This window comes from Salipiger bermudensis (assembly GCF_020171625.1).
In the GTDB taxonomy this organism is placed as follows: Bacteria; Pseudomonadota; Alphaproteobacteria; order Rhodobacterales; family Rhodobacteraceae; genus Salipiger; species Salipiger bermudensis_B.
In genome coordinates, this window is record NZ_JAIUZY010000001.1 from 618,748 (window position 1) to 671,856 (window position 53,109).

A 53,109-nucleotide genomic window follows, 5' to 3' on the forward strand; every position below is an offset into this window, starting at 1 on the left:
TGCGCTTCCACCCCGGCGAAGACAAGGACGCGCTCGCCACGCCCTATGCCGAAGCCGCGCGCCTGCTCGAAGAGGCCGGGCTCGCCTGAGCTGCCAGTTCTCGCGCGTGGCCCGCGACCGACGCCTCCGGCGGGAGTATTTTTGACGAAGAGAAGCCAGGGGCACAGCGCTCCTGGCTTCTTTGGTTCAAGAATACCTCGGGGGTGAATTGGCGCACAGCGCCAAGAGGGGGCAGAGCCCCCTCTTTCTTTCTGAGAGGCGCACCTCTGGTGCGACAGGGCGCAGAGCCCCCTCTTTCTTTCCGGGAGGCGCACCTCTGGTGCGACAGGGGGCAGCGCCTCCTTTACTATGATTGCGCACCTCCGGCGTCTGTCTTGAAAGCGCATCTCCGTTGAAACGGGGCAAAGCGCCCCCGTGCTGCCTTTCCCGCACACCCCGAGGGCCGGTTGCGCATCTTGCCTCTTAACACCGGCCCCGCGATCCCCTATCTGCCCCTTCATGACACAGAGATTGCACATCGTCGGCGGCGGCATGGCCGGATCGGAAGCCGCCTGGCAGGCCGCAGAGGCGGGCATTCCCGTGGTGATCCACGAAATGCGCCCCAAAGTCGAAACCTTTGCACACCGCACCGGCGACCTCGCCGAGATGGTCTGCTCGAATTCGTTCCGCTCGGACGATCACGAGCAGAACGCCGTTGGTCTCCTGCACTGGGAAATGCTGCAGGCCGGCGGGCTGGTGATGCGGCAGGCCTACACCCACCGCCTGCCGGCGGGCGGCGCGCTCGCGGTCGACCGTGACGCGTTCTCGGCTGGTGTGACGCAGACGCTGCGCACGCACCCGAACGTCTCGGTCTCCGATGAAGAGGTCACCGAGCTGCCCGAGGACGGCCAGTGGATCTTTGCCACCGGCCCGCTGACCTCCTCCGCGCTCGGCGACGCCATCGCCCGCGAGACCGGCGCCGACGCGCTCGCCTTCTTCGACGCCATCGCCCCCATCGTCTATTTCGACAGCATCGACATGGACGTGGCGTGGCTGCAGTCGCGCTACGACAAGGGCGAGACCGAGGAAGAGCGCAAGGCCTACATCAACTGCCCGATGACCAAGCCGCAATACGAGGCCTTCATCGACGCCCTGCTCGCCGCCGAGAAGGCCGCCTTTCACGAAGGCGAGACCGCGGGCTATTTCGACGGCTGCCTGCCCATCGAGGTGATGGCCGAGCGCGGCCGCGAGACGCTGCGGCACGGCCCGATGAAGCCCATCGGCCTCACCAACAGCCACAAGCCCGAGGACAAGGCCTATGCCGTGGTGCAGCTGCGCCGCGACAACGCCCTCGGCACGCTCTACAATATCGTCGGCTTCCAGACCAAGATGAAGTACGGCGCCCAGACCGAGGTGTTCCGGATGATCCCCGGCCTCGAGAACGCCAAGTTCGCGCGGCTCGGCGGCATCCACCGCAACACCTTCCTCAATTCGCCCACCCTGCTCGACAATCAGATGCGGCTGCGCTCGAGGCCCAACATCCGCTTCGCCGGCCAGATCACCGGCGTCGAGGGCTACGTGGAATCCTCCGCCATGGGGCTCGCCGCGGGCCGCATGGCCGCCGCCGAGATCCTCGGCCGCCCGCTGCCCGAGATCCCGCAGGACACCGCCCATGGCGCGCTCATCCATCACATCACCGGCGGCGCCGAGGCCAAGACCTTCCAGCCGATGAACGTCAATTTCGGCCTGTTCCGCCCGGTCGACGGGCTCAAGGGCGGGCGCCGGGGCCGCAAGGACCGCTACAAGGCCTATACCGACCGCGCCAAGGCCGAGTGGACCGGTTGGCTCGCATCACAGGAGGTGCCCGCATGAACTATGTCCTCGCGCTGCTGCTGCCGCCGCTGTCGATCCTGCTCACCGGGCGGCCGATCCTGTCGATCGTGGTCTTTTTCGTCTGGGTGCCGGCGATCATCTTCTCCGGCGGGTTGACCCACCCGATGTTCATCCTTCTGGCGTGGATCCTGATCTACCAGTCCGGCGAAGAGCGCCGCACCCGCCGCATCGAGCGCGCCTGGCGCGACGAGGACTGAGGGACGCGACGGCCACGGGCGGCGCGCCATGCCGCCCGGTCTCCCACTGCCACACCCTCACACCGGCCAGTCTCGCACCAGTGACGTTGACGCTGGCACGCGTCTCCGCCTAGGGTGGCGCGCCATGATCACCCGCTTCGCCCCCTCGCCCACCGGCCCGCTGCATCTCGGCCACGCCTACTCGGCGCTGCTCAATCACGATCGGGCCAAAGCGGCCGGCGGCACCTTCCTGTTGCGCGTCGACGATCTCGACCAGAGCCGCGCCCGCCCCGAATGGGAGGCGCAGCTCAAGGACGACCTGCGCTGGCTGGGCCTCGACTGGCCAGAGCCCTGCCGGCGCGAATCCGAGCATCTTGGCGCCTACGAGGCCGCGCTCGACCGGCTCTGGGACATGGGCCTGCTCTACCCCTGCCACTGCACACGGCGCGACATCCGCGACGCGCTCTCGGCGCCGCAGGAGGGCGCGCCGGTGAGCGGTCCCGACGGGCTGGTCTATCCCGGCACCTGCCGCCCGGCCGCACCACCGACCGGCCCCCGGCCAGAGGACACGACGCTGCGGCTCGACATGGCCCGCGCCTGCGCGGCGCTCGCCCGCCCCGTGAAGTTCGAAGAAACCGGCGCCGGCCCCGATGGCCAGACCGGCAGCATCGAGACCGCGGCGCAGGACATGGTCGCCACCATCGGAGACGTGGTGCTGGCCCGGCGCGAGATGGGCGCCGCCTACCACCTCGCGGTGGTGATCGACGACGCAGTTCAGGGCGTGACCGAGGTGATCCGCGGCCGCGATCTTTTCGAAGCCACCCGCATCCACGTGCTGCTCCAAGGCCTGCTCGAGCTGCCGACACCGCGCTACCACCATCACCGCCTGATCCGCGACGAGACCGGCAAGCGCCTCGCCAAGCGCGACGACGCCCGCGCCATCGCGCTCTACCGCAGCGAAGGCCGCACCCCGCGAGAGATCCGAGACATGGTCAGCCTCTGAGCGCCACGCCCCTGTCTTCTCTGGTTCAAAAATACCTCGGGGGAGTTGCGGCACAGCCGCGACGGGGGCAGCGCCCCCAGGCCGCCATCGCCCGCCAGCGCAACCGGCGGGCACACGGCGCCCCGGCTCACTCCGCCATCGGCGCCATGATCTCGACCTCGTCGCCGTCGCGCAGCGCGGTAAAGAAGCACGAGCGTCGGTTGGTGTGGCAGGCCGGTCCGGTCTGGCGCACGAGCGCCAGCAGGCAGTCGCGGTCGCAATCGACGCGAAGTTCCACAAGCTCCTGCACATGGCCCGAGCTCTCGCCCTTGACCCAGAACGCCGCCCGCGAGCGCGACCAGTAGGTCACCCGTCCGCTCTCGAGCGTGCGCGCCACCGCGTCGGCGTTCATCCACGCCATCATCAGCACTTCGCCGGTTTCGGCCTCCTGGGCGATGCAGGGGATCAGGCCCTTGGCGTCGTAGACCAAAGTCTCGGGATCGAAGCTCATGGGGCAAAAATCCTTTTGCAGCCGGGAAATCCGCCCCTATTTAGGAGACAAGACCGGAAAGGGAAAGCCATGTCCGCCGAGACCGACCTCATCAAGCTCTATTCGCAGCGCATCCTCGCCCTCGCGGCGGACATCCCGCGCACCGGCCGGCTTGAGGCGCCCGATGCCAGCGTCAAGAAGCGCTCGCCGCTCTGCGGCTCGACGGTGACGGTCGATCTCACGATGCGCGACGGCGTGGTGTCGGATTACGCGCAGGACGTGAAGGCCTGCGCGCTCGGTCAGGCCTCGGCGGCGGTGGTGGGCGACGCCATCATCGGACGCAGCCCGGAGGAAATCGCCGCGGCGCGCGATGCCCTGCGCGCCATGCTGAAAGACGACGGCCCGACCCCACCGGCGCCGTTCGAGGAGCTCGAGGTGCTGCGCCCGGCGCAGGCCTACAAGAACCGCCACGCATCGATCCTGCTGGCGCTCGACGCCGCCACCGAGGCCGCGAGCCAGGCCGCCGAGGCGCAGAGCGCCTGACGCTTTCGGGCGGCTCGCCCTCCCTTGCCCCACGTTCACGCATAAAAAAACCGCCGCGCTCCGGGGGACATGGAGGCGGCGGTCAGTGGCGTGTCTTCTCGAAGATCGGACCGGCCATCGCTCCCAGGCAGTGGAGCATCAGGCGGGGACAGCCGCCGCGCGTCGGGGACAGATGACGCGCGGACCGGACCGATCGGAAAGACCGCAGGCAGAAACTGTCAGAAACCGGGCAGGTGCAGCGCCCCGATCAGGATGACGACCAGAGACATGCCGCCGATCATGTCGTGGATCAGCGTGTTGTCGCTGCGCGAAAGAACCTTGCGAAGTGTGTCCATCATGGTGTCGATCCCTGTTCTCGGTTTTGTTGCCACTTTGTTCTCATACAGACAACGGTCTGTAAAGAACTTTTTGAGAACATTTGTGAACGCGGGTTGAGAACATGCCCCAGAGATCGGCCAAGGCATTGATAAATATTAGTTAACGGAGGAACGCTTTACGAGGACACTTCGCACGTCGCACAAGTTCGACGGGAACGAAGGCGCCTCACCCGACCGAGATCAGCCGGATCGCCTCGTCCTGTCGCATCAGCCACAGCAGCATCTTCGCCGCCCGCCCGCGGGGGCTGTCGAGCGTGGGATCCTCGGCCAGAAGCTTGCGCGCGTCGCTCTGCGCCAACGCCATCAGGCCGGACTGATGCTCGAGATCGGCCACCTTGAAGCGTGGCAGGCCCGATTGCGCCGTGCCGATCAGGTCACCCGCGCCGCGCATCTCGAGGTCGACCTCCGAGATGCGGAAGCCGTCCTCGGTCTCGCGCAGGGTCTTGAGGCGCTTCATGCCGGCCTCGCCCAGCGGCGACTGGTACATCAGCAGGCAGGTGCTGTCGCCCTCGCCGCGGCCCACGCGGCCGCGCAGCTGGTGCAGCTGCGCCAGCCCGAACCATTCGGCGCGCTCGATCACCATGATCGTGGCGTTGGGCACGTTGACGCCGACTTCAATCACCGTGGTCGCCACGAGGACCTGGGTGTCTCCGGCGACGAAGCGCGCCATGGCGGCATCCTTCTCCGCCGGCGGCATCTGCCCGTGAACAAGGCCCACCACGCCCTCGCCAAGCACCGCGCGCAGCCGCTTGAACCGCTCCTCGGCGGCGGTCAGGTCGACCGCTTCGCTCTCCTCGACCAGCGGACAGACCCAATAGGCCTGCCGCCCCTCGGCCACCGCCTCCACGAGATGCTCGACCACCTCCTGCATCCGCTCGTCCGAGACCAGCGCGGTGCGGATCGGCTTGCGCCCCGGCGGCTTCTCGTCGAGCACCGAAACATCCATGTCGCCATATTGCGCCAGCGCAAGGCTGCGCGGGATCGGCGTCGCGGTCATCACCAGCACATCCGCGCCCGCCCCCTTGCGCCCCAGCTCGAGCCGCTGGCGCACGCCGAAGCGATGCTGTTCGTCGACGATCGCCAGCCGCAGGTCTCGGAACGCCACGTCGGCCTGAAACACCGCGTGCGTACCAACGAGGATCTGGATGTCGCCGCGCGCCAGCGCCGCCAGCTTGGCCTTGCGCTCGCTGCCCTTGTCGCGCCCGGTGAGGATCTCGACCACCACGCCGGCGCTTTCGGCGAGGGGCCGCAGCCCCTCGAGATGCTGGCGTGCGAGGATCTCCGTGGGGGCCATCATCACGCCCTGCCCGCCGGCCTCGACCGCGATCAGCAGCGCCATGAAGGCCACCAGCGTCTTGCCCGCGCCGACATCGCCCTGCAGCAGGCGGTTCATCCGCTCGTCCGCCGCCATGTCCCCGGCGATCTCGTCCATCGCCCGCATCTGCGCGCCGGTGGGCCGGAACGGCAGCGCCGACAGAACCTTGCGCCGCAGCGTGCCGTCTCCTTGGGTGGCGCGGCCCTTGCCCTTGCGGCGATGCACCCGCGCCAGCGCGAGGGTGAGCTGATGGGCCAGGAGCTCGTCATAGGCCAGCCGCGCCCGCGCCGGCGCAGCGGGCGACAGCGCGTCGGCGCCCTCGGGGGCGTGCGCCGCCTGCAGCGCCGCGCGCCAGTCCGTCCAGCCTTCCCGCGCTTTCAACGGCCCGTCGATCCACTCGTCGAGCTCCGGCGCCTTGGCGAGCGCATCCGCGCCGGCCCGCGCCATGAGCTTCTGCGTCACCCCGCCGGTGAGCGGATAGACCGGCTCGAAAGCGGGCAGGCTCGCCGCCTCCTCGGGGGGCAGGATATGATCCGGGTGAACCATCTGCGCCATGCCGTCGAACAGCTCGACCCGCCCCGACACGATGCGCCGCGATCCCTCCGGCAGCACCCGCCCGAGATAATCCGAGCGGCCGTGGAAGAACACCAGCTGGAAGCTCGTCTGCGCATCCTCGACATGGATGCGATAGGGCCGGCCCTTCTGCGCCGGCTGCATGTGGCGCCCGACCGTGACCTCGACCGTCACCACCCCCGGAAGGGTCGCCTCCTGCACGCTGTCGCGCGGGCGGCGGTCGATCACCCCGTGCGGCAGGGTAAACAGCAGGTCGCGCGGCGCCACGATGTCGAGCCCCTCGAGCGCCTGCGCGGTCTTCGGTCCGACCCCGTCCAGCGACTTGAGCTCCGCGAAGAGCGCCCAGAGGGCTTCGGGCCTCTGGCTCATCGGCTCAGCCCCCGATCAGCGCCAGCCAGGCGTCCTCGTTCATCAGCTCGACCCCCAGCTCGCGCGCCTTGGCCTCCTTCGAGCCCGCGCCCGGGCCCGCGACAACGATGTCGGTCTTCTTGCTCACCGAGCCCGAGACCTTGGCGCCGAGCGCCTCGGCGCGCGCCTTGGCCTCGGCCCGGGTCATCTTCTCGAGGCTGCCGGTGAAGACCACGGTCTTACCGGCGACGGGGCTGCCGTCGGTGGCCGGCCGCTCGGCATCCTGAATGTCGAGCTGCGCCACCAGCCGGTCGATCGAGGCGCGTTCGGTGGACTGGCCCAGCGAAGTCACAAGCGACACCGCCACGGTCTGGCCGATGCCGTCCACGCCGACCAGATCGTCCCACGCGGCGCGCGCCTCGGGCGAGACCGCCGGCGCTTCGGCCCAGGCCGCATCGCGGATTTCCTTCAAGCGGGCGCGACGGGTCTCGGCCTTGGCGGCGATGCGCTCGGCCTCGACGGCCTGTTCGGCATGGCGATAGCGCTCGGCCGCCGGGCGCGCCGCGTCGATGGCCGCGATCATCGCCGACCAGCTCAGGTAATGCCGCGCCAGATCGTTCGCGACCACCTCGCCCACATGGCGGATCCCGAGTGAGAACAGCACGCGTCCAAGCTCGATTTTGCGTTTCTCGTCAATCGCATCGAAGAGGTTGTTCGCGCTCTTCTCGCCCCAGCCCTCGCGGTTCTTGAGCTGCTGCAAGCCCGAGCCGTAACGCTCTCTCAACGTGAAGATTTCCGCCGGCTCCGAGATCCAGCCATCGCGGTAGAACTGCTCGACCTGCTTGGCCCCGAGTCCTTCGATGTCGAAGGCGGCGCGGGACACGAAATGCTTCAGCTTTTCAACCGCCTGCGCCGGGCAGATCAGGCCGCCCGAGCAGCGGCGCACGGCGTCGCCTTGCTCGCGGATCGCCTCGGAGCCGCATTCCGGGCAGGTTTCGGGGAAGGCGTAGGGCGCGGCCCCGTCCGGGCGTTTCGACAGGTCGACATCGGCGATCTTGGGGATCACGTCCCCGGCGCGGTAGACCTGCACCCAGTCGCCGACCCGGATGTCCTTGCCGTCCCGGATCGGGGTGCCGCTGGCGTCGCGCCCGGCGATGTAATCCTCGTTGTGCAGCGTGGCGTTCGACACCACGACCCCGCCCACCGTCACCGGCGTGAGCCGCGCCACCGGCGAGAGCGCGCCGGTGCGGCCGACCTGGATGTCGATGGCCTCGAGCCGAGTCCATGCCAGCTCGGCGGGGAACTTGTGAGCGATGGCCCAGCGGGGCGTGGTCGAGCGGAAGCCGAGCCGCGCCTGCAGCGCCAGATCGTTGACCTTGTAGACCACGCCGTCGATGTCATAGCCCAGCGTGGCGCGCTGCTCTTCGATGCGCGCGTAATGATCGAGCATCTCCTGCGGGCCATCGCAGAGCCGGGTCAGCGGGTTGGTGTCGAAGCCGAGCTTGGACAGTCGCTCGATGGCGCCCATCTGGGTCTCGGCCAGCGGCGCCGAGAGCTCGCCCCAGGCATAGGCGAAGAATTTCAGGGGGCGCGCGCGGGTGACCTCGGGATCGAGCTGGCGCAGCGAGCCGGCAGCGGCGTTGCGCGGGTTGGCGAAGGCTTTGCCGCCCCGCGCCTCCTGACGCGCGTTCAGCGCCTCGAAATCGGCGTGACTCATGTAGACCTCGCCGCGTACCTCGAGCAGCTCGGGCGCACCCGCGAGCTGCTGCGGGATATTATCGATGGTGCGGGCGTTGGCGGTGACGTTCTCGCCGGTGGTCCCGTCGCCGCGCGTCGCGGCCTGGATGAGGGTGCCGTTCTCGTAGCGCAGCGACAGGGACAGCCCGTCGATCTTGGGCTCGGCAGTGAAGGGCAGCGGCGCGTCCTCCCCGAGGCCCAGATAGCGGCGAATCCCCCGGTCGAAATCGCGCACCTCATCGTCGTCGAAGGCGTTTGACAGCGACATCATGCGCTGCGCATGACGGATCTTGCCGAACCCCTCGGCCAGCGCGGCGCCAACCTGCTCGCTTGGGCTGTCCTCGCGCTTGAGGCCGGGGAATCGCTCTTCGATCTCGAGGTTCCGACGCTTCAGCGCATCATACGCGGCATCGCTGATCTCGGGCGCGTCCTCGGTGTGGTAGGCGAGGTTTGCCTGCGCCAGAAGCCCGGCCAGCCGCTCGAGCTCGGCCCGCGCCTGGTCTTCGCTCAGGGCCTCGACTTCAATCTCGCTCGCGGTCTCGCCTGTCGCCTGCTCTGCCATTTCGGGCCCCCGTCATTCAGCCGTCTGGCGGAAGGTTTAGGGCGCGGAGCCGGCGGCGTCCAGCCGACAGCTCAGGCTGAGGCGGCCATTGCGGACGGCTCGTCCGATCGCGGCTCGGGATCGCGCAGCACGTACCCCCGGCCCCAGACCGTTTCGATGTAGGTCTCGTCGCCCGTCGCCTCGCTCAGCTTCTTGCGGAGCTTGCAGATGAACACATCGATGATCTTGAGTTCGGGCTCGTCCATGCCGCCATAGAGGTGGTTGAGAATAGCGTAGAAAACTACGCTATAACAACGCTACTGCGCAAAACGTTTCAACGGACAAAGCGAAAACGCATCATGAATCTTGAAACGCCCGACGGGACGACAAAAAAACCCGATCAGCCCCTATCCGGGGTTCCAGCCGACCATCCGAACCGCACTTCTTCCGGGCGCCCTACCCGCCCGCACCTGGAACACCGGAGCCGGGCAAGCGCCACTTCGGTCATGACCCAGCCGGTTCCGTCCCGATCAGAACGCTGCAGGTCTGCCATCAAGACGGTGCTGTCGCGCCCACAGGCGCAGGTCAGGAGGGCATAATGGCCGCGGCGCATGGCGCTACTATCGTGACTGCATCACAAGACGGAAATTCTGCGCCAGCCGCTTTTGCGCTGTTGCAGGCTCGATGCCGGCAGAGAGCGCCAGCGCCGTCGCCGCGTCGATTAAGCTGGCAAAGGCCGCGACGGCATCTCCTTCGCATTCACGCACTGTCCTACGAACAAGCTCGCATACCCGCTCATCGTGACTATCCCCGATAGGCATTTCTTCCCCCCTTTTCCTTTCGACCATACCGTGTGGGCCGACGCACCCAGTGCAGCTGCCAGAACCAGAAAATCAGATCTCGCACGCTCGGGCCTCATGTTTCTTGCTCGGCGACTTGCTTGGTGATCTCAGAGAGATCCGTTTCAACCTCCTCCAGAGATCGCCCCTCGACCAACCCCTTACATTGTCCCAGTCGTGCTCTCTCAGATATTGGCGTGCCAGGTTACCACAGAGCGCACCCGCAGCGAATTCTTACGTGGCGGAGCCACTCTTGAAGCTATCTCGCAACTGGAGGTTCGGCTCTTACAGGCTGCTGCGTGCCTTTTTCGCATCGCTTACGAGCAGGAAAACTCTACCTCTAACAACTATCGAGACTTCGCTCTACCTAGAGATGCGAATATGGACAAAATTGCCGCATCTTTTAGCGGTTCCTTGGCAGGGTGAACCGATGTCGAAGATTGTGACGATGATCGAGAGCGCCTCGGTCATGCTGCTTGCGGTTTTGGCCGTGAGCATGATCTACAGCAAATTCTCCCGCCAGTACTGGACAAAGAGCGTTCTACTGGGATTGCTTTTTGCTTTCGTCGGCATCCTAGTGATGGAAAACTCGGTCGAGATTGTCGAGGGTATCCGGACCGATCCACGAGGCGCGGTGGTGGTCCTGTCTGCTGCATTCGGCGGGCCCTTAAGTGTCGCGATCACCGCCCCCTGTCTCGCGATAATGAGGTTGATCCAAGGCGGTATGGGCGCTGGTCCCGGTGCCATCTACATTTTAGGCGTCGGCCTCGCATCCGGGTTGGCGTGGGTCTGGTGGTTTCGCATCGCCAAGGCACGCCTCAGCATTCCGTATGTTGTGGTGCAGTCGGTGATCGCCGGGACAGTGCCGGCGATAATACTGCTTTTTGTCAGCAAAGCCCCTTGGGAAGTTTTCTTCATCTCCAACGCCCTTAGCGCACCGACGAACTTCGCGGCGACGCTGATCATGGGGACGATGCTGGTGCGCGATCTGGACCGCGCCGACGCCATAAAGCTCGGCGAAGAAAAACAGGCTCAAATCAACGCGATATCCGAGCATGCCCCGGTGGTCCTATTCCAAATCGTTCGCGCCGCTGACGGAGCCCCGAGCTTCACCTATGTCTCACGCTCCGCCGAGTCCATTCTGGGTATCGCTCCAGGCGATCTGCTACACGATTTCACTGCAATAAATCGCATCTCCGACACGCCTACCGCGGGCGAAATCAACTCGAAGCTCAACGCTTCAGAGGAGGAATTTACCCCTTGGAGCTTCGAGCTTCAGTGCCTGAGGCACACCGGCAGCGAAAAGTGGCTGCGCGTTCATTCCGGCATCCGCAAGGATCTCGATGGCCGAACAACTTGGGATGGATCCTTTATCGACATCACTGAGGAGAAGATTGCCGCAAAGCTGAAGGACGAGTTCATTTCGACTGTCAGCCACGAACTGCGGACACCACTGACGTCCATCCGCGGTGCCCTGCGCCTCGTCATCGGCAAAGGATCCTCGGGGCTTCCCGAAAAAGTTCTACACATGCTTAACATCGCCGATCGCAACTCCGAGCGGTTGGTTCTGCTGATCAACGACATTCTCGACATGCAAAAAATCCGAGCCGGGCAGATGCAGTTTTCGCTCAGCTTGCAAGACCTGCAGAGCCATGCCGAAAACGCGCTGGCCTCTTCCGAGAACTATGCGCCAGAGAAGGAGATCTCCTTCGTCCTAGATGATCGCGCCGCCGGCAGAAAAGTGAACATCGATCCTATCCGTTTCGATCAGGTCCTCGCAAACTTGCTGTCCAATGCAATAAAGTTCTCACCAAAAGGCGGAACCGTCACACTTTCTATCCTACAGCTTGCGGATAAGCTGCGGGTGTCGGTGAAAGACGAGGGCGTTGGGATTCGAGCAGAGTATGCAGACCAGATCTTCCAGCCGTTTAGTCAGTCGGAAACGTCATCAACCCGAAGCGTCGGCGGAACCGGACTCGGCCTCAGCATCAGCAAGGGGCTGATCGAAGCAATGGACGGGCATCTCAGCTTCGAGTCGGTTGAAGGTCACGGGGCAACGTTTCACATCGATCTGCCCGCGATAGAAGTGCCCGCTCACGCCGATCATAGTACGGCGGAACCAGGCGCGATAGGTCGGCGCCTTCTAATTTGCAGCGATGACAAAGCTTTCACTCAGATGGTGAAGGAAGCGGCCCAACTTTGCGGACTGTTCCCGGACTCATCTGAGAATTTGGATGCAGCACTCAGCTTTGCCAAACAGGGAAACTATGCCGCCCTACTGGTCGACGGAGATACCATCGCCCCGGAAGCTGCATTGGAGAAAATCCGCCGAGACGATTGGGCACGCCATCTTCCGGTGATTGTAGCTTCGCGAGAAGAGGGCGGAATGGTCGAGGGCGCGATCGCTATTCTCCCGAAAGAGGCAACCAAGACCGAGCTTCAAGAAGCTTTGAACGAGGTGCTGTCTTCCCGCCAAATTCAATCGCACGTCCTGTACGTGGAGGATGACGCATACTTGCACGAGATCTTCCAGCAGAGCGTCGGAGATAAAGTACGGCTGACGGGCGCCCGAACACTCGCCGAAGCTCGAGCAATTATCGCGTATAACAAATTCGATTTGGTCCTGCTCGATCTGGAGCTACCAGACGGCCATGGTGCTCAGTTACTGCCGATCCTACCGCCTTCGACATCGGTCATCGTGTTCTCTGCTCACGATGTGGATACGCATATCAGCCAGCGCGCGAGTGCAGTCTTTACCAAATCGCGAACAAGAGAGACGGACGTGGTCGAAGCGGTGCTGAACGTCCTCGACGCCTCAAATTCGCTTGGTTCGTCGAACGTCGACGTTCTCTAGATCCCGTTAATGTTAGAGGCCTGATAATGAAGATTCTGCATGTCGACGACGAAGCGGACATCCGGGAAATCGCCGAGATGGCGCTGTCTCTTGACCCCACGTTCGAAGTCGCATCCGCGAAAAGCGGAGCGGCCGCCCTTGAGAGTATCTCAGATGACGCTCCCGACGTCATACTGCTCGACGTAATGATGCCTGAAATGGATGGGCCGAGCCTTCTGAAGATCCTGCGCGCCCGCCAAGAAACTGCAGATATCCCGATCATCTTCATGACGGCCGCGGTTCAACATCAAACGGTCGACAATCTGAAGTCGATCGGCGCGATCGGGGTGATCGGAAAGCCGTTCGATCCGATCTCGCTGGCGGATGAGATAAAAGCACTGTTGCCATGACTGGGAAGCGGGCCTCAGCAGGGTTCCAGTACGGCCACCTCGAGAGATGATGGAAAGCGAAGCTAGTTCAGCGGCGCATTGAGCGCGCATCATCTGGTTCGACTCCGCCTAGGCCGTCGAACTGCTCGCTTGGTTGGCGAAGATTCTGAGATCCGTGGCTGAGGCCGACATGCAGTGACAAGCTACCGATGTCATGCAGTGGTTTTTTGTCGCCAATGTCACCAGAACACCACCGCATCAACCTGTCTCCCATTTCAGGTGTATTGAGGGCTCCGCCTTTAACGCTCCGCGCAGTGCAGTCTTTGATGATCTTTAGGACATCTCGTGTATCTTAGCAGAGCGTCGGATGGACCGAGAGATCGAGCTGTCTGGCGCAGGAAGGTACCTTCGGCAACATTCGGTATGCGCGAGTGACAATGAGAACCCTCTCAAGACGCCACGTAGTTTCTGCCTTTGGCGCAGTGACCATGGTCGGATCGCCGAGCTGGTCTTTTCCGCCCTCGTCATCGCCTGTCCTTCGCGGCTTCAACCTAATTGAAAGTGAAGATGCTCCGTTCGGAAGTATGGAAGCCGAAACCAGTATCCATCGGTTGGCCGCGACCGGAGCGACTGCCGCTGCCATCGTGCCGTTTCTCTGGCAAGCCAACGCTTCGTCGGATGAGATCATCATGGGTAATGCTGTGCCGGAAGACAGGATACGCGCTGGGATCGCACAGGTCCAGGCTGCCGGGTTGAGCGCGGTTGTTAAACCGCACGTCTGGGTTCCGGATCGCTGGGCAGGGGCAATATTGGTCGAGGGCGAGGGCAAGGTGCGTTGGCACGATGCTTACCGTAAAATTCTTCTTGAGCTGGCAGGCATCGCCCAGAACGAGCAGGCCGAAGTTCTAGTCCTCGGCACCGAACTACGGGGAATGTCCGACGGCCCGCGATGGGCAGAGCTGATCAAAGAAGTCCGACGGTCCTTTTCCGGAAGATTGACATATGTCGCGCACGGCGCAGACGAAGCGGAGCGTGTGGCCTTCTGGCCTCTTCTCGATGCGGTTGCCGTTTCTCTCTACCCACCCCTTGGCGCCGACAATGCCCAAGAGAATTGGAGGCGCGCCATCGAGACAGAACTCGACAGGGTAGAGGCCGTCGCCCGAAATGTTGAGAAGCCAGTGTGGATCGCAGAAATTGGCATTCGATCTGCCGAAGGCGCTGCGGCTCGGCCATGGGAAAGTGCCGAGGAACGTGCTGCACAGCCCGACCTGCAGCTCCAGGCAGCGGTGCTCTCGCAGTGGCTGCACGCCCTTAAAGATCGAAAGATCGACAATGTCTGGATCTGGCGGTGGCTGACGGACCCGGAAGGCGGTGGGCAATACGATACAGACTTCACCGTTCAAAACAAACTTGCCGAAAGCCGTATTGGAGATTGGTGGCGAGAGTATTGAGCTGCAGAACGATCCAATTCGCGAGGCCCATGCGCGACTGATCGGCTTTCGGGAGGCACCGCCCGTTTAATCGGGCACCAGAAAATTTGCCTGTTCTCCTGATCGCAGGTCGGTGCGCACGGCATAGAATGCCGGGACGCACGACGCCCGCCCGACCACCACCAGCACCGCGCCGGTGGATCTCGTCACCAGCTGCAGTACCGCCGGCCGTATTCGTTCTCGACCCGGATCTGCTCCACGTCCTCACGGTCGGTCTTGAGCATCTGGGGCGCTGTCACCGCGGCGTCGAAGCGCTTCTCACCCGGCACGACATCGCAGAAATCCCCTGGCACAGCGCAGGCGCTAAGGCTCAGAAATACCGCGCAACAGCTCATCGTCCGTTTCATTGGAGATCTCCCTTTTGAGGTTGAGCATGTCCCGGCACGTGTCGAGCCGGGCGGCGGCGTCCTGCGCCCGGTCGAGCTGGAACCACAGCACGAGGCACAGCGCCATGAGGGCGGCGCAGAGCGCGATCAGGAGCTTGCTCAGCATCGTCACACCTGCCGCAAGTTGTTGATGACGACGGCGGCATAGACCGCGTTGAGGAGCCAGATCAGCGGCTCAGCGCCGGCCCACCAGATCAGGGCGGCGGCAATCGCGGCCACGAGGATCTTCGGGGCCCACCAGAACCGGCCGAACCAGTCCATGAGCTTGGCAACGACAGGGTTCCGCTCGTAGCCGCCCGCCTCGAGCACGCGGATGGTGCTGAGCACGTCGCAGACCTGCAGCAGCGCGAGGATGGTCAGGGAGAGGGTCATGCCGCGCCCACCATGCACAGGCGGTGCTCATCGGTACGACGGTTGACCAGTCCGCGCAGGACGCGCCCGCCGGCTTTGTTCCACCACGTCAACGCCTCGCATCCCCCGGCAACGTCACCCGCGTTGAGGCGGCGCGTGGCAGTGCTCTTGCCGGCAGCCGAGACGCCGACGTTGTAGGCGAGGCTCGAATAGGCGGCATCCCTGGTCGGCGGCAGGCGCCGCGCTCGGGTGTCAGCCGTGAAGTGGCGGTGCAGCCCGGCGCGGTATTCGAGGATCCGCCGGCCGAGCATCGCGGCGCACTGCTCGGCAGTGTACTGGTCGCCGGGCCGCACGCCCTGCGTCTCGCCGTAGCAGACCGTCCAGACCCCCACCGGATCGCGGTATGCCTTGGTCTCGAGCCCCTCCCATTTCGAGACCAGTGGGATCGCCACCTCGAGAAAGGCCTCCTCCGAGGTCCGCGCCTGCGAGACAGCCGGCGCGACGGGCGCCGGAGCATGGGCGCGCTGCCCGGTCATCAGGGCCCCGCCCGCGACCAGCACCAGCGCCAGGAGGCCGATCATCGGCGCGCTGCGCACCTTCGTTCGGTCGATGCCCTGGTCCTTCAGCCGCCCGATCATCCCGTAGATCCACGCGGCGAAGGCGGCTACCCACCAGAACCGCGGGTTGGTGTCGATCCCGGCCACGACCCAGATCAGGTCAGGCAGGATCAGAAACAGCCCGGTGAGGTAGAAACCCCACATGCTGTGCGATCGGCGCGCGACGGCGCCGGCATTGTCAATCAGTCGCATGGTCATTTCTCCATGAAAAAAGCCCGGCGCGATGGCCGGGCGTTGGGGTTGTATTCAACTTGTTGATCTGCTCATGTTCGCGCGCGAGTGCCGCGCTAGACCTTCTTTCCCCAGGTCATGCCGCCTCCCCCAGGCGGACGCGGCGCTCGCGCCTAGTCTCACCAGAAATGAGTGTGGATCAGGTATCGCTCATCGCGGCAGCAGCCGGTACGGGAGGCCCTCCGTGCGATCCTCGAGAGTGGTCTCTCCGTCCGTACCGGGGCACCGGTAGGTCAACGTCAGATAGACGACGATCCGGCCAGGTCGGAGCACCTCAGGCGGGACCATCTCGACCCTTAGGCGCTGAGTGTTGGTGTCGATCTGGCGGCTGACCGGGCCCTTGCGTGACCGTTCGCCCGGCGTCGGGATATTGAGCTCATCTGTGAAAATAGGCACCCAGTCGATGAGCCGGCACCCCTCCCCCAGCCGGGTGCGGGCAACCACGAGGATCATCACCACGTTATCACCTTGCGTCACCGGCTCCTGAATGTAGCTGAGCCCGTCCGGCTGGCGGATCACCCGGTCCTCGCCGTTCGCCCGCGCCACGTCGACCTGCAGTTGCTGCACCGTCGCCTCAAGTCGGCGGAAGTCATCCACGAAATTGGAGGCCATGCCGTAGATGTCCCGTAGCGGGCCGAGGGTCATACCCCAGATCAGGCTGCACCCGCCGAAGATCGCTGCGATGGCACCCATGATTTTGCCCGCCTCGATTATCCGGCCTTTCCAGGTGCGCGGGAACTCGTCACCGGTCATGCTGTTTTCTCCCATTGGGCCTCCGATGGTCCGAGGTCATAAAAAAGCCCGCCGGCGGCGGGTCGTGTGGTGCGATGGTCGAGCGTATCAGGACGGCCAGTAGATCGGATCTGTGAAATCCTCCGGGATCGGGCCGGCATCCTTGATCGCCCAGCTTGCCTGCATCACGTCTTCGATCCACGTCATGCCGGCCTGGGCCAGCTCCACCGCCTGTGCGCCGGTGAGCATGTGCTCGGTGTTGGCGTCGTCGCGGAACAGAATGTCGGCGGTGCTGTCGTTCGCTGCGACGCGTGCGGCCCCGCGCTGGAGAAGCGAGAGCATCACGGTCTGATCGAAAGGCAGGCCGCGCAGGGGCACGTCGCCAATGCCGGTGACGGTCACGGTGGTGCCTTCCGCGATGAGTTGGTCGCGGTGCTGATGCAGCGCCACCTTCCGGCGAGCCTGCTCTTCCGCTACCTCTGCCTCTTTGCTCTCGTCGGTGCGAGTGATCGAGATCATTCCGGCACCTCCGCGACCGCGCTGCTCGGCAGGTAGGGCGCAGGTGGTGCGACATCGATCGAGTAGCGGCCCGCGTCCTCAAAGGCCAGCGTATCCGACCAGTCTTCTGTCTCGGTCACCATCCTCAGGACCGCCTCGCCGAGTTGATCGACGATGGTAACTCTTGTCCCAAGGGGAAGCGGGGGGATAGCGAGGTTGTTCCCGTCCAGCTCGGGCAGTTCGATCCGGGGCCGAGGCAGGAACCACCCCTCGCTGTAGTAGCTGTCCTGAACAACAGACACCTGATCGTCTGCGATTTCGATAGCCCCCTCGATACCGAGGTCTATGTTGTGAATCTGCTGGACGCATCCGGCGCCATTCAGGATTACGTAGTGTGCCATGGTCACCTCTGGATGGATTTGAAGAACAGGCTGGATTTGCGGTAACTTGTCACATCGTTGCCGCCGGTTGCCCTTAGGCGTACTCGAAGATCCTGCCCCTCGAAAGCATGGATCTCCGAATTGGAAACCACCCGCCATTCAGGATCGAGATCGTCAAATTCCCGCTCGATCACGAACAAATGATTCCAACCGACCCAGCTCCCATTAACTTTAACGTCAATCGAAATTTCCGCTCCGGGACCAACGGCGCCGTAACGACGCCTTAGATCCACAGACACTGAAATGATCCACACATCGTCCATCGTGACGGGGCGACCCAGTGTGTATAGCTGGATCACGTCTTCGTTCTCGTAGTCGGCACCAGCATCCGTCAGCACCACGCCATCGCTCACTGCGTTCTGTCGGAGACTTCCGCGAACGATCAGGTCGTTGAATTCCGCATCGCCGCCCTTCCGAATACGCCACCCTTGGTTCCCCGCCACGAAGTCGTCGGAACGTAGGTCGCCACCGAACAGCGCAAGGCCCTTCGCTGCGAAAGAGTCGGTGTCCATCCGGTCGGCCTGCATCGTCCCGGCAGCGACATGCCGGGAGAGGATGCTGTCGTTGATCAGCGTCCCGCCGTCGATGAAGGTCGACCCGCCCGGCGTATACTCGGCCCATTCGCTGGCTTGGGCGTGCGACCGGCTGAGCATCGGCTTATGAACGAACAGGTAAGAGTTGGACCCTGAGTTCGTAGCCCTCTTGCGGATATGCAGGGTCGCGTATGCCGCATTCGCGGGAGCGCCCCAACGAACGCCGCGTCTTGGCCATTCGTCCGGGTTGGTCGGACTATAACTACCCGCCCCCACAGTGACCGAATTCGAGTACCCGATGGTGTCTCCGGCATCGTTCTTCCACTGGATGCGCAGTTCCACTTCACACCTGTGAATGGATAGTTGCGCAGACATTTCGAGTACATCGCCTTGCTTTACCGGCGTCCCGTAACCGGCGTCGCCGTTTTCGTTGTACGCCGGTCTCCAAACAAGATCAGCGTATCCAGTGGTGTCGCCACTGCTCTGTTCAAGCACAAGGGTCGGATACCCGGCCCCTGCGTAAGTCGCTCCGGGGCTTCGCCGTTTCAGCGAGGTATCTGCCCCGGCTGCGCCAGACTTATAAATTTCGTAGTCTCTCGTCCCAGCCCAGAACTCTGTGTTGGTCAGAAGGTTGCCCCCGAGACCGACCGCCAGCTTGCGTGTGGTAAGCGTCCCATCGGCGACGATCTGGTCTGCGTCGAGCTGGATGGCCGAACCACCGGACCCATCCGGGTCCGCGTAGCTCGTTTGACGGATTTCCGAGACGTAGCTGTTGCCGTTGCTTCTGGCGGTGACCGCCAAGCCTGCGGAAGCGCGGGCTTTACCGTCGAGCGTGGCGATGGCCCCGGTATGCTGCTCCACGGTGGCCGCCGTATCGAGATACTCGATCTCGTCGGGCGAAGCCGGACGGATCTGGAAGTAGTGCAGTTTGATGTGCTTTCGGTCTACTCCTCCAACAAAGCCAGACCACTGTACCATGAACCACGCTTCGTGAGAGGTGAAGTTGCCGGGAAACCCGGTAGGGCGCGTGAACACCTTGGAGGCATAGGTGGGTACGCCTGCTTTGAGGTAGCCCGTGATCATGTCAGACAGCGGAAATTGCCGCCGGCTCTCCCCGTCGGCATGGTTCCAGTCGATCAGAACTCCCGCGCCACCAAGACCATTACCACCTACATAGGTGAAGACCACCTCCACGACGTATGCTGACTCGTTCTTCGGTCCCTTCCAGCCGTTATTATTTGACATGCGAACACCGGCGTTAAGGCTAGTATCGCTGTAGTTGTAGTTCAGCGTCTTGCCGGTAGCGAACACCTCGTTGTCGCCGGGGGTGTAGCTCGGCCCCTCACCAAAGTCCTGCCACATGGAGCCAGCTTCGCCGTAGGTGTCGAAGTAGGCGTCCTCCAAGCATCCGACGCCCTGTCCGGTGATCTGAGCAGCGGTCTTCTGGTAGTTACTCGCGGCCACCGCGCTGTCGGAGGCAGCGTCCCGGCTGATCGCTGACTGCCCAGCGTAGTTGCCCGCAAGGCCAGCCTGCGTGCTGGCGGTCTGGGCACTGCTGCTCGCTGCCTGTGCACTGGACGCGGCTTGGTTCTTGCTGGTGCTTGCGTTCGACGCGCTGACGCTAGCAGCTTGGGCGCTGCTTGCTGCATTATCCCTGCTCGTTGCCGCCTGCGAGGCGTAGCTACTGGCGCTGTTGGCAGACCCTGCTGCATTGCTGGCGCTAGTGGCGGCCTGTCCTGCGCTTGTCGATGCCTCCCCTGCCTTCGTGCTGGCCGTGTTCTTGCTGCTGTTGGCCGCGCTGGCAGACTGAGCCGCTCCGCTCTCAGACGTGGCGGCGCTTCTGGCGCTCTCAGATGCGGCCTCAGCAGCAACTTGCGCTTCCTTCTCGGCAGTCACGTCCTCGATGCGCAGCTCGACGATTTCCACGCCACCGTTTGTCTGAGGGTAGGCACCATTCCAATAGGCGAAGCCCATCATCCACGGGGTGAGGCCGTTTAGATCCGTAATCTCGTGAACGAAAGTCTCAAAAGTATCCGCAGCGCTGAACACGCAGTTCATCGTCCAAGTGCCGCCCGTAGTGTGCGTGTAGTCCGCGTCAATCCGCCGGAACTGTAGCTTGAGCGGGGCCTCCGCCTGCTGGTTTCCCAGCGCTCCGGTATGCCTCGCACGGCAGGTCATGCGGAAGGTTCGGCCCGGCCCGTTGCGCAGGTATCCCTTCGGACCGCAATGCCAGTTGCTTGTGACGCTGTGGTAGTTGAACGCGGCGCGACCTTCCGGCGTGTCCCGGAAGGTGGTCGGGTCGCCATCTCCGAGGTCGGTTTTATTGTCAGGGTTACCGCTGAGGGCGTGAGTCCAGAACTTGCCATCCTGCTCGAAATGCGACGGCTGCGCGTTCTCGCGCACGGTCTTCGCCGTCACGCTCTCCGAAGTCGCAGCAGCGTTGGCGGAGCCTTCCGCGCTGCTTTCGGACGCCGCCGCCGCTTGTGCGCTGGTGCTAGCCTCACCAGCCTTGGTACTGGCCGTGTTGGCGCTATTGCTGGCTGCGCTGGCCTTCTGCGTGGCAGTGGTGGCGCTCGAAGCGGCGGCGCTTGCCGAGGACGACGCAGCCCCCGCGCTCTCGCCTGCATCGTTGGCAGCGCTCGTCGCGGTCTCGGCTGCGGACACGGCAGTCGAGGAAGCCCCTTCGGCGTCGTTCTTCGCGGCCACTGCCTCGTTGCGACTTACTCCGGCTTCACCAGCACTGGTGGCGGCGTTCGTCTCACTGGTCTGAGCCGCAGTGGCGGATTCTCCGGCGTCCGAAGCACTGGCGGCTGCCGATGCAGCGCTGGTAGCCGCCGCTCGGCTCTCGGTGATGTCAGTCACCTCCATGGACAGGAAGTGCAGTACCCCAGAAGTGACGCCCGCTTGGTTGGCGCGAAGCTGCGGGCGGAAGAACGCCGTGTCCTCATGGACCTCAATCGCAGCCCCCGAGCCAGCAAGACCCAATGTGGTGGTCCAGACGGTCACCACGCCTTCATCAGAGATTTCGGCGGCGCCAGACCCGTCTTGCAGGTTCTGGTTCAGCGAAGTTTGATCCGCGTCCCAGCTATACAGCCCGAGGATGAACCTCATCGGGCCGTCGATGACGATGACCTTGGCCTCGATCTGGTAGATGTGGCCGGGGGTGAACGTGAAGGGCACCCGCACGGCGATGGCAACATTGCCCGGCCCCATGACCCCGTAGCCCGTGGCCGGGTCAGTGTTGGGCCAATCTGCGCGGGCCTCCCAGCCGTAGCCCGTCGTGGCCTCGATGTAGAACTCAGGCGCGTAAGGAACCGGCTGCATTTCCTGCGCCACGCTCACCGCGACGCCCGCAGCCTCGATCGCTCCCACCTCTGCGGTCTCTGCTGCCGCCTTGGCGTCCTCGGCAAGCTGCCGGGCGGTGTCCGAGTTTGCCGCGTGCGTGGCCGCGTTGTCGCGGGCGGACTGCGACTCGTCGCGCGCCGTCTGAGCGTCCTGCGCCGCCTGCGTGGCGACGTTGTAGTCGACCGTGAGCCCTTCGATTGCGGTGTTCAACTCTTGCTGGACAGTGCCTGCCTTCTGGTCAGCCGCCGCCGCGTCTTGCAGGGCCTGATTGGCGGCGTCCGTGGCCCCATCGAGCTGATCCGTGATCCCCGGGTCGAGATCGACGCGGGAGATCCGCAGATCCTCCGTGGTCACATCGAGCCAGTCGCCCCAGCTCCGCAGATCGGCGGCGCCCGAGACGAAGCTCGCGTGGACCTGGTATGCGGTCGCAGGCAGAACCCCGTCCGAGATCAGCACCTGACCCTCGGAGGCCGCGGCGAACAGGCTGCGCTGAACCACCACGCCGGTCGCGGCAACTCGCAGCTCCCACGTCACGCGCAACGTCCGGTTGGCGGGCATGGTCCAGTTCAGCGAGATCGCCGGACGACGCCCGTTGCCGGCGGCGTCGGGCACACTCGCGGCGGTGGCCGTGGCCGAGATCTGCGGCGGCGCCGGCGGCGCCGTGCTCGCGGTGACCGCATTGGGCGCCGCCACCCATCCGCGCGTCTTCCCTTCGGGATCGACCGAACGCACCTCGACCACGTAGGCCTCGCCGACATCGAGCGCCCGCGTCGTGAGGTTGTATTCGCCGGCGGAAACCGTTTCTCCATAGCTCCAAGCGGAGAGGTCCTCGGCATCGCGCCAACGGAGCTGCAGCGTCACGCCCTCGAGGTCGGTGGCGCTGGCGAACGGCGCGAGCTGCACTGCGATCCGGGGCCGCGCTGACAGGTCGGGCGCGATGATCTGCGTGAGGCTGTTTGAGTAGGCCGAAATGATCACAGGAAGCGGCGGCATACCTGCGGTCGCCGGATCGCGCGGCTCTGTGATCACCGGCGAATAGGTCGGGATCTCGCCACTGTCGGCCCCCAGAATGCCCGGCACCGCATCGACCAGTTGCAACTCCGCGCTTTCGTCCGCCTTTGGCCGAACGCTGGTCACGATCAGATCGACGCTTTCCTGCGTGAGCTCTTCAACGACCACCAGATCGCCAAGCGCCATGTCGCTCGCCGCCACGTTCACAGCCGGCGACCAAGTTCTTGCGTGCGGGTCCACCGGAGACAGCGCGGTGAAGGTCTGATTGCCGCCGACGTTCCGCACCAGCATTCGGAACGTGTCCTGGTCGAAGTCCAAGACATCATCGAGCATGATGCTCGCAACGTACCCGCTGCCGTCCTCCGTGATCGCCTTGATGCGCGCTTGCCCTACCCCGACCTTCGGCACGTCATGCACGAAGCGCACCTTGTCGCCACGCGTGACCCGCAGGTGCTCCCAGCCGACCTGCAGCGTGTAGGTGGCAGGCCGGTTCAGCGCCGCCGCAAGGTGGTAGCGCCCGAGCCGATAGACGTTGCCCTCGTCTTGATCGTCAGCAGTGACCACGACGCCGGGAAGCTCCAGCGTTTCCAGTTCGGTCGCGGTCTGCTTGGTGAAGCCATCGGCAAGAACGAAGATCTCATCTTCCTGCCACTCCAGACGCTCGGAGCGCGCCTTCACGCGGAAGCCGTGGATTTCACGCGGGAACCGATGCTCCGCCCGGAAGCCCCAACTGTTGCGCGGCGTGAAGACCTGCCGCACCGGGCCGGCGGCGTTGTCCCGGATGATCGACCACTTGAGGTCGGTCAACGTGCGCTTCGCACGCCCCGAGGCGGCGATGATGTCGAGCACCTCGCCAAGCTGCGTGGCGGTATCGACCACGTAGTCGCACGTCCAATGCGGCTCTTCGACGGCCCACGCGCGGAAGGCTTCAAGATCGATTCGCTCGTCGCGCACCGGGCGGCGCAGATGCTTCCCGCGGATTGCCTGCAGGAACGCCCATGCCGGGTGCCGAACGGGCTGCGGGTCCGACCACGCGCTGCCATCCCAAACCGGCGCGAGCTGTTGCACGATGGCGTTGAGGCTGTCGATCTGCCCGTTGAGCTGATCGCTGGCCTTGATGCGAAACGCGACCTCGGCAATGCCGTCATGGCTCGGCAGATCGCGGTCGCTGAACGAGCGAATGGCGGTGAGCGTGGCTGAGTTGTAATCCCCTGGCGCATCATCGATGCCGTTCGTTCGGGTGATCCTGATGGCGTACTCATCCGGGGCCGGGAACGCGATTTCCTTGGTCACCCGATACAGGCTGAAAAACTTGCCCGACCACTCGGTTTCCCCAAGGCTCACCCAGTCCGCCTCGTTGATGCCGCCCTGAGTGCTCTGATATTCGAACACGAACCGCGCCCGGTGGCTGCTCCGATCTCCGTCGAAGGTGCTGTTGTAGAGGCCCTGAGGGAACGTCAGGTCAACCGCAGCCGATACCGTATCCAGCCGGGTGTACTTGATGACCGGCTCGCTCTCTTGCGGCACATCGTTATAGGCATCCTCGGTCACATCATCTGCGTAGAGACGCATCTTCTCAGCGCCATAGCGCCAGCCGGCGGTCGGAGCCTGATAGGTCGCCGAGGCCTTGGTGACCGTAAAGCCTTCGCGCCCCTCGAAAAGGGTCGTAAGGCCAAAGCTCGGGTCGGGCTCATCAGAAACGGTCTTGCCGGTGATCCGAACGCGCCAGCGGCGCGCCACGCCATCGGAGAACGGCCCGGCTTCGAATACCTGCTCGGTACTGATCCCGGTATAGGTCTCGACCTCGACCCAGCTCTCGCTCCCCACCTCGGCAACCTCGACCACTGCGTCGAAGGTGGTGCCGGCCAAGAGCGCGGTCGGCTCGATCGTGATGGCGACGGTTTTTGCCGCCTCCGCGGGCTGAAAGACAAACTCCTCTCCCTCGGCGGCGAGCAACCTCTTTACCGATCGGCTCTCCTCTGTGCGCGGCTTCACCAGCTCTGCGAGCTGCGGCATATTCGCGAGTGTGAGCGCTTCATCGACGTTGAGGAACTCGAGCTCGACGCCATCATATTCCCAGATCGGCGTATTACCGATGCGCAGATCTTCGAGCGCAACCGGCCCCCATCCGAACGTCATGCGGCCGCGATAGTAGATATCCCGCCCCACCGTCTCCGAAAAGCCGGCGGCGGTCATCGGCGGGAACATGCGCTGGCGCCCGATCACGTAGGGGAACACGCCATAGCGGTTCGCCGCATTGGCCACCCCTGTGATGGCGTAGTTCTGCGGGCCCGTGCCGCCGCCACCCTGCTGCGCCGGCGGAATGAGCGCGTTGATCGCGAGCGCGCCGACAACCGTGATGGCGGCATAGGTCAGCGCATAGCCGACCGTCCCGGCCGCAAAGAGCGCGCCAGCACCAGCCGCCGCTGCGGTCGGCAGGAAAGCCGAAGCTGCCGCAGCGACGATCGCGCCACCCTCTTGCGCCGGAAACGCGATCTCGACCCGCGTTCCTTCCTTCGGGCGTATGTTCCGCCAGAGAGTGATCGGGACAGGCCACACCTCGGCACCCCTGATCAGCACCACGTAGGGCAGCCCATAGCGCGCGGTGTCGATGTCCATCAGTCGCACGATCTCGGAGACCGTCGTGCCCGCGCGCACAGCGCTATGGACCACCTCACGGCATAGCGGGTGCGTCTCGGCAGCGACTTCGATAGCGCGCGCGTCGATCACGTCATCAAGCAAAGCGATAGATTCCTTCGAGCTTCCCGCGCCAGCCGGCGCCGTTCCACCGCTCTATGCGGCTGCAATGCTCGGCATCGTCGAGCGTGTGGATCATGTCGGTAGTGTTGAGCGCGTAGCCCAGGTGCAGCGGGCGCCCCGCCATCATGAACAGGAGGGCATCGCCTTCCTCCGCGACCTCCACCCTGCGAAAGCGCGGGCGAAGCTCGTCGACGGCGCCACGCTGCAGCGCCTCTGTCATCGTGCAGGCGGGGTCAGGGATCACCACGCCGCGCCGGGCGAGATGCAGGGCGATGAAGAGGCCTAGGCAGTCAAAAGCGGTCGGCCCCCGCCCCCGCACCGCGTAAGGCAGGCCAACCCAAGCATCGGTCCACATTTGATTTTCCGGATTTAGGAGGGTCCGGCGGAGGCTGGACTCCAACCCCCGCCGGTGCTCACCATCGCGTCACCACAACAATCGATGGAGAATCTCTTGCCACTTCCGAACTATGTTGATCCCGACAAACCCATGAAGGTCATCCGCAAACCCGATGGAATTCCAAATGCCTACCGAGGAAGCCTGCCACCCGAAAATATGGCGCTGAGCGCTGGCCTGATAATCGCAAATCAAGTTCTAATTGGCTATCTCGACCAGGTCGTCGAAGACCCAGACTGGCGAATTCAGGCATACAAAGAGATATGCGAGCATGCACTCAGACACAGTCATGAGGGCACTGGAAGTGAACCAGAAGTACAGCTTCATAAGGCGATGGAGATTATTTCCAGCCTGCTTAGCCTGCGTCAGGTGTCAGACTAAGAGATCACGTCTAGGCCTGAGAGCCGCGAACTGGCATTGACCCGTCTTCGGGTCGATGCACCATCCAGCCCCCGAAGTGGAATCGAAAAGGTTGGAATGCAGCTTACGACTCTCGGGCGAAGAATGCGCCATTTCTCCCGCCAAGAAGAGTCCGCGCGCTGCGAGGGCGCGAAGTTTCTTCAACATCTTTATTCCTCCAGTGGTCAGAACAGCGCCGGCGTCGTGCCGGGCGTCATTTCCAGATAGCCGAACTGCTCTTGCAGGATCGGCTCGATTGTCATCACGCCACTGATGGTCAGGGCGTCATATTCGATGCCGGTGATCTCGACCTCGAACGGCCCGACCTCGACAACATCGGGATGCGAGGTCAGCACGTAGACCACGCGCCCGAGTACCTCGCCCGTGATGGCGCGGAACTGGCCAATAATCTCGCGCGAGACGTTCGATGCGGACCACTTGAGCACGGGGAACCCCTTGTCGCGATCATCCGGCAGGCTGATCTCGAACGGGAACGGCAGGTATTCCTCGCCAGCGTGGATCAGGGCCGCATCGTCCCGCACCAGAAGGACGGGCTCGGACCAGTTCGCGTGGGTCAGCTTCACCAGCGGCACCAACACCGCGCTGCTCTCGCCGGCGTAGAGCTCGGCCAGAAGTCGGCTTGTAATCTGCCTCATGGAAGGATCTCCAATTCTGCGGTGATGAAGTAATACGGCCAGATGCGTTGGACGTTGTAGCTACCGACGAACCGGAAATCCCGGATCGCACCGTCGAACGGATCAGCCGCCGTGAAGTTGAGCGCGCCTTGCCCCAAGACGCTTGCGAAGAAGGTCTCGAACTCCGCTAGCTGATCGCCAGTGAGCGCCTGAATTGTGCCGGCCCGGCGCCGCACAGTCCCGCTGGTGCGTCTGCGCACTTGATCCGGACCGATGTCCATCTGGGACCTGATCACGGCCCCCTGCGGGCCGGTGCGGGATTCCTCGGCGCTCTCGAAGAACGGCAAGCTGGAGGGCCATGCGGGCATATCTTTAACTCCTCGGGCGACCCTTCAGGCCGAAAGAGCGGCTCATGGCGCCGTCAGCCCCGCCGCTTTCGATGAACTCTTCGAACTTGCGCTCCATCATCACCTCGATGTCGATGCCGCCAGATCTACGACGCGTCGTCGCTGTGGCTCCCGGCGGAGTCTTGATGTTCACTTGAATATCGGGACCGCCACCGCCGCCGATCTGATGGTTCGGCACCACGACCCCGGAGGAGGTCGGGACCATGATCTCCGGCCCTTTCTCGCCAACGAGATACGCGCTGTTGGCGTTCACCGGGCCACCCATGGCGCGCTTGCCGAAAAGCCCGCCGATCACGGTGCCGATGAAGCTGTCATCAACCCCCTCCGTCGAAAGCCCGAGCGCGTTCAAGATCGCCAACTGCGCCTGTACCTTGGCGAACTCGATGACGGCATTCTGCGCCCAATCGCTGATTGAGGTGCTGTTGTCGAAAAGCGCGTCCGTGAAGCCCGCGATGCCGTCCTGCATGGTTTGCAGCCGGTCGGTGCTGCCGTCGAGGTCGTCCATGGCCTTCCGGTGCGCCTCATCGACCATGACCAGCCCTTCGGCGTAGTCCGCCGCTGTGATCTTGCCAGCCTTCAGCGCGTCGTTGAGGATCTTCAAGTTGTCCGAGTATTCGGCGTTGGCGTCCTTCAGCGGGTCAAGGCTGCGCGTCAGGCGCTCGTAGGCGTCTGCGATCTGCTTTGCCTCGCGCTCGGCATCGCTGATGCCTCCACGGCCTCCACGGCCCCCTGGGCGGCCCGTGCGGCCCTTGCGCGGTGGCTTCCATCCCTCTGCCTGCGGCGGAAGGAGACCCTCGGGGCCTTGGATGCTCACGTCGTGGAGGTCGAGACCGCCGCCGGCTGGCATCTTCGTCACCGGAAGGGGCAGGCCCTCCAATGGCTTGGCGTCCAAGTATGCCTGCCACGCTGCTGCCGAGTTCGCCATGTTGTCTGCGAGGCGAGCGGCCTCGTCTGCTGCGCCGGCTAGCGTCACAGCCATTTCGGACGCGGCCAAGCCATTGGCAGCATCCCACGCCCGCATGATCTCGTCCGCGAGCTCGCCGGCAATACCCTTGGAGGCGAGTGTTTCGTCGTAAGCGTCCCTCTCCGCAAGCAGGCGCGCGTGTGCAGCCTCGGCACTGTCCTCTCCGAATATTGCGATGGTCTTGCGAAGATCTGCGTCCTGTTGAAGGCCCGCAATGATCGCGTCACCCTCTTCCCGGATCAGGCGGTTGGCGTCGGCGGTTGCTTCGGCGGCAGCGCCCATCAATTCCAAGCGCTGGATGTTCTCGTTCAACTGCCGCCAGAACGCCTTCTGCTCGCCGGTCATCTCCTGCGAGATGTCAACTTGCGACCGGAAGACATCTCGCACTTGCAGCGCCATTTCGTACATGCCCTCCATGTCGGTTGCGGTGTTCATGCCCCGCACCAGATCCATGAAGGCCCGAACCTCTGCCCGGTTCTCTTTCCAGATCCCGACATGGCCTTGAAGGACCGTCTCGATATTCAGCAAGTCACCGACCACACCAATATCGGTCCCCATCATCGCCTTGCGCCAGATGCTCGCCTCGGTATTTGCGTCCGCGAGGTCTTGCGACAGGTTCTTGATGGCGTCGAACGCCTCGATCCGGGACATTTCCAGAAGGATTTGAGCCGTCTCAGATGTGGTCATGAGCGACTTCTCAAGCCCCTTGAACACATCCCCGGCGGCGGTCTCGCGCAGGGCCGCAAGGTAGCCTTCGAGAGCCTCGATATCCTTCGCCAGGTCGTCCGCAGACCGCCTCGCCCCTGCGGCGTTCATCGCCCACTGACCAAGTGCAGCGCCGCCCGCAATGATGCCGACGGTTGCTAGCGACACGGGGTTGATCATAGCCGCAAAGCCCGCGCCGACGGCGCGCAGCGCGCCCACACCGCCGCCCATCTGGTTCAAGACCTGCGAGACCTGCGCACCTTGCTGCAACGCAAGTTGGATGGGGCTTTGGCCGGCGGCCATCATGACCGCAATATCGTTCCACTGCGCCGCAAGGTTGGCCGTGTGCGCGGACGAGGATTGCACGGCCTTGTCGTAGTTTCGCAGGGGTGCAGAGAGGGAGTTGAAGGACTTCTTACTGCTACCACCGAGGCCGACCACTTGCTTTTCCGTGGTCGCCGCCTGATCGCCGAGGCGATTGAGGTCTTGCGTTGCCTTGACAACCCCACGGCTGTCCGCAGCAATACCGAGACGTGCAATATCTGTCATTCTAACCTCGGAACCTGTTCATGCTTCTCTTGAAGATTTCATACGCCATTGCGTTTTTGGCGTCGGCGCTCAGCGTCATTTTTGCGGTGGATGAGGGGGAGCCGATCTTCTTCAGCGCCGCCATTGCGGCATTCATCGCCGGTTCGGTGATTGCTGGTCTTGACCGGATCATCACGCTTCTGACCCCAACCAAGGAGACGGTGGACGCAGCGCCCGTAGAGCCGCCCTCGCAGCCCACCCCAGCGCCGGTGTCTCGCGCGCCCGCTCCCGATGCCGATGACTTGGATAAGAGGATAGCCGCCGCGAAATCTCGACAGACCGCTTAGCGTCAAGCCTCGGCCTGTGACATCGGGTGCATCGCAAACGGGTCTTCCCCGAAGCTCGTACCCTCAAGGTAAGACGCCGACATGTCCCGGATCAGGTTCCGCTCAGTCTCGTCCGCCCACGGCGCTGCGAGGGCAATTTCGGAGTATGGGACCGGTGATAGCCCCATACCGCTGGAATGCGCCGGTCCTACCCGCATGAAGAGCGCGAGATAGTCAGACGCGGCGGGGTCAACCGCGGGCAACCTGCCTTTCCCGCCGCTCTTCTGCATCCGGTTACGTTCCCATCCCTTGGGTTTCGAGTGCAGGTAGCCGAGGCACCGCGCCCAGAGGGTCAGCTGTCCTCGGCACTCGAGAAAAAAGAGGCCCGGTCTCCCGCGAAGGCTTCGATCTGCTCGATGATCCAGATGAAGCCGGGCTTCGCCATCAGAGCGCTCAGCTTCTCGACGGTGCTGGTTTCGCCCGATCCGCCGCGAAGGCCGGTGAGCGCAGTCTGGGCACGAACGAGAGGAAGGCGTTCGAGGATCGCGACAGCCGCCTCCCTGTCTTTGGCACGGCTGGCGCGGCGGCGAAGATCCCGCTCGGCGGTCTCCACTTCCTCGCTGTCGTAGCCAAGCACAGTCGGGAAAACGCCGATCCCTTCCCCGGTGCCCGGGTGCTTGAGTTCGAATTCGGCGCCCTCAGAGACAGCGGCGCGGAGGTCAAGTTTCGTCAGGTCCATGGTCTGCTCCTTACGCCGGCTCGGTTGCTTCGACAGCGGGCACGTTCTGGCGGAAACCCACGGCAAAGCCGCGATAGCTGGTGGTGTTGCCCTGGTTGCGCTGGTGGCTGTGCGCGATGCCCTGCGAGTAGGCCACCGGGTCGCCGGTCGTGAGCTCGTTGTCCGTGCCGGTGCCGTAGCCGATCTTGACGGCGATCTTGCCGGGGTAGCTCTGCGCTGCGGCGATGATGGCAGCCTGCCCGGCATCGTTCGGCACGTCGCGGAACTGCGCTTGGCTGTCCATCCCGGTGCCTGCGCCTTTGACAGCGGTGGTGAAGCCCGTGGTTAGGTCGGGAACGTCGATCATCGCGTCCGTCTTGCCGAGTTGCGGCTCTTGGATCAGGCCGTTGACCTGCATCCACGTAAGAGCCTCGTAGCCTGCCGCGTCGTTGGTCTCGGGCAGCGTGGTACTGATGAACAGCGTTGCGCCGATATGGGATTCGGTCATGGTCTTTCTCCTTGGGGTCAGAAGACGAAGGTGGCCCGGATGATGACCGGGATTGAGATAACGCCGTCGGAGACCGGCAGCGGGGGGCGCACGTCGGGAGCGCGGTCGATCTTCACGCCGTCGAACTTCGCGCCCGGCGGGAAGCGGGCCACGAGAGCGCCGACAAGCTGGTCGCTCTCGATGAAATACTGTCCTTCCGGCCAAGCCTTGGTCTCTACGCGGACGACGATCTCAGGGAAGGCGCGGGTCTTTCCGGTCAGGTCCGCCGGGGTCTGCGCACCGCCTGCGGCTTGGATCACGTAGCGCGGCAAGCCCTTTCCGGGGCCGTTGGGCAGCGTGACGTTGGGCGGGTCGGTCATCGTGACCACCCGACGGATGAGGGCCGCGTGGCCCGTTGTGACGCTCATGATCAGTCCTCGAAGAGCTTGGCGTTCATCTGAACGATGGTGTCCCACTGCTGAATAGCCGTGGTGACCCATAGACGCCCCGGAACCTGCGCCCCTGAGGTCGTCGTGAAGCCGTAGTGCAGAGGTCTTGCGTGGGCGGCTGTGAAGTAGATTTCCGCTACGCCGCCGAGTTCCAGCCCGGCCAAGGATGCCACGAAATCAGGCGGCGCCTTGTTTGCGCCCTGCCCCGTGATCGTGCCATCGACCGAAACCTCAACGCTGTTAATCAGTTCGCCACTGAGGACGGGAACGTAGCCGACCTGAAATGTCCCGCCGGTATCTTGGACGCTCGCCTGCCTGCGGGCCATCAGCTCCGAGATATCCTCGACAGAGCCTTTGAAGATGAACTCGGCGTCATGCTTGGTTTTCTCGGTCCAGTTCCGGATCTGTGCGGCGAACGTCTGTGTCATGGCTCACTCCACGCGGAAGGGACGGCTCCCGGAGGAACCGCCCTTTTCTTCTACTGACCTGTCAAACTTCAGGCTTCGCGCGCGACCCCGGGCATCAATCTCGCCAACCGGCTCAAGCCCTTCGCAGTCACGCGCACCTGCTCAGTGATCTTCTCAGAGCCGTCCGCTCGCAGGACGGTCGTGCTCTTGTGCTCAAGATAGCCCGTGTTGGTTTTGGACTGGTAGCCCAGCCACGCGTTGCCGCCGGGGCGCTTGTAGATCCAGCCGTTGGTGCTCAGCCAAGTGAACAGGTCTTTCGGCCTCACCCCGAGGTTCTTTGCCGCCTCGGTTACATTCAGCGATCCGTCAGCCTTCGTCAGGCGCTCGTCCGCCTCAACGTCCTCGCGCATGTCCTCGATCTGCGCTGCCTGTGCGCTCAGGGTCTGCTGAGCCTCGATCAGCGCCGCCGACATGAGTTGCGGGCCGGTGAGCATGGCTGGCGCGGGCTGTGCTGCCTCAAGTTCCTGCCAGCGATCCACAAGCTGCGCCGTGAACTCCGGCGACATCTGCGCAACCACAATGTAGGTGTCACGCTTTTCCAGCCGGCAGACAGATGTGGTGCGCTTGCGGCCCATCGCATCCGTATCTTGTTCGTCCCCCATTGGGGGTTGGACGATCACCCCGCGTGCGACCAGCCGCTCAATGGATTGCTTCACCTTGTCGTGGCGGCTTTCCAGAAGCTCCGCGATTTCGCGGCTGCTCATGGTCAGCGCCTGTGCCGCGCCGAAGATTTCCGGGACGCCGGCGGAGGTCGGGTTCACGTTCGGTTGCTCCATCACACGAGCCTCCCCTTGAGCGCTTCGACCGCAAGCTCAAGCGCCTCGCGGTGGCCGTATTGGAAGTCTGCGCCCGTGCTATCCGCGAGCATCCATTCCAACTGCGCCAGCGCGCCGTCCGCGCTGCGGGCCTCGGTCGAGGTGATCTTGCGTTCGAGCGCGTCAGCCTCATTCCAGAGGATCTGCCCGTGCTCGGTCTCTTCGCCGGTCGCGTCGTGGCCCTCGTCCATCCAGCGCGATTTGAGTTCGGACCACTGGTTCAGCCAGTCTCGGATGGGATCGGGGTGCGGTGTTTCGGTGATCGGCATCTGGTAAGCCAGCGCCGGGGTTGCGGTTGCCGCAAGCGCGGCGGATGCGGACTTGAAAAAGCCGCGGCGATCAAGCATATTCATGCCTAGATCCTTTCCGTAGTGGGTTAGGTTTCATCAAAGGCCGTTGGGATGCCAGTCCCAGCGGCCTTTACTTTTGTGCGACAATTTCTTGCGCCGTCATCTTCTCCCGCAGTGCCAGAACAACCTCTTGAGACTGCGACCGAAGGTTATTTTTAGCCTGTTCCGCCAGCCACGCTTTGACGTCAGCCGGAAGGTTTAGCTTGAACTGTTTTTTCTCCATCTCTCCATCCACTGTACATATTATGTCCAATAGGTACATTTATTGTCCGCATTGCGTCAAGGACAAAATAGGGACATTTACTGTGCATGGCACACGATGAGCGCGTTCAGTACAAATTCATGATCCCCGCCTCTCTTAAGAAGCGGATCGAAGATGCTGCACATGACAACCGCCGTAGTCTCTCGGCCGAGATCGTGACCGCACTAGAAGAGAAATACCCAGCGCCATTCGAACCAGATGAAGACCTGATGCTAGCATGCGCTGCTGCGATCACATTCGCACCAGAACGCGTAGGCGAGCAATTTCGAGACGACTACAAAGACCTCACGAGATATATGCAAGAGGTTCATAGGATCGATGACCCTGAACGCTTCATCGCGTCTTACATGCATGACCTCGTGGCCTTCAGGGAAATGTCATTAGAGCGGCTTTTTGAGTGGTTACAAAAGGTCTTCCGGCCTTGGGCAGCTGCCAGACGCGCGCAACCCGAAGAGTTTCGATCCCCTTCCATCGGTCGGAAACCTCGGATTGTCGGCAATCCGGACTCCAACCATGTGATCCCCTGCCCGGCTGAACCTACTACTGAGGAACTTCAATCAGCCCGCAGGCTTCTTCGCGCTCACCCAGACCGCGAACTCGCACGGGAATTCCATTCTAAGCTAGCCAAAGCCATCGCCGAAAATCGCCCAAAAGCGGAGATCGTCGCGCAGATCCACGAGTGGCTTGGCGATGAAGATCCCGATCAGGAGTATGAGCCAGCCTAAGCGGCAACCCGCCACCACCTGCCCTAACACGACCGGACCCGTCCGAAGTCCTCACCCGCCATACCGCACTGACCTGCGTAATGCCTTAAGCAGTTGTGAAACAAGTTTCACATTTACCTTGAAACACACTCTTGCTAGCGTATATTGCTAGCATGAACCGAAAGCAGCAACGTACCCTCGCCAAGGTGTTCACCGATCCGGTTTCCGGCACGATTAACTGGGCAGACATCGAAAGCCTACTAATCGCAGCTGGCGCGGAAGCCATCGAGGGTAACGGGTCGCGTGTTCGGTTCGTGAAGGATGGGGTCGTTGGCAGTTTCCACCGTCCGCATCCAGAGAAAGAGGCAAAGCGCTACCAAGTCAGAGATGCGCGGAACTTCCTTTCGCAGATTGGAGTGGAACCATGAAGAACGTGATGAATTACAAAGGCTACAGTGCTCGTGTCGACTACGACGATGACGACGGCATTCTTGTTGGTCGCATCGCGGGCATTCAGGATGTGGTCGGCTTCCACGGCGACAGCGTTGAAGAACTTAAGGAAGCGTTTCACGAGGCGGTCGACGATTATCTCGCAACCTGCGAAGCCGTCGGCAAAGACCCTCAGAAGCCCTTCTCCGGGAAGGTTATGTTTCGAGTTGCACCCGAGGTGCATCGCAAAGCAGCTCTCGCAGCTGAGCTTTCTGGTAAGAGCCTGAACCAGTGGGCCGAAGAAGTGCTTTCGCACGCAACCGAAGGCTGCGCAGCCTAAGCCGCCAACCCTTCCCTCTCGCTCCGCCAAAGCAACACAGCCTTCCAGTCGATGCGGAACCGTGCCGAGCATCGGCAACTCACGGTCTCAGCTGCCGGCGCGTCCTCGTCGTGCGGCCAGCGCATCAGGGCGCCGGTGACGGGAGAGACGAAGAACGCCCCCCATTTGATCGTCTGGGCGTTTAGCGCCCGGTGGCTGTCACGTGTGCGTGGTCCCGGGGTGGCGTCCCAGATGATCGTGACGTGCTCGGCAAGGATTTCCCCGCGCTCAATCATCTGGACCACGCCTTCGGCGCGCCCGGCGTTCATGGCCCGGTTCCCTTCGGACCGGCTTATAGTCTTCGCCCTGGCACGCAGGAGGCGATCTGAGTAGCGCCCGGTGATGCGCTCGATGTCGGCGGCGCTCAGCGGCTGGCCCGCCTCGATCGCCTTGCGCACGGCGCTGTCGAACCGCTTGTCTCGCAGCGTGCGGGCGAAGTAGCGAACGTCCAGCGCCTCCAGCTCCCCACGGGCGCCTCGCACTGCCCGCGCCTGCCGGGAATGCAGGCCGATCAGCGCGCCGGTCTTCTGGTTGCCATCGGTGCGCCCGAGCAGCTCGCGCGTCACGCGACGGTAGGGCCGCGCTTGTTCGACTGCCTCAGTCAGCGCCTCCCGGATCAGCTTCTCGGTGTCGTCCGTGATCTCGGTGATCAGCGCCGCGCTGCGCCGGCGTGTCCACGTCTCGGCGTTCGGGTGCCGCCCGTCGAAGCGAATGATCAGCGGCCCCTGCGAGCCTGTCGAGACGCGCTTTGGGAGGTTGGACAATTGCCATACTCCCCCCTGGTAGAACGCCTCGGAAATGGCACGATCGAGCGGGGCGAAGGACTCGCTGCCCAGTTGGATGGCTGCGATCACCTGCTGCACGCCGCCGGCGATGTCGCCAGTCTCGATCGCGCGCTTGATCGCCTCATCGATGACACGGGCCTGCGCGGTGCTGCGGATGTCCTGAATGGCGCGCTCGAAGGCGTCGCGCAGCTGAGGCGCGACCTTGTCGAGCTCTGCAAGGAAGGCAGCGCGCGTATCGGCCATCAGTCCTCACCCTTTCGTGCCTGGCATTCCCAATACAAGACCACGCCCCCTGGCTGGATCGCATCCACGTTCTCGATGCTGAAGGTCTTGCCCGCGACGGTCAAGCTGTCGCCATTGCGCGGATCGGTCTCCGCATCGGGGGCGATCATCGCCTTGACGTCCCGAGCGGTGATCTGGGTGCCCTCTCGGTCCCGAGAGCTGTACTGGTCCAGCAGCACGGTACAGGAGTAGCTGGTCGCGCCGCCCGGCGTCGGCGGATAGGTCGTCTCGTCGGCGCCGGTGACGCGCGTGATGGCACCCACCAGAGGCGCCCCTCCGCCCGTCTCCGCCCCAGCCTCCGCGATAGCTGCCGCGACCTCGGCGGCGATATCCGCCCCGCTCACAGACCCGGGCTCCGGCCGATGCTCATCAGGAACGCCGGTGTCTTCCCACGCTCGAGCATGTAGGGATAGAACATCGCCTCGATCGTGGTGCTGATCGGGGTGGCGGCCTCGGCCCCGCTCGCGTCTCCGCGCACAGTCCACTGGATGCTGCCGACCTTCGTCAGCACCTTCTGCTGGTCGGCAGTGTAGGTCTTCGAAAAGAAGCCCGGGTTGGCCAGTTCCAGCTTCGCCGCCTCGTAGGTGGCCTCGTCGACGACCTGCTCGGGCGCCGAGGAGGTAAGCCGGTTGAGGTAGAAGCGCGCGACGTAGTCGACCCCACGCATCAACGCCGCAGCGCTGGTCGCATCATCCGCGACCGTGTCGCCCCGCGCTCCGGCGTAGGCCATCCATCCCTCAACCGTCGCCGTCATCAGCCGCGATCCGCCTTCACGGCGTCAGCGATTCCCGGCCAGAGCTGGTCGCGCTCGGCGGCCGAGAACTTGGCGACGCCCTCATCGAGCAGGGCATTGATCTCGCGCACGTCCGGGACGCCCTCAGCGCTGAAATGCTCGTCGTCCAGCACCTTCGCGGCCTCGGCCAGCAGCGCCTGACGCTCCTGCGCGGAATCCTGCACGGCACCGGTGGCTGGGTTGGTCACCGCGACGCGCTCGGTCAGTACGCGGCCCTTGTTCAGCAGGAAGCCGGGCACCTTCTCGCCCTCGAACTCGACGACATCGCCGACCTTGCGGCCCTCGACGCCCTTCTTGGTGATCTCGAACTTGGTCTTCATGAGGAGACTCCATTGCATGACCTCTGGCAATGAGCCGAGCGAACCCGGCCCATCACAGAGGTCACGACGAGTGCGCGATACCGCAGTTGCCCTCGGCGTCGGTTTTGATCTCGAGCGCCTGCGCCGCCATGACGACGAAGTTGTAGTCGTCCTCGGGGTTGGCGCGGAACTGCTGGCGGGTGGCCATGGGCATGGCGTTCAGCACCTGCACGACGCGGCGGTCCTTGACGACGGCGAAGATGGTGTCGGCGGGCACGTCCGAGGCCGGAATGACCTCGCGGACGCCACCGTTCTCGAGCACACGCTGCGCGATGGTCTTGTTCGGGTAGGCCGCCGAGAAGTCGGTCTGGGTGGCGTAGAACCAGTCGTCCCAGTTGACGTAGAGCGTGGCCGGCACCCGGTAGTTGTCGCCGTGCAGCAGCTTCAGGGTGGCGTTTACGTCGCCCAGCCACTCGGGACCGGTGCAGGCCGAGAGGTCGTTGATGGTCGAGCGGGTGTTGCGGTTCGGGTGATTGCCCAGACCATACAGCTGATCGCCGCCGACGATGATCTGGCTGTTGCCGTTGATCGCCATGCCCTCGAGCATCTTCGCCACCTTGAACATGGAGTTCCGGCGGGCGGCTCCGTCGAGCTGGAAGCCCTCCGACTGGGCCGCGGCCATCTGACGCCAGCCGAAGCTGAAGGTGCTGTCCACGATCGGCAGCGGGGTGCCCTGGTAGGTGATCTGCGGCTGGTCGGTGCGGGCCTTGGAGCGGCCATCCATCGAGACATGCGCCTCTCCGGAATCGCTGATCTGCTGGAAGTAGTGGACCAGCTTGCCGATCGGCATAGGCATGCCCACCGAGCCCGCGAGGTCACCGAAGACGGCCAGCACCTCGCGCTGAACCTCGATGCCATCGCGGTCCCAGATGCCCCAGACGTCGCGCGGCAGGGCCGACGCGTTGCCGATGACACCGGCGGCGTTGCCCAGCATCTCTTCGAAGCTGGTATCCCGCCGGGCGGCGGCGGCGCGGTTGGCCGCGATCACGCGGCTCTGCTCATCCGTCGCGAGCGCCAGGCGGTCGGGGATATCCACGCCGCTCTCGGCGCCCATCGGGTGACGGGAGTTATAGACGAACATCTGTGCGTCCTCCTTATGCTGCGGCGATGTTGAAGGAGTTCGCGATGCGAACGTCGTTCAGCGTGCCGGCGGTGATTGCGCCCGCCACGCCCTCGAAGAACGCGACGACGCGCTCCCCGGCAGCGGCAGCGGTGAGGTAGCCGGACGCACCGATGGTGAGCGGAACACCCTTGGCGTAGGTCGCGGCTGCGAGACGGGTCTGGTAGATCTCGCCAGGGCGCGGGCGGTAGGCCACACCGGTGTCACCCGAGGCGTAGGCATCGCCGACGCCCTGGTCGTAGAAGCGGCGGTTGGAGAGGATCAGCAGATCCGCCTCGATGTCGACCGCCGTGGCGACGGTGAGGGCCGTGGCGCTCTCGGTCACGAGAATGCCCGGCAGGTATGCGCCGGCCACGGTCTTGTCGGAGACGGTCTCCGGCTCGTCCTTGATCGGGCCGCGGTAGATGACGTTCGCCATGGTTTAGGCCTCCTTCTGCTTGGCGGCGGCGTTCAGGCTGAACCCATCCCACTCGTCCTTGTCGCTGGAGCCGCCGAACGCGCCGTTGAGCGCGGCGGCCTTGCCAGCCGCGGCCTTGGGCGCCAGGGCGCGCAGGGTGTTCAGCGGGGTCGCCTTGGCGGTCTCCTCGTCGAGGATGTTTGCCTTGACCACCTTGGCCTCGAGTTCGGCCTTCTCGGCGTCCTCCTTGGCCTTGTTGGCGGCATCGAGCGACTCGACGTGGTCCTTCAGCGGCTTCACCGCCTCTCCCACCGCATTCGCGATGGTCTCACCGATCTTCGACAGGCCTTCCTCGATGGCGTTCACCTTCGCGGAAAGCTGCTCAAGCTGCTTCTCATCAGCCATGTCTGCTTCTCCTTGATTTGCAGAGGGTTCCCGCTCTGAGGCGCCCGGCAGGGCATCCATGATGGCGGATTTGATGCGCTCCCACGTGGAAGCGCGCTCGCGCCGCTCAAGCGCACTGAGCAGGTGCATCCCGGCCCAGTCGAGTTCCTGGTCGGCCATATCGATGGCCGAGTTGATAACCTCGAGCTCCTCCGGCTGGCCGGCGGAGTTGACGAACATGCCGACGCCCTGGCCTGGTGTGGCCGCGCCCTCCTCGTCCAGAAGGATCGCGTCATGGTCGAAGTCGATGTCGCGGGCGATGTGCTTGTAGGCGACGTCGCCGTTGGCGGCCTCGAGGTTGCACAGCAGGCCGGTCGAGGTGTGGATCGGCTCGCCCTTGTCGACCGCCTCCAGCACCGCCTTGCCGCGCTCGGACTGGTTCGCCGTCTGCACGTCGATCACCTTGTCGAGGAGCACCCGCCCGCCCTCGCGGCGCGCGTTCTCGTTCCAAGCGCCGATCCAGCCGATGTTGATGCCCTCGGGGTCGCGAGCGCTGACGAACTTGCCGTTGATCAGCGGGTGCCCGGCAGGCGCGGGCGTGCGATTCAGGCTGGCGAAGCTCTTCTCGATCTCGTCGGCCGGGTAGAGGATGTTGTTCATGACCACGTCGTCGGGCAGCGTGGCGCTCGGCACGATGATCACGTCGCGCCCGTTTCGCTTCTCGCGGCGGGCAGCCTTCGTATTGGCCAACGCGCGGACGTTGACCCGGACTCGTTTCGTCATTGGGAAGCTCCTATTCCTCGCCGTCGTCGGGCGGGTCCAAGTCCGCCTCGTCGTCATCGGGCAGAGCGTCGGCGTCGCTCAGGGGCTCCTTGCCGACGGTCTCGCGGATTTCGTCAGACGTAAACACGATCTCGCCTGCGCCCGTGCGGGAAGCCCGTTCGTTGATGCTGGCCATCTTGTCGGCCCGATCAATCTTCTCGCTGATGCTAGCCTCGGTCAGGTCCGCCCACCGCAGGTACCAGTCGCGCTCTGGCAAGATGCCGAAGCGCTCCAGTCGGTTCACGAATTCCATGATGGCCGGGATCACCCGGTCGGACCGGACGCCCATGCAGGTCTGCGCCCACTCGTCGGCGTCCTCGGTGCTGGCCCGCTCGCCGGTCTGCATGCCGGTGAGGATCTTCTTGGGCATCTCGATCGACGCGGCGAAGTTCTCTAGGGCGCCCGCCCGGAAATGCTCGGGAATGGGCAGGGTGATGGCCAGCGTGTCAGCCTTCATGCCCTGCAGCATCAGGCTCTGGTCGAAGCCCTTCTGCCAGTTCTCGGTCTGGGTGTTGAGCGCATCGGCGATCTCCGACGCGTCCACGCCCATGGCCTGAGCCATTTGCGAGAGCTGGGCATCCTTCTCGATCGAGAAGACCGGTGCCGACTTGGCGTTCTTCCAGAAGCCCTCGCCCCCGGCACCCGTGATCTTCTCCAGCGTGAGGAGGTCGTTGAACCCCGGCTCCAGCATCGAGCGGCCATGGACGGTGCCATCCTCGGACCAAACGATGACGCGGTCGGGGTTGACCTCGAAGGCGCGGTTGCGGCCCTGCGCGTCGTTGCCCACCTCGGCCTCGTTGAACGAGAACATGGTCGGCTGCCCGTAGGTGTCGGAGGTCTCGTCAGTGTCCCAGGTGGAGACCTTGAGCTGTCCCTCCCACGCGGGAATGATCTCAACCAACCCGTCGAGCCCGCCGCCGACACGATCAACCGGCTCGGCGAAGCGCTTATCGTCGGCCACCCGTAGGATCACCCCGGCGTAGCCGCCGACCATGCTGCGGCGGTCCGCCTCGGCGAGGCGCTGCCAGACCCGGAGGTCCGCGAAGCGCTGCCGGATTTCCCCCTCGAGAGTCGTTTCCTTGTGCGCTTCCTCGCGCTCCACCAGGAACGGGTGATCCTGCCAGACCTTGCGGGCCGTCTTCTTCACCGCGGCGCGCGCGAGGCCGTTCCGGCAGTACACCGCGTAGAGCAGGTCGAAGGTGACCTCGTTCGGCCACCCGAAGTCCCGATAGTGGTTGTGCTTGGCCTCTTTGAAGTAGCCCGGGAACATGGTCGACATGCGCCGGCTAGCGGCATTGGCGAGCAGCGCCAGCGCGTTCACGATGGCAGATCGGTCTTTCTGGTCTGTCATCGGTTGCCTTTCAGTTTCGCCCGGGCCGCGGAGCTCAGCAGCATCTGGACCGTCGGGGCCGATTGGATAGGCGCGAAGGCCATGACGAAGGCGTCGGCGTTGTTTGGTGAGGCGACGTCACGCTTCGCCAAGTCCTTCTTGCTCTCGACCTTCGAGCGCCCGGCGTTGTCCACGTCCTTGCGCGGCGTGGCCAGCTCGTTGATCAGCTGGTCGAGTTTTTCGCACTCGCTGCTGATCGCGATCAGGTCGGCGGCGTCGTACTGGTGGCCCTTCTCGACCGCGTTGAAGGTATTGCGGAGGCGGCGGGCTATGTCCCACCAGGCCTGCGCCTTCACGTTGGCGTAGAAGTCCTTGTTGGTCGGCGCGTTCGGGTCGGTGTCGTGCGGGTCGACCCGCGCCTCGGGGTTCAGCACCCCGCCCCCGGCGTTGAAGCCGCGGTAGGTGACCCGAACGGCGTGCTCCTCGTTCAGGGCGGCGAAGTGCGCGCCGGCGAAGGCGCCGACGCCGATGCTGTCGAAGTCGATGTCCGCGCCGGTTTCCCGCGCCAGCCGGTGGACGCGCCCGGCGGACTTGAGCAGCTCATCCTCGGCCGCCTTCCACTCGTCGCACTGGAGCGCGAGGAAGCCGTGAGCCATCACGGTGGCGCAGAGGTCGGCGCCGCTGTCCGCGATGTCGAAGCCCACGCGCTTGCGGCCGGCGGGCTCCAAGCCGAGCTTCTTGTGCGCGTCGATCGCGGCCATGAGCCACGACCGCTTGATAATCACCGCGTCGTCGTCCTGGCGCGGCTCGCCGTGGTAGATGTGCCGGTATTCTTCCTCGTCCTCAGCCCGCTTGCGCTCGATGACCTTGACGATGGTGTCGGAGAGGAAGGGGTTTTCTTCGTAGTTGATCAGGCGCTTGATGGTCGCGCCGACCACGCCCTTGATCTTGCCGCTGATGACCGCGCTCGGCGTGCCGGTGATGAACTTGCGGTAGACGAAGTCGGAGGCCAGCCGCGGGTTGAAGATGATCCAGAACTGAGAGCCCTCGCCTCGGAGGGTGGGCTCGAGGATTTCCCACTGCTCGGCGGTGAGGTTGTGCGCCTCCTCGATCCAGCAAATGTCTATGCTCTCCAGCGACTTGATTTCGTCGATGTGCCGCCAGAGGCCGTAGAACATGAACTCCGCGCCGGTCAGCTTGTGCCGGATGGAGTTCTCGGTGATGACGAACTGGTCCCGAAGGCCGAAGCGGTCGATCTGGATCTTGAGCAGCGTGTAGACCGACTCCGCGATCTTGTTCTGGAACTGCCGGGCGCAAAGCACGCGGATGCGGCACTGCGTCGCTAGAAAGACCGCGAACCCCGCCGCATCCCATGACTTCGAGCTGGACCGGCCCCCGTAGAGGACGCGCTCGCGGGCTGGTGTAAGCCAGAACTCCCTCAGGGCCGGGTTCAGCGTCGGCGGGCTACTCTCCCTTGCCACCGTAGAAATCCGACAGGGTGCGGACCTCGTGCTGTACCGGCCCGCCGCCCAAGCCCCCTACCTCGCGGCGGTTGGTGTAGCTGCCGCCGGTCTCCTTCGCCGCCTGCTCGAGCAGCGAGGACGCCAGGACCATGTTGCCCTGCGACTCCGCCTTCTCCGCCATCCGTTGGAGCGCCCGAAGCCGCACCGCGCGGTGGCTGATGGCGATCTCGCTCGTGTCCTCGAGAAAGGCGGCGCGGGTCGCGTCGAAGAGCTCGCGATGCTTCTTCGAGACGTTCTTGCCGGCGCGCTTCGTCGGGTCGTAGCTCTCGACCTTCTGGCGCGCGACATTGAGGCCGAACTCATCCTTGACCGACTTCGAGACCACCGAAGGGGTGTCGAAGCACGCTAGGGCCTGAACGATATAGGTTTTGACCTCTTCGGGGAGACGTTGTTGCGCCATGGGTTTCGTCTGGCCTCAGTCTTGCTACGCGGCCTTGAGGCAAACCCCGCAGAGTTGCGAAATGCGCGCCTCGCCGATCTCCGGCCCCGCCAGTGCAGCGTCGACCATCTCCTGGACTCCGGCGGTTGTCGCGCCGTAGCGGCGAACGACGCCGACGAACTCCTCGACGTCGTGCCCGCGCATAGTGAAGAATGGGCGGCCCGTCTGCTTGTTGAACTTGGGCGCCCCGAAGGCGTCCGTTGCCTGCGCGCAGTGGTAGAGCTCATGCTCGACCAGAGCGCAGCGCTGCGGGTCCGTGGCGCTGAGCCACCAGTCCGCCTGCAGCGTGACGATGAAATCCGGGATGGTACCGAACCACTCGGCCACCCGGAGCTCTGCCCGTGCGCGGCTCCACTTGCCCATGGACCCCTGCGGTGCGCCGGGCTCGGCCTGCCCTATTACCATCCGCCCCTTCTTGGTGTTCCCGACGTTGGTCCAGAGGAAACCCAGAGTGGCGGCGCGGAGGTGCGCGTGGTCCTCGTTCAGGAGGTCGGCGTCCTCGGCGATGAAGGTCTCGCGGGCCCATCTCCCCAAATCGGGTGTGGGTGCGAAGGCGTCGCACAGGGCATCCGCGACATCGGAGGGGGGCATAGGGATCATGACCGGATCACCTCGTCTGCCGCACATGGGGAAAGCTGCTGTGGCGGAGCCATTGAGCCCCGCCTGTTCCGGAATTCGCCGTCCGGTACGCCACCTGACCGCCGCCGGGCTGGTGCAAGCGCAATTCGGCAATAGGTGAAGACTACCAGATATAGCAGCAGGATCAATAGCTGGTAAGGATGATCCAGTAAGTCACATACGCCGTGCCGAAATAAGTCTTCGTAGCTTCCGCACTTGAGGTTCAGGCAGCCTGACCGCCAAATAGGACCGCATAACTCCTTAGCTAGGGACCGAGTCTTGGACGAGTTACAAATTCCAAATACGAACTGGCTGCAGCCTGATGGCGGTGTCAACCGTATCGATGTGCTTCATTCTCCCGCGGTGTCTATCCGATGCCCACATTGTTCGCACGTTGGGACTTTCGAGCCTGCATCGACAGGGCTTCAATGGACCAAAACGAGACCGGATCGCGGGCACTATGTTGAGGCATGCCTGCGAGTGTGCCCAAATCCCAAATGTTCCGGTGTCATTCTGACCTTGGCGGCGGGCGAGAACGTCCATCAGGTCTTACCTGCTGAACTTCTCGACTTTGATGGGACCGAGATCCCCGAAAACCTCCGGAGAACCTTGGAAGAAGCCATCTCATGTCACGCAGCGGGGGCATATCGTGCGTCAGCAATGATGGTTCGGCGCCTCTTGGAGGAGATCTGCGAAGACAGTCACGCGCATGGCAAAGACTTGCACCAACGCCTGACAGCTCTCCGTGAAAAAGTGACACTGCCAGAAGAGCTTTTCGAGGCGATGGGAGAGCTCAAAGCTCTAGGTAATGACGCAGCGCATATCACCGCGAAGACTTACGAAGTGATCGGCAAAGACGAGGCAGAGGATTCAATCGAACTGGCGAAAGAGATCCTCAAAGCGCGATATCAATTGAAAACGCTGCTTGCTCGCCTGAAGGCACGCAAGAGAGGCGCCGCTTAATCGCGGCGGCGCCACATCTTTTAGGCATGCGCGGCACGTCACCCTGCCCTCCGCACATCGAGCGGGTCGATCCGGATCCGCACGCTCTGGCCGAACAGCGAGGCGTTGCCGATGATCTCCGGCCAGCCTTCGGCGTTCTGCACCATGCGCTGGAACTCTACGGCCTGATCCATGAAGGGCCCTGAGATGATCTCCAGTGCGTCGCCAGAGCTGAACTGACTCATCGCGGCGCGGTCATTGCGCGCCTGGATGCGATCGGCCTCGGCCTCTTCCTCGGCGGCCGCGGCGATGAAGGTCTGCACCTGATTCTGCACCTCCTTGAGCGGGATCGCCATCATGGTGCGCGATAGGCCGCGGCATGAGGCGGCGTCCATGTAGAGGAGCGCCGGGATATCGGCGAAGACGTAGCCCGGGAGGTAGGCGCCAACCTGCGCCTCGGCGTAGCGCTTCTTGCCCGAACGGACGAAAGTCACCCGGCGGGGAGCATGGGCCTCGATCCCGAGGCCGCGGAGCTGCTGCTCGACCGCGAATTCCCCGCGGATCTTCTCAGCGCCGAGCCGGGGCGCGATCAGACGCGTCGTGGTGATGCCCAGATACCAGGTCATTCCGCCGCCTCCGCACCGAAGCGCTTGGGCGCGAAGCCGGCAGCGCGCAGGATCTCGTTGGCGCGCTCGGGGCTCACCGGGTCGCGGGGCGCCTCGTTCGCCACCCCGGCCCAGCCGGAGCGCTCACGGATCTCGGCGGCGCGTACAGCCATCATCTCGACCTTGCAGCGAGCCTCGATGTCACCTTCCAGCGGGCGCTTTCGGCGATCCGGGTTCGCTGCGGATTTCCACCACTTGCAGGCGCGATCGATGGCCCAATCAGGAAAGCGGTCCAGCGCATCGGCCCAGTCTTCCATCTCGATTTCGCGGATGCTCTGCGGCGTGCCCTTGTCGTAGTAGGGCTCAAGCAGTGCGGCAGCGCGCGCCATGGTGCGCACCGGGTCGCAGGGCTGAGAAAGGGCCGTCACCACGTTCGCCACCGCCTCACGTTCTGCTGGAGCGACGTGCTGCGACCGCAGCCGCTGCGTGATAAAGGCTAGACCGCGATCCACCTGGGCGGGCTGATTGATGTCCAGAGTTGCCAGTGCGGTTGTCATAGTTGCCCTCCATGAGCTTCGTGAAGTTTGCGGACTTGATGAGCCAGTCGAAGCCAAAGCCCGTCCAAGGCTGGGCCGTTCGTCCGCGGCAGAAATCGCTGTCGAAGGCTTTGCGCAGCGCCACCTCCCACCCCTTGGCCCCGCCACAATCCTTGAGGCGAGAGCGCAGAGAACGGGCGCGGCTTGGGCTGAGCTTCTGGACCTGGGGCCAACCCGCCTTCGCAGCGGCGGAGTTGTACCGGGAGACTGCTTGGGAAAGCTCGTTGGCATGAACGGGCTCACCGACGGCGGAAGCCGTCAGGGATACGTCAGTATCCTCTTCCCCTTCTTCCCTCTGTATTTCATCCTTATTCTCGTTTGCGTCGGTCCTGCGTCGGTCCTGCGTCGGTCCTGCGTCGGATGCTGCGCCGCCGCCCTGATAATCGTCGTAATTACAGATGGTTATGACCGTCACACCTGCGTCGGTTTTAGCGCTAACCATTTCGAGTTTCTGCAAGCGTTCGATGAAGCGACGGACCTTGCTATCCGTCCAACCCCAACATTTAGCGGCGAAACGGCTTGAGAGCACAAGCTGGCCGCGCTCGAGAGGCACGACGAGATCACCTGCTCGCGTCACCCTGCCCTTCCAACTGGCTTCGCCAAGCATCCAGATCCAAGCCTCGCGCTCTGTGAATTTCTCGCGCTTGAAAGCCGCATGATCCCAGAGGCCACGCGACACGGAGAAGGTTCCACCGCTCATTTCCCCACCTTCGCCAGCGCCTTGTCGAGCCGGTCCCTGAAGTTCTGTGTGGATGCGCTGACGGTCTCGCCGGCGCGCATCGGTTGCAGCGCCACGCGGAGAGAATGTACCTGGTCGCGCGGGATGCGGATCAGCACCGTGTCGCCGTCCTCGCGGATGCCGTAGCCCTCGCTCATGGCGTCACCTCGATCAGGACAGCGCCGCCCTTGACCGGCTCGGTGAAGCGGTCAGCGTACTGGACACGGAACCGGCGATCGTCGCAGCCCATCGCGTCGGCAATGCCATCGATCAGAGGCTTGCAGCGGCCCGGCATGTTCTGAACATCTGGCTTGCCGCCGCGCCCTGTGGGAGGGTGATAGGAGACGCGGAGAACGGCAGCAGGGGCGCGAGGAACCTTGGCCTTCTTCGCGAGCCCCCATGCCGCCGCGCGGTACTCCTTCGTAGCCCTGATGCGCGGCCAGCGTGAGGCGTTCGCGTGGCCGGCTAGGCGACCGTCAGGCCAAGGAAGGCGGATAGTCTTCGCCATCAGTTCACCAGCCCCCGGCCCCGGCGCATCTGCTTGATGCAGGCATCTTGGATGCGCAGGCGCTCGGCGTGGTCCTCGGCGATCAGAGCTTTACGGCGCTCGATGCGGACGTGCAGCTTGGCGAGGCGTCGAAGCTGCCGCTCGTCCGCGAACCGCAGCCATTTCGCCTTGAGGCCAAACAGGTCGCGGCGCTTCTCTACCGGTTGCTGTCCAGTAGCTTTCACTGGACAGTGAAGCTCTCGAATGGGTGCGGTCATGGGCTTAGCTCCACATCTGCGAGCGGTCCTGGCCACCGGCTGCGCGGACCTTCTGCCCGCCAGCCTGCGCCGACATGCGGCTGGCGATTTCCTGCTCGTGAAATTGCGCGAGGGTGATGCTCTTGCCCTTCGATGACAGAGGGCGCGGGGCGAGGCCGAGACGGTCACGGCGCTTGTGAATGGCCTGCTTGTGCCGGTAGCCGAAGAACTCGACCATCTCGCGCACGTTCACCCCGGCCAGCCACATGCGGCGAAAGGTGTCCTCGTTCGCATTCGGAACGCGGCCGGTGGCGCGCGGGGCGATGCCGAGCTCTGCGCGCTTCCAGCTTAGCGTGGAGCGATTGATGCCGAGCATGTCGGCCACCTTCTGCGTCGGGATGCTGCGATTGGCCCAGATCGGGGCCAGCGTCTCGGCGGTGATGTTCGCGGTCTTCGCCATCACGCCACCTCGGAAGAACGCACCCGCCGCGAAAATACCGGCACGGCGCGAGCGCGGCGGGCGATGCGGGCGTCGTGCCCGGCATTCGGAATGAGGTCAGGGGCTTCACCAGCCGCACGCGGCCCCTGTTCGCGTGTACCAAGTTCACTCGTGAAGACGGCTAGATATTTGTGGCGCCCCGTGGCCGTTGTGGGGGCTGTGGTAGCCACCGGACGCCGCCCTGGTTCCGTGAGTGTGACGCGGGCATTCTGGCGCGCAGAGATCAGGCGGCTTTGAAGCTGCCATACCCGCGCGTGCAAACGGCCTCGCCCGGCGCCCGGACGGCAAACCCTTTCTCGACCAGCTTCGCACCAACGACGGCGGGAATTGCCGTCGCCTTGCCGGCCGACTTGAGGGTCTCGAGGTGGGTCTTCTGCGATTGCGTGAGTTCGTCCATGTTCATCTCCGATGGAACTGCAGCTGCCCCCCGCTGCCGGGATCTGGCGCGCGTCGAGGCCGTGGGAGGAGGTCGCCCCGACGCGCTGACCGGCGGAGGAGGTGCCGGTGTTGATGTGGATTGCGGTCATTGATCCGCCTTTGCCGGAAAAGATCCGGCGAGGATGTATCCGGGCGGCAGTAGGCGAATGGTATCCTCGCGAACGGAGACACAGCCAGCCTTTTCCAGCCGCCGGATGATCCGCTTCTGGTCGTGTTCCACCCCCCCCCGTACGGGAGAGCATGTCCTCGGTGGTCATCGGGCCATAGGCGCGGAGGTAGTCGATGATCTCGGCGCGTTGTGCTGTGAGCCTCATGCGCGCTTCCCCTTCATCATCGCGACGGGGCGGGCCGCAAGCGGCTCAAGCAGGTCGATCATGTTCTGAGCCAGGGGGCGCAGGTTGGCGGCCTCTTGATGGTCCACATAGCCATCTTCGACGGCGGAAGAGATCATGGAGACCAGCTCACCTGCCGCGCAGAGGACGCGCATGTGTTCCGGGTCATCGCCGCTGCACCCGCTTGCGGATTGATCGGCCAAGGCCAAAACGTCGCTGGTGAAGCCGGGTCCTAGGGTGGCGAACAGGCTGAGAAGCGGACCAAGGGTCGGGGCGTTGTCGCCGCGCGCGTAGCTGTCGATGGTACGCTCAGCGATTCCAGATGCGTCAGACACCTGTCGGAAGCTGAACCGCTTGCCCCGACCGATGCGGAGAGACAGAGCCTCAGACACGCGCGCCTTGGCAGCTTCTTGCGAAATGAGCAGTGGCTTTCTCATAACAATCTTCCGTGCTTAGCCCCATGTCTGAGGCATGGAAAATGCGTGGTCAGGCGGCGGAGGGCTTAGGCTCATCACTCATGTAAGAGCGAAGGCGTTCAGCGACTTCGAGCGTGCAACTCTTGCCGCCGACAAGACGCGCATAGAGGCGGCTGTTGCCGACCGCACGACTGGTGACAGTTGCGGGTGCCAGGCCTCGCGCGCTGGCAAACGCTTCGATATCGGCTATGAGTTGTTCTCTGGTCATGCCGCAGTATAGGGATATTTATCCCCATAAAACAAGGGAGAATCGTCGCCTAGCGGCTGCGTTTGACGCGGATTATTATCCCGCCATGTCAATGACCTTCTCAGAAGCGTTAAAAGCGGCGATGTCCAACCGAGGAATATCTCTTCGGAAAATCGCAGATGTGGCTGGCGTTTCTTATGAGCAGCTCAAAAAGGTTGGCCAAGGAAAGTCGCGTTCAACAAATGTAGATGACGCTCAGAAGGTCGCTTCGGCGCTCAACATGACGCTCGATCAGTTTCTCAACGGTGGCATCGAAGCGCCAAACACCATCGCCATCGCGGGCAGGGTCGGCGCGGGAGCACAAGTCCCGGTGTTCGACGCCTACGCCAAGGGCGACGGCCCCCAGGTGGAATGCCCGCAGGGACTATCGCCGCGCGGTGTCGTGGCGGTGGAAATCGTCGGTGACAGCATGGAGCCCATCTACAGCGCGGGCGACTTGCTGTTCTACACCCGCCACACTCACGATTGCATCCCGGACGATGTGGTCGGCCACCGTTGCGTGGTCGAGGATGAGGACGGCATGGGTTGGGTGAAACAGGTGAAGCCCGGCGACGAGCCCGGCCTGTTCCACCTGATCTCGCTGAACCCCGGGGCCACGACGATGTGGAACAAGCGGCTCCGCTGGGCGGCGCGTGTGCGGCTGCACTGGCCGGCTGAGCTCACTAGGAAGGTGTAATGAGCCCACATCTGACGTTCTATGGTGACGCCAGCAGTCGCGATAAAGATTACATGGTCGCTGGCGGCTTCGCGGTGGCGGGGAACCGGATTGCAGAGATCGAGGACCGTATCGCGACCTTGCGCGACGACGCTGGAATTCGATCAGAATTTCACTGGAGCGCGTATCGTGGCGGTGAAAAGAGAGCCGCGTACGAGAAGCTCGTGGACTACGGCTTTGACCTCGTTAAAAAGCGTTATGCGGCACTACACATAATCATCTCACCGTTTGGGGGCTACAACCACAAGGCCCGACCAGGCGAGAACCGCGACACCAGCATCAACAGGATGTACTATCAACTTTGCCTGCACCGTCTCGCGCGATTTTATGGAGATAAACGCACCCTCCATGTAAGGCTCGATGCTGGAAACGACTCACGGGATATCTGCGCCATGCGGAACGAGCTCTGCGCGGCAGCCTACAAGACACACGCAACTCGTCCGAACTGCTTTCGCAGCATCGAGCCCGTGAACTCAGAGAACCATAGCCTCATCCAATTGGCTGACGTGATCGTCGGTGGGATTGCGGCAATACAGAATAGCGTGAAACACACCTCCCCGAAGGGCGACCTGGCTCGCTATGTGCTGCGAAAGTCCGGTCGGCACTCGTGGGGCACCCCTACCCCCAAAGAGGCAAGATTCTTGACCGTTTGGCACTTTAGGGGGAGGTCAGGTCCCTCGCAGCCCTAGCTGTAGGGCACGGCTGGTCTAGCCAGCGTATTCGGGCTGCGAAGGCCTAATAAGTACATAGGCCTAAATCCAACATAAATCAATGAGTCGCTAGCATCGAGGCTGCCTGGTTGCAGGTAGGTATATTGATGCCCCACCCCCGCTCCGGCGGGGTTTTTCATGTGCGCCGGAAGCTGGACTCAGCCCCCGGCGCTACCCCATGATCGAAAGCGCGACACAACCGAAAATGGAGAATTCTGTGAGCATTAAAGGCGTTACGTTCAACATCAAATACGACGACACCTACACTGAGCGGTACAACAATCTCAGAGCGGTGTTCGAGCGCCACAACCAAGTGGAAGATCGCACCACATCCTGCGTGTTCCTCGATACGCCGAAGTCAGTTGATGAGGTTCACACTGCACTATACGGCGCGCTAGACTACACCAAAGACAAAGCTATCGTCTTCGAAACCTACCGCCACAACATGAAGACGTTCGGGCCCAAATGAGATAGTCCGGCTTAACGTCCACAGGGACATGGAAGACCCGATAGCTGATCCAGAACGCGATCTTGAGGCGTCGGACGCGCCACTCCTCGCTGTCGAACATTTCAGACCTCCTGAATGGCTCCGCTCCGGCGGGGCCTCTTTCATGCCGCCAGCACCGCGCTGACACCGGCACTGTAGCACGGCGCCTCAGTCGGCGTAAGGATCGTGGGGATTAATATCCCCTTTCTTCTTGACTGGGGATATTTGTCCCCTTACTCTCTTCCTATAAACCGCCGCCGAAGACGCTACCGGCTGATCGCGGACAGAGATGGGAGAGACACAATGCGTCACGATCCGAATATCAGCCGCCACGAGGGGAAGCGCCCGGTGAGCTTCACGCCCTGTGGCTGCTCGCGCTGCGGCGACTACCCGCTCGATATCGAGGACATGGCCCCGGCGGCGATGTTCAAGGATGGCTGGGTCGCCCGGCTGGTCGAGGACAACGGCGGCACCGTCTGCCTGACCTGCGCCCATGACGCCAAGGCTTGCGACTGGTGCGCAGGCCCGGTCAGCACCGAGGAATTCACCGCGTCGAATGCCTATGCCGAGCGCCGTTTTTGCTGCGCCGAGTGCATGGATGCATGGACGACCGCAAGCGAGCCGGTGAGGTCGTGATGCGTGACCTCATGCCCCTCCTTGATTGGCTCCTGTTCGCCGCCGCCTGCGTCTTCGCTGGCTGGCTCTTCCATGCAATCCACACCGCCGCTCAGGCGATCAAGATGGGGGCAATCTGATGCCCGTATCCCTCTCCCAAGTCATCGACGGCGCCGAGAACGGCAACGACCGTGCCGAGGCCGAGCTGTGGGCGCGCTTCCGCGCCGTCCGACCGCTCGACGCCCTGATGATCACCGACCACGACCGCCAGACCGAAACCGCAATCGCATGGGCCAAGGCCCAGATGGAGGACGCAGCATGAACGCAGTGACGCAACACCAGCAGGCGGGAAACAACGTCTCCGCGCTGCCCGCCGACCCGATGGTTTCGATGATCGAGCGGCTTGTCCTGAACCCGGACGCTGACCTCGACAAGCTGGAACGAATGCTGGCGCTCAAGCGGGACCACGAGCGGGACAACGCCCGTATCTCGTTCGCCCGCGCCCTGTCCGCAGCCCGCGCCGAAATTCCGCCGATCATGAAGGACGCAACGGTCGACTTCACGAGCAACAAGGGGCGCACCCACTACCGGCACGAGACGCTGGCCGGCATCGCCAAGGTGATCGACCCGATCCTCTCCCTGCACGGGCTGTCCTACCGGTTCCGCACGGATCAGAGCCAAGGCGGGGTGAAAGTTACCTGTGTCATCGCCCACGCCGACGGTCACAGCGAGGAAACGTCGCTTCAGTGCGCCCCTGATGGCTCGGGATCGAAGAACCCCTTCCAGGCGGTCGGCTCTGCGGTCACCTACTTGCAGCGCTACACCCTCAAGGCCGCCCTCGGCCTCTCCGCCGAGGAGGACGACGACGCTCAAGGCGCCGCGCCGCGCGCCGGCCAGAACCGCGAGCAGCCGCGCAACGAAAAGCCGCCGACCTCGCAGGCGGAGCAGACCGCAGACAGCATGATCGACAGCATCCGCCGCCACGGCGCGGACAATGTGGAAGCCGACGAGCGGTTCCGCCACGAGTTCTCGCGGCTGCGCTCCACCGATGCCGAGCAAGCCGCCCGCGTCGACATCGAGATCGCCAACTGGCGCGAGGCCAACAAGCCCCGCACCGGCGAGATCATCGACCCGAACGAAATTCCCTACTGAGGATCCAGACCATGAACGACATGACCCCCGCCGCCGGGCACAACAACCCGCCTGAACCTCTGGACGACGCCCTCGCACCCTATGGCGACTTCATCACCGAGGCCGAGGGTTGGCTTGATGGCGAACCCGTCACCACCGAAGCGCAGATGAACGC

The 53,109-nt window shown here is 63.7% G+C and carries 63 protein-coding genes and 1 pseudogene (2 of these 64 cut by a window edge); 21 read left to right on the forward strand and 43 right to left on the reverse strand.

Annotated features, from left to right (window positions below; genetic code table 11):
* From LCM15_RS02900 to gluQRS, 4 genes are all read left to right on the forward strand, one after another.
* Positions 1 to 89, forward strand: the final stretch of a protein-coding gene (locus tag LCM15_RS02900) for an SDR family NAD(P)-dependent oxidoreductase (RefSeq protein ID WP_224852810.1). 559 nt of this gene lie to the left of the window's left edge; the window shows 89 of its 648 coding nt (coding positions 560-648); the start codon falls outside the window, past its left edge; the stop codon is at positions 87 to 89.
* A gap of 409 nt (positions 90 to 498) precedes the next feature.
* Complete coding sequence (trmFO, locus tag LCM15_RS02905; RefSeq protein ID WP_224852812.1) at positions 499 to 1,851, forward strand: methylenetetrahydrofolate--tRNA-(uracil(54)-C(5))-methyltransferase (FADH(2)-oxidizing) TrmFO; 1,353 nt, start codon at positions 499 to 501, stop codon at positions 1,849 to 1,851.
* Positions 1,848 to 2,069 carry a hypothetical protein gene (locus LCM15_RS02910; protein ID WP_224852814.1) on the forward strand — a complete coding sequence of 74 codons (222 nt, stop codon included), beginning with the start codon at positions 1,848 to 1,850 and terminating at the stop codon, positions 2,067 to 2,069. Before trmFO ends, LCM15_RS02910 begins: the two co-directional genes overlap by 4 nt.
* A gap of 124 nt (positions 2,070 to 2,193) precedes the next feature.
* Positions 2,194 to 3,051: a tRNA glutamyl-Q(34) synthetase GluQRS gene (gluQRS, locus tag LCM15_RS02915; protein ID WP_224852816.1), complete on the forward strand. Its 858-nt coding sequence runs from the start codon at positions 2,194 to 2,196 to the stop codon at positions 3,049 to 3,051.
* A gap of 127 nt (positions 3,052 to 3,178) precedes the next feature.
* On the opposite strand, the gene hisI is transcribed toward gluQRS, so the two are convergent.
* Positions 3,179 to 3,541 (reverse strand): phosphoribosyl-AMP cyclohydrolase, encoded by a 363-nt coding sequence (hisI, locus tag LCM15_RS02920; protein ID WP_224852818.1) that lies wholly within the window; start codon positions 3,539 to 3,541, stop codon positions 3,179 to 3,181.
* Between the two features lie 69 nt (positions 3,542 to 3,610).
* On the opposite strand from hisI, the gene LCM15_RS02925 reads away from it, so the two are divergent.
* On the forward strand, positions 3,611 to 4,063 hold the full coding sequence (locus LCM15_RS02925; protein WP_224852820.1) for an iron-sulfur cluster assembly scaffold protein: 453 nt from the start codon (positions 3,611 to 3,613) through the stop codon (positions 4,061 to 4,063).
* Positions 4,064 to 4,606: 543 nt separating this feature from the next.
* Here the strand turns inward: LCM15_RS02925 and recG are convergent.
* From recG to LCM15_RS02940, 3 genes and pseudogenes are all read right to left on the reverse strand, one after another.
* A complete protein-coding gene (gene recG / locus LCM15_RS02930; RefSeq protein ID WP_224852822.1) occupies positions 4,607 to 6,697 on the reverse strand; it encodes an ATP-dependent DNA helicase RecG in 2,091 nt (696 codons plus the stop codon).
* A gap of 4 nt (positions 6,698 to 6,701) precedes the next feature.
* Positions 6,702 to 8,975 (reverse strand): NAD-dependent DNA ligase LigA, encoded by a 2,274-nt coding sequence (gene ligA, locus LCM15_RS02935; protein ID WP_224852824.1) that lies wholly within the window; start codon positions 8,973 to 8,975, stop codon positions 6,702 to 6,704.
* A 71-nt stretch (positions 8,976 to 9,046) separates the two neighbouring features.
* A pseudogene (locus LCM15_RS02940) lies at positions 9,047 to 9,241 on the reverse strand (helix-turn-helix domain-containing protein); the annotation flags it as partial.
* A 982-nt stretch (positions 9,242 to 10,223) separates the two neighbouring features.
* Here LCM15_RS02940 and LCM15_RS02945 point away from each other — a divergent pair.
* From LCM15_RS02945 to LCM15_RS02955, 3 genes are all read left to right on the forward strand, one after another.
* Positions 10,224 to 12,647 (forward strand): ATP-binding protein, encoded by a 2,424-nt coding sequence (locus tag LCM15_RS02945; RefSeq protein WP_224852826.1) that lies wholly within the window; start codon positions 10,224 to 10,226, stop codon positions 12,645 to 12,647.
* Between the two features lie 26 nt (positions 12,648 to 12,673).
* A complete protein-coding gene (locus LCM15_RS02950; protein WP_224852828.1) occupies positions 12,674 to 13,036 on the forward strand; it encodes a response regulator in 363 nt (120 codons plus the stop codon).
* 467 nt (positions 13,037 to 13,503) lie between these two features.
* A complete protein-coding gene (locus LCM15_RS02955) occupies positions 13,504 to 14,466 on the forward strand; it encodes a glycoside hydrolase family 113 (protein WP_412103268.1) in 963 nt (320 codons plus the stop codon).
* 185 nt (positions 14,467 to 14,651) lie between these two features.
* Here LCM15_RS02955 and LCM15_RS02960 read toward each other — a convergent pair whose 3' ends face one another.
* The 9 genes from LCM15_RS02960 to LCM15_RS03000 form a co-directional block, all read right to left on the reverse strand.
* On the reverse strand, positions 14,652 to 14,852 hold the full coding sequence (locus LCM15_RS02960) for a hypothetical protein (RefSeq protein ID WP_224852832.1): 201 nt from the start codon (positions 14,850 to 14,852) through the stop codon (positions 14,652 to 14,654).
* Entirely contained in the window at positions 14,809 to 14,997 is a 189-nt protein-coding gene (locus LCM15_RS02965) for a hypothetical protein (RefSeq protein ID WP_224852834.1), read from the reverse strand. The genes LCM15_RS02960 and LCM15_RS02965 overlap by 44 nt, the downstream gene beginning before the upstream one ends.
* A 2-nt stretch (positions 14,998 to 14,999) precedes the next feature.
* Positions 15,000 to 15,263, reverse strand: a complete 264-nt coding sequence (locus tag LCM15_RS02970; RefSeq protein WP_224852836.1) for a DUF5658 family protein — start codon at positions 15,261 to 15,263, stop codon at positions 15,000 to 15,002.
* Entirely contained in the window at positions 15,260 to 16,051 is a 792-nt protein-coding gene (locus LCM15_RS02975) for a lysozyme (RefSeq protein WP_224852838.1), read from the reverse strand. Before LCM15_RS02975 ends, LCM15_RS02970 begins: the two co-directional genes overlap by 4 nt.
* A gap of 189 nt (positions 16,052 to 16,240) precedes the next feature.
* Entirely contained in the window at positions 16,241 to 16,843 is a 603-nt protein-coding gene (locus LCM15_RS02980) for a hypothetical protein (protein WP_224852840.1), read from the reverse strand.
* A gap of 87 nt (positions 16,844 to 16,930) precedes the next feature.
* Positions 16,931 to 17,341: a hypothetical protein gene (locus LCM15_RS02985; RefSeq protein ID WP_224852843.1), complete on the reverse strand. Its 411-nt coding sequence runs from the start codon at positions 17,339 to 17,341 to the stop codon at positions 16,931 to 16,933.
* Positions 17,338 to 17,721 carry a hypothetical protein gene (locus tag LCM15_RS02990; RefSeq protein ID WP_224852845.1) on the reverse strand — a complete coding sequence of 128 codons (384 nt, stop codon included), beginning with the start codon at positions 17,719 to 17,721 and terminating at the stop codon, positions 17,338 to 17,340. Before LCM15_RS02990 ends, LCM15_RS02985 begins: the two co-directional genes overlap by 4 nt.
* A 2-nt stretch (positions 17,722 to 17,723) precedes the next feature.
* The gene (locus LCM15_RS22740) at positions 17,724 to 25,391 is read right to left on the reverse strand and encodes a hypothetical protein (RefSeq protein ID WP_263619529.1); all 7,668 of its coding nucleotides are present in this window, start codon (positions 25,389 to 25,391) and stop codon (positions 17,724 to 17,726) included.
* Positions 25,384 to 25,764: an NlpC/P60 family protein gene (locus LCM15_RS03000; protein ID WP_224852847.1), complete on the reverse strand. Its 381-nt coding sequence runs from the start codon at positions 25,762 to 25,764 to the stop codon at positions 25,384 to 25,386. The genes LCM15_RS22740 and LCM15_RS03000 overlap by 8 nt, the downstream gene beginning before the upstream one ends.
* 96 nt (positions 25,765 to 25,860) lie before the next feature.
* Between LCM15_RS03000 and LCM15_RS03005 the strand changes: the two genes are divergently transcribed.
* Complete coding sequence (locus LCM15_RS03005; protein WP_224852849.1) at positions 25,861 to 26,184, forward strand: hypothetical protein; 324 nt, start codon at positions 25,861 to 25,863, stop codon at positions 26,182 to 26,184.
* 203 nt (positions 26,185 to 26,387) lie between these two features.
* Here the strand turns inward: LCM15_RS03005 and LCM15_RS03010 are convergent, their stop codons facing one another.
* From LCM15_RS03010 to LCM15_RS03020, 3 genes are read right to left on the reverse strand one after another with little or no spacing between them, the layout of a single operon-like run.
* Positions 26,388 to 26,858 carry a DUF1833 family protein gene (locus LCM15_RS03010; protein ID WP_224852850.1) on the reverse strand — a complete coding sequence of 157 codons (471 nt, stop codon included), beginning with the start codon at positions 26,856 to 26,858 and terminating at the stop codon, positions 26,388 to 26,390.
* Positions 26,855 to 27,205, reverse strand: coding sequence for a hypothetical protein (locus tag LCM15_RS03015; protein WP_224852852.1), 351 nt, complete (start codon positions 27,203 to 27,205; stop codon positions 26,855 to 26,857). Before LCM15_RS03015 ends, LCM15_RS03010 begins: the two co-directional genes overlap by 4 nt.
* 4 nt (positions 27,206 to 27,209) lie before the next feature.
* Positions 27,210 to 29,462: a phage tail length tape measure family protein gene (locus LCM15_RS03020; RefSeq protein WP_224852854.1), complete on the reverse strand. Its 2,253-nt coding sequence runs from the start codon at positions 29,460 to 29,462 to the stop codon at positions 27,210 to 27,212.
* Between the two features lie 20 nt (positions 29,463 to 29,482).
* Between LCM15_RS03020 and LCM15_RS03025 the strand changes: the two genes are divergently transcribed.
* Positions 29,483 to 29,788 carry a hypothetical protein gene (locus LCM15_RS03025; protein ID WP_224852856.1) on the forward strand — a complete coding sequence of 102 codons (306 nt, stop codon included), beginning with the start codon at positions 29,483 to 29,485 and terminating at the stop codon, positions 29,786 to 29,788.
* Positions 29,789 to 30,119: 331 nt separating this feature from the next.
* On the opposite strand, the gene LCM15_RS03030 is transcribed toward LCM15_RS03025, so the two are convergent.
* The 7 genes from LCM15_RS03030 to LCM15_RS03060 all read right to left on the reverse strand — a co-directional run bounded on the left by LCM15_RS03030 (position 30,120) and on the right by LCM15_RS03060 (position 33,276).
* On the reverse strand, positions 30,120 to 30,506 hold the full coding sequence (locus tag LCM15_RS03030; RefSeq protein WP_224852858.1) for a hypothetical protein: 387 nt from the start codon (positions 30,504 to 30,506) through the stop codon (positions 30,120 to 30,122).
* 10 nt (positions 30,507 to 30,516) lie between these two features.
* Positions 30,517 to 30,993 (reverse strand): hypothetical protein, encoded by a 477-nt coding sequence (locus LCM15_RS03035; protein WP_224852860.1) that lies wholly within the window; start codon positions 30,991 to 30,993, stop codon positions 30,517 to 30,519.
* A 17-nt stretch (positions 30,994 to 31,010) separates the two neighbouring features.
* The gene (locus LCM15_RS03040; RefSeq protein ID WP_224852861.1) at positions 31,011 to 31,400 is read right to left on the reverse strand and encodes a DUF4128 domain-containing protein; all 390 of its coding nucleotides are present in this window, start codon (positions 31,398 to 31,400) and stop codon (positions 31,011 to 31,013) included.
* 2 nt (positions 31,401 to 31,402) lie between these two features.
* Entirely contained in the window at positions 31,403 to 31,849 is a 447-nt protein-coding gene (locus LCM15_RS03045; protein ID WP_224852863.1) for a hypothetical protein, read from the reverse strand.
* Positions 31,850 to 31,917: 68 nt separating this feature from the next.
* The gene (locus LCM15_RS03050) at positions 31,918 to 32,649 is read right to left on the reverse strand and encodes a phage antirepressor KilAC domain-containing protein (RefSeq protein ID WP_224852865.1); all 732 of its coding nucleotides are present in this window, start codon (positions 32,647 to 32,649) and stop codon (positions 31,918 to 31,920) included.
* Between the two features lie 14 nt (positions 32,650 to 32,663).
* Positions 32,664 to 33,056, reverse strand: a complete 393-nt coding sequence (locus tag LCM15_RS03055) for a hypothetical protein (protein ID WP_224852867.1) — start codon at positions 33,054 to 33,056, stop codon at positions 32,664 to 32,666.
* A 67-nt stretch (positions 33,057 to 33,123) separates the two neighbouring features.
* Positions 33,124 to 33,276, reverse strand: coding sequence for a DNA-binding protein (locus LCM15_RS03060; protein ID WP_224852869.1), 153 nt, complete (start codon positions 33,274 to 33,276; stop codon positions 33,124 to 33,126).
* Between the two features lie 86 nt (positions 33,277 to 33,362).
* Here LCM15_RS03060 and LCM15_RS03065 point away from each other — a divergent pair, with 86 nt between their 5' ends.
* From LCM15_RS03065 to LCM15_RS03075, 3 genes are all read left to right on the forward strand, one after another.
* Complete coding sequence (locus LCM15_RS03065; protein WP_224852871.1) at positions 33,363 to 34,040, forward strand: hypothetical protein; 678 nt, start codon at positions 33,363 to 33,365, stop codon at positions 34,038 to 34,040.
* 152 nt (positions 34,041 to 34,192) lie between these two features.
* Positions 34,193 to 34,447, forward strand: coding sequence for a type II toxin-antitoxin system HicA family toxin (locus LCM15_RS03070; RefSeq protein WP_224852873.1), 255 nt, complete (start codon positions 34,193 to 34,195; stop codon positions 34,445 to 34,447).
* Positions 34,444 to 34,788: a type II toxin-antitoxin system HicB family antitoxin gene (locus tag LCM15_RS03075; protein WP_224852875.1), complete on the forward strand. Its 345-nt coding sequence runs from the start codon at positions 34,444 to 34,446 to the stop codon at positions 34,786 to 34,788. Before LCM15_RS03070 ends, LCM15_RS03075 begins: the two co-directional genes overlap by 4 nt.
* Here the strand turns inward: LCM15_RS03075 and LCM15_RS03080 are convergent.
* The 11 genes from LCM15_RS03080 to LCM15_RS03130 form a co-directional block, all read right to left on the reverse strand.
* Complete coding sequence (locus LCM15_RS03080) at positions 34,785 to 35,855, reverse strand: phage minor head protein (protein WP_224852877.1); 1,071 nt, start codon at positions 35,853 to 35,855, stop codon at positions 34,785 to 34,787. The two genes, LCM15_RS03075 and LCM15_RS03080, sit on opposite strands and share 4 nt — an antisense overlap.
* Entirely contained in the window at positions 35,855 to 36,157 is a 303-nt protein-coding gene (locus LCM15_RS03085) for a hypothetical protein (protein WP_224852878.1), read from the reverse strand. The genes LCM15_RS03080 and LCM15_RS03085 overlap by 1 nt, the downstream gene beginning before the upstream one ends.
* A 77-nt stretch (positions 36,158 to 36,234) precedes the next feature.
* The gene (locus LCM15_RS03090; RefSeq protein ID WP_224852880.1) at positions 36,235 to 36,648 is read right to left on the reverse strand and encodes a hypothetical protein; all 414 of its coding nucleotides are present in this window, start codon (positions 36,646 to 36,648) and stop codon (positions 36,235 to 36,237) included.
* Positions 36,648 to 37,007 (reverse strand): hypothetical protein, encoded by a 360-nt coding sequence (locus LCM15_RS03095; protein WP_224852882.1) that lies wholly within the window; start codon positions 37,005 to 37,007, stop codon positions 36,648 to 36,650. Before LCM15_RS03095 ends, LCM15_RS03090 begins: the two co-directional genes overlap by 1 nt.
* 61 nt (positions 37,008 to 37,068) lie before the next feature.
* A complete protein-coding gene (locus tag LCM15_RS03100; protein WP_224852884.1) occupies positions 37,069 to 38,127 on the reverse strand; it encodes a major capsid protein in 1,059 nt (352 codons plus the stop codon).
* Positions 38,128 to 38,140: 13 nt separating this feature from the next.
* Positions 38,141 to 38,584 carry a hypothetical protein gene (locus tag LCM15_RS03105; RefSeq protein WP_224852886.1) on the reverse strand — a complete coding sequence of 148 codons (444 nt, stop codon included), beginning with the start codon at positions 38,582 to 38,584 and terminating at the stop codon, positions 38,141 to 38,143.
* Positions 38,585 to 38,587: 3 nt separating this feature from the next.
* Complete coding sequence (locus LCM15_RS03110; RefSeq protein ID WP_224852888.1) at positions 38,588 to 39,730, reverse strand: hypothetical protein; 1,143 nt, start codon at positions 39,728 to 39,730, stop codon at positions 38,588 to 38,590.
* A gap of 10 nt (positions 39,731 to 39,740) precedes the next feature.
* Positions 39,741 to 41,120, reverse strand: a complete 1,380-nt coding sequence (locus LCM15_RS03115) for an anti-CBASS protein Acb1 family protein (RefSeq protein WP_224852890.1) — start codon at positions 41,118 to 41,120, stop codon at positions 39,741 to 39,743.
* Positions 41,117 to 42,580: a PBSX family phage terminase large subunit gene (locus tag LCM15_RS03120; RefSeq protein WP_224852892.1), complete on the reverse strand. Its 1,464-nt coding sequence runs from the start codon at positions 42,578 to 42,580 to the stop codon at positions 41,117 to 41,119. Before LCM15_RS03120 ends, LCM15_RS03115 begins: the two co-directional genes overlap by 4 nt.
* On the reverse strand, positions 42,564 to 43,022 hold the full coding sequence (locus LCM15_RS03125) for a DUF2280 domain-containing protein (protein ID WP_224852894.1): 459 nt from the start codon (positions 43,020 to 43,022) through the stop codon (positions 42,564 to 42,566). The genes LCM15_RS03120 and LCM15_RS03125 overlap by 17 nt, the downstream gene beginning before the upstream one ends.
* 24 nt (positions 43,023 to 43,046) lie before the next feature.
* Positions 43,047 to 43,661: a putative metallopeptidase gene (locus LCM15_RS03130; protein WP_224852896.1), complete on the reverse strand. Its 615-nt coding sequence runs from the start codon at positions 43,659 to 43,661 to the stop codon at positions 43,047 to 43,049.
* A gap of 297 nt (positions 43,662 to 43,958) precedes the next feature.
* Here LCM15_RS03130 and LCM15_RS03135 point away from each other — a divergent pair, with 297 nt between their 5' ends.
* A complete protein-coding gene (locus LCM15_RS03135) occupies positions 43,959 to 44,642 on the forward strand; it encodes a DUF4145 domain-containing protein (protein WP_224852898.1) in 684 nt (227 codons plus the stop codon).
* Positions 44,643 to 44,680: 38 nt separating this feature from the next.
* Here LCM15_RS03135 and nusG read toward each other — a convergent pair whose 3' ends face one another.
* From nusG to LCM15_RS03180, 9 genes are all read right to left on the reverse strand, one after another.
* Entirely contained in the window at positions 44,681 to 45,247 is a 567-nt protein-coding gene (gene nusG, locus LCM15_RS03140) for a transcription termination/antitermination protein NusG (protein ID WP_224852900.1), read from the reverse strand.
* Positions 45,244 to 45,654 carry a hypothetical protein gene (locus LCM15_RS03145; protein ID WP_224852902.1) on the reverse strand — a complete coding sequence of 137 codons (411 nt, stop codon included), beginning with the start codon at positions 45,652 to 45,654 and terminating at the stop codon, positions 45,244 to 45,246. The genes nusG and LCM15_RS03145 overlap by 4 nt, the downstream gene beginning before the upstream one ends.
* A gap of 16 nt (positions 45,655 to 45,670) precedes the next feature.
* A complete protein-coding gene (locus LCM15_RS03150) occupies positions 45,671 to 46,522 on the reverse strand; it encodes a hypothetical protein (RefSeq protein WP_224852904.1) in 852 nt (283 codons plus the stop codon).
* Entirely contained in the window at positions 46,519 to 46,698 is a 180-nt protein-coding gene (locus LCM15_RS03155) for a hypothetical protein (RefSeq protein ID WP_224852906.1), read from the reverse strand. Before LCM15_RS03155 ends, LCM15_RS03150 begins: the two co-directional genes overlap by 4 nt.
* A complete protein-coding gene (locus LCM15_RS03160; protein ID WP_224852907.1) occupies positions 46,695 to 47,048 on the reverse strand; it encodes a hypothetical protein in 354 nt (117 codons plus the stop codon). Before LCM15_RS03160 ends, LCM15_RS03155 begins: the two co-directional genes overlap by 4 nt.
* On the reverse strand, positions 47,048 to 47,305 hold the full coding sequence (locus tag LCM15_RS03165) for a hypothetical protein (protein WP_224852909.1): 258 nt from the start codon (positions 47,303 to 47,305) through the stop codon (positions 47,048 to 47,050). Before LCM15_RS03165 ends, LCM15_RS03160 begins: the two co-directional genes overlap by 1 nt.
* A 4-nt stretch (positions 47,306 to 47,309) precedes the next feature.
* Positions 47,310 to 47,744 carry a hypothetical protein gene (locus LCM15_RS03170; protein WP_224852911.1) on the reverse strand — a complete coding sequence of 145 codons (435 nt, stop codon included), beginning with the start codon at positions 47,742 to 47,744 and terminating at the stop codon, positions 47,310 to 47,312.
* Between the two features lie 262 nt (positions 47,745 to 48,006).
* Positions 48,007 to 48,180: a hypothetical protein gene (locus LCM15_RS03175; RefSeq protein ID WP_224852913.1), complete on the reverse strand. Its 174-nt coding sequence runs from the start codon at positions 48,178 to 48,180 to the stop codon at positions 48,007 to 48,009.
* 351 nt (positions 48,181 to 48,531) lie between these two features.
* Positions 48,532 to 48,990 (reverse strand): hypothetical protein, encoded by a 459-nt coding sequence (locus tag LCM15_RS03180; RefSeq protein WP_224852915.1) that lies wholly within the window; start codon positions 48,988 to 48,990, stop codon positions 48,532 to 48,534.
* A gap of 332 nt (positions 48,991 to 49,322) precedes the next feature.
* On the opposite strand from LCM15_RS03180, the gene LCM15_RS03185 reads away from it, so the two are divergent.
* The 7 genes from LCM15_RS03185 to LCM15_RS03215 form a co-directional block, all read left to right on the forward strand.
* Positions 49,323 to 49,952, forward strand: coding sequence for an XRE family transcriptional regulator (locus tag LCM15_RS03185; protein WP_224852917.1), 630 nt, complete (start codon positions 49,323 to 49,325; stop codon positions 49,950 to 49,952).
* Positions 49,952 to 50,680 carry a DUF3800 domain-containing protein gene (locus LCM15_RS03190; protein ID WP_224852919.1) on the forward strand — a complete coding sequence of 243 codons (729 nt, stop codon included), beginning with the start codon at positions 49,952 to 49,954 and terminating at the stop codon, positions 50,678 to 50,680. Before LCM15_RS03185 ends, LCM15_RS03190 begins: the two co-directional genes overlap by 1 nt.
* Before the next feature lie 199 nt (positions 50,681 to 50,879).
* Entirely contained in the window at positions 50,880 to 51,170 is a 291-nt protein-coding gene (locus LCM15_RS03195; protein ID WP_224852920.1) for a hypothetical protein, read from the forward strand.
* A gap of 321 nt (positions 51,171 to 51,491) precedes the next feature.
* Positions 51,492 to 51,824 carry a hypothetical protein gene (locus LCM15_RS03200; protein WP_224852922.1) on the forward strand — a complete coding sequence of 111 codons (333 nt, stop codon included), beginning with the start codon at positions 51,492 to 51,494 and terminating at the stop codon, positions 51,822 to 51,824.
* Between the two features lie 118 nt (positions 51,825 to 51,942).
* Positions 51,943 to 52,125 (forward strand): hypothetical protein, encoded by a 183-nt coding sequence (locus LCM15_RS03205; RefSeq protein WP_224852924.1) that lies wholly within the window; start codon positions 51,943 to 51,945, stop codon positions 52,123 to 52,125.
* Complete coding sequence (locus tag LCM15_RS03210; protein WP_224852926.1) at positions 52,122 to 52,955, forward strand: ERF family protein; 834 nt, start codon at positions 52,122 to 52,124, stop codon at positions 52,953 to 52,955. The genes LCM15_RS03205 and LCM15_RS03210 overlap by 4 nt, the downstream gene beginning before the upstream one ends.
* 11 nt (positions 52,956 to 52,966) lie before the next feature.
* Positions 52,967 to 53,109, forward strand: partial view of a hypothetical protein gene (locus tag LCM15_RS03215; RefSeq protein WP_224852929.1) — the beginning only. 550 nt of this gene lie beyond the right edge of the window; the window shows 143 of its 693 coding nt (coding positions 1-143); it begins with the start codon at positions 52,967 to 52,969; the stop codon falls past the right edge of the window.

Bases quoted from the DNA above. Each gene is read 5' to 3' on its own strand.
- LCM15_RS03180 (WP_224852915.1), bottom strand. From the start codon at position 48,990: ATGAGAAAGCCACTGCTCATTTCGCAAGAAGCTGCCAAGGCGCGCGTG.
- ligA (WP_224852824.1), bottom strand. From the start codon at position 8,975: ATGGCAGAGCAGGCGACAGGCGAGACCGCGAGCGAGATTGAAGTCGAG.
- LCM15_RS03165 (WP_224852909.1), bottom strand. From the start codon at position 47,305: ATGACCGCACCCATTCGAGAGCTTCACTGTCCAGTGAAAGCTACTGGA.
- hisI (WP_224852818.1), bottom strand. From the start codon at position 3,541: ATGAGCTTCGATCCCGAGACTTTGGTCTACGACGCCAAGGGCCTGATC.
- LCM15_RS03175 (WP_224852913.1), bottom strand. From the start codon at position 48,180: ATGGACGAACTCACGCAATCGCAGAAGACCCACCTCGAGACCCTCAAG.
- LCM15_RS03010 (WP_224852850.1), bottom strand. From the start codon at position 26,858: ATGAGGCAGATTACAAGCCGACTTCTGGCCGAGCTCTACGCCGGCGAG.
- LCM15_RS03105 (WP_224852886.1), bottom strand. From the start codon at position 38,584: ATGGCGAACGTCATCTACCGCGGCCCGATCAAGGACGAGCCGGAGACC.
- LCM15_RS02990 (WP_224852845.1), bottom strand. From the start codon at position 17,721: ATGGCACACTACGTAATCCTGAATGGCGCCGGATGCGTCCAGCAGATT.
- LCM15_RS03170 (WP_224852911.1), bottom strand. From the start codon at position 47,744: ATGGCGAAGACCGCGAACATCACCGCCGAGACGCTGGCCCCGATCTGG.
- LCM15_RS03150 (WP_224852904.1), bottom strand. From the start codon at position 46,522: ATGAGCGGTGGAACCTTCTCCGTGTCGCGTGGCCTCTGGGATCATGCG.
- LCM15_RS02955 (WP_412103268.1), top strand. From the start codon at position 13,504: ATGGTCGGATCGCCGAGCTGGTCTTTTCCGCCCTCGTCATCGCCTGTC.
- LCM15_RS03090 (WP_224852880.1), bottom strand. From the start codon at position 36,648: ATGACGGCGACGGTTGAGGGATGGATGGCCTACGCCGGAGCGCGGGGC.
- LCM15_RS03100 (WP_224852884.1), bottom strand. From the start codon at position 38,127: ATGTTCGTCTATAACTCCCGTCACCCGATGGGCGCCGAGAGCGGCGTG.
- LCM15_RS03195 (WP_224852920.1), top strand. From the start codon at position 50,880: ATGATCGAAAGCGCGACACAACCGAAAATGGAGAATTCTGTGAGCATT.
- LCM15_RS03125 (WP_224852894.1), bottom strand. From the start codon at position 43,022: ATGGCGCAACAACGTCTCCCCGAAGAGGTCAAAACCTATATCGTTCAG.
- LCM15_RS03075 (WP_224852875.1), top strand. From the start codon at position 34,444: ATGAAGAACGTGATGAATTACAAAGGCTACAGTGCTCGTGTCGACTAC.
- trmFO (WP_224852812.1), top strand. From the start codon at position 499: ATGACACAGAGATTGCACATCGTCGGCGGCGGCATGGCCGGATCGGAA.
- LCM15_RS03155 (WP_224852906.1), bottom strand. From the start codon at position 46,698: ATGAGCGAGGGCTACGGCATCCGCGAGGACGGCGACACGGTGCTGATC.
- LCM15_RS03210 (WP_224852926.1), top strand. From the start codon at position 52,122: ATGAACGCAGTGACGCAACACCAGCAGGCGGGAAACAACGTCTCCGCG.
- LCM15_RS03040 (WP_224852861.1), bottom strand. From the start codon at position 31,400: ATGAGCGTCACAACGGGCCACGCGGCCCTCATCCGTCGGGTGGTCACG.
- LCM15_RS03110 (WP_224852888.1), bottom strand. From the start codon at position 39,730: ATGACGAAACGAGTCCGGGTCAACGTCCGCGCGTTGGCCAATACGAAG.
- LCM15_RS02965 (WP_224852834.1), bottom strand. From the start codon at position 14,997: ATGCTGAGCAAGCTCCTGATCGCGCTCTGCGCCGCCCTCATGGCGCTG.
- LCM15_RS03015 (WP_224852852.1), bottom strand. From the start codon at position 27,205: ATGCCCGCATGGCCCTCCAGCTTGCCGTTCTTCGAGAGCGCCGAGGAA.
- gluQRS (WP_224852816.1), top strand. From the start codon at position 2,194: ATGATCACCCGCTTCGCCCCCTCGCCCACCGGCCCGCTGCATCTCGGC.
- LCM15_RS03095 (WP_224852882.1), bottom strand. From the start codon at position 37,007: ATGAAGACCAAGTTCGAGATCACCAAGAAGGGCGTCGAGGGCCGCAAG.
- LCM15_RS02910 (WP_224852814.1), top strand. From the start codon at position 1,848: ATGAACTATGTCCTCGCGCTGCTGCTGCCGCCGCTGTCGATCCTGCTC.
- LCM15_RS03020 (WP_224852854.1), bottom strand. From the start codon at position 29,462: ATGACAGATATTGCACGTCTCGGTATTGCTGCGGACAGCCGTGGGGTT.
- LCM15_RS03035 (WP_224852860.1), bottom strand. From the start codon at position 30,993: ATGACCGAATCCCATATCGGCGCAACGCTGTTCATCAGTACCACGCTG.
- LCM15_RS03080 (WP_224852877.1), bottom strand. From the start codon at position 35,855: ATGGCCGATACGCGCGCTGCCTTCCTTGCAGAGCTCGACAAGGTCGCG.
- LCM15_RS03070 (WP_224852873.1), top strand. From the start codon at position 34,193: ATGAACCGAAAGCAGCAACGTACCCTCGCCAAGGTGTTCACCGATCCG.
- LCM15_RS03045 (WP_224852863.1), bottom strand. From the start codon at position 31,849: ATGACACAGACGTTCGCCGCACAGATCCGGAACTGGACCGAGAAAACC.
- LCM15_RS03065 (WP_224852871.1), top strand. From the start codon at position 33,363: ATGGCACACGATGAGCGCGTTCAGTACAAATTCATGATCCCCGCCTCT.
- LCM15_RS02970 (WP_224852836.1), bottom strand. From the start codon at position 15,263: ATGACCCTCTCCCTGACCATCCTCGCGCTGCTGCAGGTCTGCGACGTG.
- LCM15_RS03185 (WP_224852917.1), top strand. From the start codon at position 49,323: ATGTCAATGACCTTCTCAGAAGCGTTAAAAGCGGCGATGTCCAACCGA.
- LCM15_RS03025 (WP_224852856.1), top strand. From the start codon at position 29,483: ATGCTTCTCTTGAAGATTTCATACGCCATTGCGTTTTTGGCGTCGGCG.
- LCM15_RS03000 (WP_224852847.1), bottom strand. From the start codon at position 25,764: ATGTGGACCGATGCTTGGGTTGGCCTGCCTTACGCGGTGCGGGGGCGG.
- LCM15_RS02960 (WP_224852832.1), bottom strand. From the start codon at position 14,852: ATGAAACGGACGATGAGCTGTTGCGCGGTATTTCTGAGCCTTAGCGCC.
- LCM15_RS03055 (WP_224852867.1), bottom strand. From the start codon at position 33,056: ATGAATATGCTTGATCGCCGCGGCTTTTTCAAGTCCGCATCCGCCGCG.
- LCM15_RS03115 (WP_224852890.1), bottom strand. From the start codon at position 41,120: ATGACAGACCAGAAAGACCGATCTGCCATCGTGAACGCGCTGGCGCTG.
- LCM15_RS03030 (WP_224852858.1), bottom strand. From the start codon at position 30,506: ATGGACCTGACGAAACTTGACCTCCGCGCCGCTGTCTCTGAGGGCGCC.
- LCM15_RS03205 (WP_224852924.1), top strand. From the start codon at position 51,943: ATGCCCGTATCCCTCTCCCAAGTCATCGACGGCGCCGAGAACGGCAAC.
- LCM15_RS02975 (WP_224852838.1), bottom strand. From the start codon at position 16,051: ATGCGACTGATTGACAATGCCGGCGCCGTCGCGCGCCGATCGCACAGC.
- LCM15_RS03130 (WP_224852896.1), bottom strand. From the start codon at position 43,661: ATGATCCCTATGCCCCCCTCCGATGTCGCGGATGCCCTGTGCGACGCC.
- LCM15_RS03160 (WP_224852907.1), bottom strand. From the start codon at position 47,048: ATGGCGAAGACTATCCGCCTTCCTTGGCCTGACGGTCGCCTAGCCGGC.
- LCM15_RS03200 (WP_224852922.1), top strand. From the start codon at position 51,492: ATGCGTCACGATCCGAATATCAGCCGCCACGAGGGGAAGCGCCCGGTG.
- recG (WP_224852822.1), bottom strand. From the start codon at position 6,697: ATGAGCCAGAGGCCCGAAGCCCTCTGGGCGCTCTTCGCGGAGCTCAAG.
- LCM15_RS03060 (WP_224852869.1), bottom strand. From the start codon at position 33,276: ATGGAGAAAAAACAGTTCAAGCTAAACCTTCCGGCTGACGTCAAAGCG.
- nusG (WP_224852900.1), bottom strand. From the start codon at position 45,247: ATGACCTGGTATCTGGGCATCACCACGACGCGTCTGATCGCGCCCCGG.
- LCM15_RS02925 (WP_224852820.1), top strand. From the start codon at position 3,611: ATGTCCGCCGAGACCGACCTCATCAAGCTCTATTCGCAGCGCATCCTC.
- LCM15_RS02985 (WP_224852843.1), bottom strand. From the start codon at position 17,341: ATGATCTCGATCACTCGCACCGACGAGAGCAAAGAGGCAGAGGTAGCG.
- LCM15_RS02950 (WP_224852828.1), top strand. From the start codon at position 12,674: ATGAAGATTCTGCATGTCGACGACGAAGCGGACATCCGGGAAATCGCC.
- LCM15_RS02980 (WP_224852840.1), bottom strand. From the start codon at position 16,843: ATGACCGGTGACGAGTTCCCGCGCACCTGGAAAGGCCGGATAATCGAG.
- LCM15_RS03190 (WP_224852919.1), top strand. From the start codon at position 49,952: ATGAGCCCACATCTGACGTTCTATGGTGACGCCAGCAGTCGCGATAAA.
- LCM15_RS02945 (WP_224852826.1), top strand. From the start codon at position 10,224: ATGTCGAAGATTGTGACGATGATCGAGAGCGCCTCGGTCATGCTGCTT.